Below are 57519 nucleotides of genomic sequence, written 5' to 3' on the forward strand. Positions count from 1 at the left end.
GCGATGCTGGCCCCCGTGTGGGGTCTGCGGCCGCTGCTCGACATCGACGAGGAGACCGCGCGCAACGACCTGGCGCGGGCGGCGGTGCGACGGGCGGACGGGCCACCGGGACCGCGGGGAACGGGCGTCGTCAGCCGTTCGCGGTCCACCGGTATCTGACGTCCGGTTCCCGCTCCTCGTTGCGGCTGCCGTCGTCGAACGCGATCGCGGTGAAGCCGTGCCGTTCGTAGAAGGCCCGCGCGTCGGTGTTGCGCCGGAAGACGTACAGCGTGAGTTCTCCGGCCGAGGAGCGGCGCGCCCGGTCCAGCAGCAGCGATCCGACGCCCCGGCGCCGCGCGTCGGGGCGCAGGTACAGATGCTCCAGTTCGGTCCCGTCGACGGAGACGAACCCCAGCGGCTCCCCCGCCCCGTCCCCGGTGCCGGCCTCCGCGATCCACACCGTCGTCCCGGGCAGGACGACATGGGTCATCCAGGCGAGCGTGTCCTCGTCGCTGTGCACCTTCGGCAGATACGGCATGGCCGCGGTGCGGGAGGCGAGGAAGAGCCGGGTGAGCGGACCGGCGTCCTCGGCGGTGGCCCGGCGCAGCCGTACTCCGCCGTCCCGTGCCCGTTCGTCCGCCATCGTCTCGTCCGTCGTCATCTCGCCCCTCCTGGTCCGGCCGGAATCCCGCCACGTCGCACGGTGCGCGGTGAACCGTCCGTCGTCGTGGACGAACATATGCCGGGACGGCCCGACGGCTCCACGGGATTGACCCGTCGCAGCCCCGCCCCGGTCCGCGGCGGGCCGGTCGTCGGGCCGCACCGGCCACCCGCGAAGATGTGGCGGGGGAAGATCACGACCGACCGATACGGAGGAGTGGGCAGATGCCGCACGAACGAGCTGGACAGCCGGCCCGGCCGGAGGACCTCACCGATGTGGCCCGGCTGGTGACGGCGTATTACGCCCTGCGTCCGGATCCGGCCGAACCGGACCAGCGGGTGGCGTTCGGCACCTCCGGCCACCGCGGTTCGTCCGCGGCCACCGCGTTCAACGAGGACCACATCGCCGCCACCAGCCAGGCCATCAGCGAGTACCGGGCGCGCCGGGGCACGGACGGTCCGCTGTTCCTGGGGGCCGACACCCACGCGCTGTCGGAGCCGGCCCGGGTCACCGCCCTGGAGGTTTTCGCCGCCAACGACGTGACCGTGCTCGTCGACCCGGCGGACGGGTACACCCCGACGCCCGCGGTGTCGCACGCGGTGCTCGCCCACAACCGGGGCAGGACCTCGCGGCCCGCCGACGGCGTGGTGGTCACCCCGTCCCACAACCCGCCCGGCGACGGCGGGTTCAAGTACAACCCGCCGAACGGCGGACCGGCCGGGTCGGACGCCACCGGCTGGATCCAGGACCGGGCCAACGAGATCATCGCCGGCGGCATGAAGGACGTGCGCCGGCTGCCGTACGCCCGGGCGCGGGCGGCGTCGACCACCGGGACGTACGACTTCCTCGGTTCGTACGTGGCCGACCTGCCGTCGGTGCTCGACCTGGACGCGATCCGCTCGGCCGGGGTGCGGATCGGCGCCGATCCGCTGGGCGGCGCCTCCGTCGCGTACTGGGGCCGCATCGCCGAGGAGCACCGGCTCGACCTGACCGTGGTCAACCCGCTGACGGACCCCACCTGGCGCTTCATGACGCTGGACTGGGACGGGAAGATCCGGATGGACTGTTCGTCGCCGTACGCGATGGCCTCGCTGATCGAGCAGCGGGACCGGTTCCAGATCGCGACGGGGAACGACGCCGACGCCGACCGGCACGGCATCGTGACCCCGGACGCCGGGCTGATGAACCCGAACCACTACCTCGCCGTCGCCATCGGCTACCTGTACGCGCACCGCGACCGGTGGCCGGCCTCCGCGGGGGTCGGCAAGACGCTGGTCTCCTCGGGGATGATCGACCGGGTCGCCGCCGACCTCGGCCGCGAACTGGTGGAGGTGCCGGTCGGCTTCAAGTGGTTCGTGGACGGGCTGCTGGACGGCTCGCTCGGCTTCGGCGGCGAGGAGTCCGCCGGTGCGTCGTTCCTGCGCCGGGACGGCTCGGTGTGGACGACCGACAAGGACGGCATCATCCTGGCGCTGCTCGCCTCCGAGATCCTCGCGGTGACCGGCGAGTCCCCCTCCCAGCGCTACGCGGCGCTCACCGAGCGGTTCGGCGAACCGGCGTACGCCCGGATCGACGCCCCCGCCGACCGCGCGCAGAAGGCGGTGCTCGCCCGGCTGTCCCCCGAGCAGGTCACGGCCGACACCCTGGCCGGCGAGCGGGTCACGGCCGTGCTCACGGAGGCGCCGGGCAACGGCGCGCCGATCGGCGGCATCAAGGTGACCACGGAGAACGCCTGGTTCGCCGCCCGCCCCTCGGGCACCGAGGACGTCTACAAGATCTACGCGGAGTCCTTCCTGGGCGGTGACCACCTCGCCCGGGTCCAGGAGGAGGCGAAGGCCGTGGTCTCCGCGGCGCTGGACGCCTGAGCGCCGGTCGGGGCGGCCCCGTTCCCCGGGCCGCCCCGACCGTACGGCGGGTTCAGCGCACGACGTCCACGAAGACCGGGTTGGTGTAGAACCAGGTGTCGAGCCACGGGTTGCCCTTGCCGGGCTCGTGCGGCTGCGGGCCGTGCGGGTCGATCGCCGCGCCGAGGAAGCCCGCCCCGTTGCGCCTGCCGTCGCTGCCGCGCAGCCGCAGGTAGAACGATTCGTCCGCGCGCCCGACCGGGATGCGCAGGGTGTACGTGCCGCGGCGGCCCGACACATCGGCGGTGTGGGCGACCCGGGTGTCCGGGGCGTGCCAGTCGTCGCGGTCGGCGGCCGGGCCGCGGACCGCGCCGCGGATGACGTCGACGTGCTCCAGGCGCGGCAGCACTCCGTACGGGTTGCGGCGGGAGGCCGCGGTCACCGTGACGGTGAGGGTGAGCCGCTCGCCGCGCCGGGCGCGCAGCCGGCCGCCGAGCGTGGCGCTGTTGCCGCGCTCGCCGCGCACCTTGACGTCGATGCCGTCGACGAGGTGGCCGTGGTCGACCCAGACCCGGCCGGCCCGCAGCCCCTCCATCACGTGCCGGTAGCCGTACCGGGTGACGCCGACGTGCGTGCGGCTGAACTGGCCGGGCCAGAAGTCGCCGCCGGGCTGCGGCTCGGTGGTGTCGTACGGGTCGGGGAGGCGGCCGGTGCCGTCGAAGTCCTGTCCGGGCGGCCAGGCGCCGTTGACCCAGGTGTCCTGTGCGACGCGGTGGACGTCGGAGTTGGAGGTGATCGTGAAGAGCTTGCCCTCCGCCAGCATCGCGTCCCACAGGCCGCCGACGGTCGCGGTCGCCCAGTCGAAGCCGCCGTGGGTGACGTACGCCTCGCGCGGGTAGCCGGGCCAGGAGTCGGCGGAGGGCGAATTGGTGTACTCGCCGCGGACGTTGGTGTCCGGGTGCCAGCCCGGGATCGCACCGGCCTGGGCGCCGGGGGCGCCCTCCATGCCGATCATGATCTCGGGGGCGGCGTCGCGCCAGCCGCGCATCTCGTGCGGGGAGTCGATGCCGAGCCGCATGGGGTGGTTGGCGAGGACGAGGACGTCGTCGACGTACCGGGTGCGGCGCTGCTCGGCCAGCCACTTCAGGGCCTTGATCGCGTGCGCCTCGTTGCGCGGGGTGTCGGGGTGCGTCGGGGCGCCGGCCGTGTAGCCGAGCAGCTTGCCGTCGAAGGCCTCCTCGAAGCGGGTGAGCAGGTCGACCTCGTGCCGTCCGGGCGGCGAGAAGACGGTGCAGTGCTCGGCGCCGGGGATGTACCACTCCAGTCCCTGGAAGATCAGCATGCGCCTGTTCTCGGCGCGGGCCCGCAGGATCTCCCGGTGTTCGAGCGCGGCGCCGCGCTCGGCGTGGCCGATGTTGCTGTGCTCGGTGAAGACCATCCAGTCGAGGCCGAACTTCTGTCCCGCCGTGGCGAGTTGGGAGAAGGTGTACTTGGCGTCGTGGCTGTAGACGGAGTGGTTGTGGTGGTCCCCGACCAGGTAGACCAGATCGGGGGCGTGCCCGTTGCCTCCCCCGTGCCCGTGCCCGGGGGACCGGTCCCCCCGCCCGTCGGCCAGTGCCGGCAACGGCAGCGAGGCGGCGGCGAAGGCCGCTCCGAACAGGCCGGCGCGGCGCATCAGCCCTCGGCGGCTGAGCCCCTGGGGGTCGAGCGACTCCGCGGGCACCTGGGGGTCGGCCCATTCGGGCACGGGTCGGTACATGGGGTGTGGTTCTCCTTCGTGCGGGACGGCATCGTTCCGCGGTCCGGACCCCGGTGCCGCCGCCATGAGGATTTCCCGGTTCCGGAACGGCCGGGTGAACCGGGGCCGAAGTGCGGGGGGCGCCCCCGTGGCACACCGGTGCCGCCGGGCCCGCCGCGGGGCTCGGGTCGGGCCGGGACGGCGTCCGCTCCCCCTCACCCGTCGCAGAACCATTGCGCCGAGGGGGGCGACAGTGGTTGAGTGGAGAGCTGAAGATGTGAATCGAGGTTCAGACCATCGTGGCCTACCGACCCACCGCCCGTACGGAGGCGACCCGGCTCGCGCACCGCGAGCGGCTGCTCGACGCGGCACGGCAACTGCTGGCCGAGGGCGGCTACGCCGCAGCCAGTGTGTCCGCGCTCGCCCGGCGGGCCGACGTCTCCACCGGCAGCGTGTACAACCACTTCGCCTCCAAGCAGGAGCTGCTGGCCGCGGTCTTCCGGCACGTCGCGGGCCACGAGCTCGACGCGGTGCGCAAGGCCGTACGGGACCGGGAGGGGGTCGCCGAGCAGCTGCGCGCCCTCGTCGAGGTCTTCTCGTACCGTGCCCTGCGCGCCCCCCGTACGGCCTGGGCGCTGCTGGCCGAGCCGGTCGACCCGCTCGTCGAGGAGGAGCGGCTGGCCTACCGGCGCGGCTATCACGACCTCGCCGAGACGATCATCGTCGCCGGTGTCGATTCGGGTGATCTGCCCCCGCAGGACGCCCGGTTGTCGGCGGCCGCCGTGATCGGCGCGGTCGGCGAGGCGCTGATCGGCCCGTTGTCGCCGGTCGGCGTGCGGACCGACCCGGCGCCGGTCGTGGAGAGCATCACGATGCTGTGCCTCAGAGCGGTCGGCGCCAGGAGCGCCTGAGCGCCGGCCGGGCGGCCCCGACGGCCGCCCGGCCGGCTCCGGACACGGACCGACCGCCGCCCACCCCGTCGACCCAGGACAGGACCGACATGACCGTCACCGCGCACCGGACCGGCCCCGGGGCCACGGCCCCCGCGCCGCACCCCACCCACGAGGTCACCAACCAGGCTCCGCCCAGGACCGGTCTCGACGAGTACGGCACCAACCTGCCGCTCGTCGAGGCCGTCCGCGTCTTCGGTGCCGCCGGGCACGAGCCGGAGCTGCACGAGATCGGCACGCTGGTCGGCTCCGAGCGGTTCCAGACCGACGCGGAGCTGGCCCACACCTCCCCGCCGGTCCTGCGCACCCATGACCGCTACGGTCACCGCGTCGACGAGATCGAGTTCCACCCCGCGTACCACGAGATCATCGGCGCGTCCGTCGCGCACGGCACGCACACGGCGGGCTGGGCCGATCCGAAGCCCGGCGCGGCGGTGGGGCGGGCGGCCTCGTTCATGCTGTTCGCCCAGGTCGAGCCCGGTCACGCCTGCCCGATGTCCATGTCGCACGCCGTGGTCCCGGTCCTGCAGCGCGATCCGGAGGTGGGGCGGGACTGGCTGCCGGGGCTGCTGAGCCGTTCGTACGACCCCCGCACGATCGCCCCTGGCGAGAAGTCCGGGCTCACCTTCGGCATGGGGATGACGGAGAAGCAGGGCGGCTCCGACGTCCGCGCCAACACCACCCGGGCCGTCCCGCTGGCCTCCGACCCCGAGGGCCGGGCCCATCTGCTGACCGGCCACAAGTGGTTCTTCTCCGCCCCGCAGTCGGATGCCTTCCTGGTCCTGGCCCAGGCCGAGGCGGGGCTCACCTGCTTCCTCGTGCCGCGGGTGCTGCCCGACGGGACCCGCAACACCATCCGCGTCCAGCGGCTGAAGAACAAGCTCGGCAACAAGTCGAACGCCTCGTCCGAGGTGGAGTTCGACGGCACCTGGGCGGTCCGGGTCGGCGAGCCGGGCCGCGGCGTGCCGACCATCATCGAGATGGTCAACCACACCCGGCTGGACTGCGTGCTCGGCACCACCGCGGGCATGCGCCAGTCGGTGTCCGAGGCGATCTGGCACGCCCGCCACCGCAGTGCCTTCGGCGCCCGGCTGGCCGACCAGCCGGCCATGGCGGCGGTCCTGGCGGACCTGGCGCTGGAGACGGAGGCGGCGACCTGGACCTCGCTGCGCCTGGCGCACGCGTACGAGAGCGACAGCGGCGAGTCCGAGGTGATGTTCCGCCGGCTGGCCACCGCCGTGTCGAAGTACTGGATCTGCAAGCGCGGCCCGCACCACGCCTACGAGGCGCTGGAGTGCCTGGGCGGCAACGGCTACACCGAGGACTGGCCGCTGGCCCGCCGCTACCGCGAGCAGCCGGTGATGGCGGTGTGGGAGGGGTCCGGCAACGTCATCGCCCTCGACGTGCTCCGGGGCATCGCCAGGACCCCGCAGTCGCTGGACGCCTTCTGGGCCGAGCTGGACACCACGGCGGGTGCCAGTGACGTGCTGGACGCGCATGTGCGCCGGGTGCGCCGGGAACTCGCGGACGACCTGGGCGACCCGCTCGCCGCGCAGACCCGGGCCCGTGCCACGGTCGAGGGCATGGCGCTGGCCCTGCAGGCGTCGCTGATGCTCCGGCACGCCCCCTCGGCGTCGGCCGAGGCGTTCGTCGCCGCCCGGCTCGGCGAGGGCCGCGGCCACCAGTACGGCATCCTGCCGCGCGGCACCGACGCGGCGACGATCGTGGAACGGCACTTCGGCGCCGCCGGCTGATCCGCGAGGGCTCCCCGGTGTGGGGGCGGGTGCGGCCCGGGCCGCCCACCGGGGACGGCCGGGCGCCGGGGGCTGCCCGCTCCCGCGGTCACCCGGGCCCGGGGCTCGGCCGGTGGATCGCCCCGGAGGTGTCCGAGAGCGGGAGGCCGGTGCCGCCCCAGCGCAGGGCGACGATCTCCGCCGCGATCGAGACGGCGACCTCCTCCGGCGTGCGGGCGCCCAGGTCCAGGCCGACGGGCGAGCGCAGCCGCGCCAGTTCGGCCTCGCCCAGACCGGCCCCGCGCAGCCGGGCGAGCCGGTCCTCGTGGGTCCGCCGGCTGCCCATCGCCCCGATGTACGCGGCCGGGGCGCGCAGCGCCACCTCCAGCAACGGGACGTCGAACTTGGGGTCGTGGGTGAGTACGCACACCACGGTCCGCCCGTCGGTCTCCGTGCCGCTCAGGTACCGGTGCGGCCAGTCGACGACGACCTCGGCGCCGTCCGGGAAGCGGCGCGGGTCGGCGAACACCGGGCGGGCGTCGCAGACGGTGACCCGGTAGCCGAGGAACGCGCCGATGCGTGCCGTCGCCGCCGCGAAGTCGATCGCGCCGAAGACCAGCATCCGGGGCGGCGGGGCGAAGGACTGGAGGAACACGGCGACGTCGTCCTCGCGCCGTTCGCCGTGCGGTCCGTAGTGCCGCAGGCCCGTGGCGCCCAGGGCGAGTTCCCCGCGCGCGTCGGCGGTCACGGCGGCGTCCAGGCCGCTCGTGCCGAGCGTCCCCGTCACGGTGTCCGGCCGGACCGCGAGGCAGGCGCCGCGCGGGGCCGGCCCGTCCGCCACGGTGGCCACCACCACCGGCCGGTGCCCGGCGACCGCCTCGGCGGCCTCGCCGAAGGCCGGGTTCCTCGCGGCCGTCACGGGGCGCACGAGGAAGGTGATCTCCCCTCCGCAGGTGAGCCCGACGGCGAAGGCGTCCTCGTCCCCGTACCCGAAGGTCTCCAGCCGGGCCCGGCCGGTCTCCACGACCTCCTTCGCCAGTTCGAGGACCGCGCCCTCGACACAGCCGCCGGAGACGCTGCCCACGACCTCGTCGCCCGGCCCCACGGCCATCGCCGCGCCGGGGCCGCGCGGTGCGCTGCGGCCGACCGCGACGACGGTGGCGAGCCCGAACGGTTCCCCGGCGGCGTACCAGCGGGCGAGCGTCGGGAGGATCTCACGCATCGGCCGTCCTTCCCCGTGCCGCCGTCACCGGCCGCCCCGGGACGGTGCGACCGTGCCCCCGCCCGGCGGGCAGGGGGAACCACCCCGCGCCGAGCGCCGTCGCCGGGCGTCCGGGCCCGGGTTCAGCCCGTGGTGTCGGACCATGCGTACGGAGGGGAGACGGGTCCGCTCGCGGGCCCGGCCCCGACGTCCTCCAGGTCCTTGTCGGCGGCCCTCATCAGCTGTGCGGCGACGTCCTTCATGGCGCGGCTCGCCGCGAGTTCGTCGCCGATGGCGGGCACGTCCACGTCCTGCGGGTTGCAGCGGGCGACCCCGTGCCCGGTGAGCTTCGCGGCGCCGGTGTCCAGCACCGCCTCGGCCCTGGTCGTCCCGTCGTCCTCGGTCAGCCCGAGGCGGAGCCGCCACTCCAGTGTGCGGGTCATCGCGCACCTCCCTGCGACCGCGCCCGGTCCGGTGCACCGCCTCGGCGCGGTCCTGTCACCAGGATCCCCCCGTCCCGGCGCGTCCGCCCGTTCCCGCTCGCCCTGCGCGGATCACACCTCCGCCGTAGGATGCAGGGAACCGAAATCCGCCGGAGACGGGCGACGGCCGGCCGACGGCGCCGTTCCGGCGATGTCCCGGAGGGCCCCTGCGGCAGGACCCGTGCCGCGCCTCGCGCCCCGCGGACGAGACGCAGGGGGGAGCGGCCCATGAACCGGCGTCGGCCTCCCCGCTCGGCCAGCGCCCAGGAGCTGCTCACCACACTGCAGCAGCTGACGTCCCGGGCGCGCCGCGAGGTGGAGCTGCACCAGGCCCGGGTGGAACTGGCGGAGGCCCTCCAGCGGGAGATGCTGCCCGCCTCGCTGCCCGCCCGGCCAGGGCTCCAGACCGCCGCCCGGTACACCCCGGCCCGCAGCGGGCTGGACATCGGCGGCGACTGGTACGACGGCTTCGTGCTGCCGGACGGCGCGCTGGCGTTCGCCATCGGGGACGTGCAGGGCCACGACGTCGAGGCGGCCGCGTTCATGGGCCAGATCCGGGTCGCCATGCGGGCCATCGCCGCCACCGCCGCGGATCCCGGCGAGATCGTGGGCCGGACCAACGACCTGCTCGTGTCGGTGGACTCCGGCCTCTTCGCGACCTGCACGTTCGTCCGCCTCGACCCGAAGTCGCGGGAGCTGCACAGCGCCCGTGCCGGGCACGTCGCGGCGGTGTGGGCCACGGCCGACGGGCGCTTCGGCGTCACCAACGACGAGGGCGGTCTGCCGCTGGGCATCCAGCCGGGCGAGCGCTACCCGGTCACCCGGCGGCGGCTGACGGACTGCGGGGCGTTCGTGCTGCTCACGGACGGTGTGGTGGAGGGGCCCTCGTTCCCGATCGACCAGGGGCTGGACGCGGTGGCCCGGCTGGTGCTCTCACGGGTGCGCGCCGACGCCGGGGAGCTGGCCGACGCGGTCCTGGGGGCGGCGGAGCAGACCGGGCACCAGGACGACGCCGCCGTTCTCGTGGTGCGGCACGGGGCCGTTCCCGGCCGGGAGTGAGGCCCGGACCCGCCGGGCCGCGCGTGTCACACGGCCGCCCCCGTCCGGGCGGTGTTCTGATGAGATGTGTGATCCGCAGCGAGAGAACCGGACGTGCGGCCGCGGCCGCACTGCGCAACCTGGCCGTCGCCGCTGCCTACTACGCGGCCGGAGGGCTCGGCCTGATCCAGGAGGTGTCCGTCCACGGCGCGGTCGTCACCCCGCTGTGGCCGCCGACCGGCATCGCGCTGGGCGCCCTGCTCTGCCTGGGTCCGGGGGTCTGGCCCGGCATCGCGCTGGGCTCGCTCCTCGTGGTCGCCACGCTCAGCGGCTCGGTCACGCCCTCCACCTTCGTCGTCGTGGCAGGCAACACCCTGGCCCCCCTCTGTTCGTACCTCATACTGCGCAGGGTCGGTTTCCGCAGGGAGCTGGACCGGCTGCGCGACGGTGTCGTGCTCGTCTTCCTCGGCGCGCTGGGCGGGATGGTCATCAGCGCGACCGTGGGCACGGGCATGCTGGTGCTGGACGGCAAGCTGCCCCTGGACGGGTTCTGGCCGGTCTGGGCGGCGTGGTGGTCGGGGGACGCGATGGGCGTCCTGGTGGTCACTCCCCTGCTGCTCGTACTGCGCGGGGCCCGGATGCCGCGGGCCACCGACCGGTGGATCGAGGCGGGCGCGCTGCTGGTCGTCTCCGCCGTGGTGGCGCTGCTGGCGACCAGGGGGTCGCTGGCGCTGATCTATCTGGTGTTCCCGCTGCTGATCTGGGCGGCCCTGCGCTTCCAGCTGGCGGGCAGCGCGCCCTGCGCCTTCCTGGTGTCGGTCCTGGCCGCCGTGGCGGCCGCGGAGGGGGTGGGCCCGTTCGCGGGCCGGAGCATCCTGCACGTGATGGTCGACCTCACCGTGTTCAACGGTTCCGTGGCCCTGACCGCGCTCCTGCTCGCGGCGGTGGTGACCGAGCAGAACAACGTCCGGTCCAGGATCGAGCGGGCCTGCGAGGAGCTGGCCGAGGTGGTCGACCATCTGGCGCCGGGGCGGGGCACGGCCGCCTGGCCGCCCCGGTCCGGGAACAGGCTCGACAACCGCTGACCGGTCGCACCGCCCCGGCGCGCGCCCGACGACCGCACGCCCCGGGTGCCCCGCGCCCGGGGCGTCGGCACGCACGGGCGTCCTCACGCGCCGAAGACGCCCCGGGAGGGAAGCGGCCCCGGACACGGGCGCACGGCCCCGGGCACGGGCGCCGGCACCGGCGCACGGACCCGATCGCATGTGCCGAAACGATCCGGCCATCGACCGTCGCCGTCCGCTCCTCCCGACGGTCCCGCGCCCCGGGTGTCATCCCCGCCCACGGCCGCGGCAGAGCCACGGCATATGCCGCCACCTCGCCCCGAACGTGAGATTCCGGCCCCGTTCCCCCCGGGGCGTCACCTCGCGCCCGTTCATTCGTTTGTTGGCCGGGGAAGGTCTCCCGGCACCGCTCGGTCGCGGACGAACCTGGTGGACAGGCCACGCAGTCGGTGGCGCACATGTCCGCACACGACCCGATTCAGGTGCCTTCCAAATGCCGACAGTCACCCACAGACCACAGGATCCGGCGCGGAACGGGACGAGACCCGAGTCAGTGCGCATGTCTGAACTTCACGAGAACTCCAGCGAAATGGCACGTCTGTGGATATCGTGCACCGAGCGAGGGCGCATCCGTCAGTCCATGGGATCGGCGGATGCGCCCCGTTTATGGCGATGCAACTGTGACTGGGGGGTTCATGGGGCATGTCGAGCTACCCGATTCGGATCGATCGGGACTCGTGGGGCTGGCGGGGGCACCGCGCCCGCGCTCCGTTCCGAATCGGCCTCGCGGCAACGGACTTGACGAATTGTGGAGGGCACCGGTCGTACCGCACCGTCCCTGCGGACCGACCGCGGCGGAGCGGGGAGGGGTCCGGTTCCTGCCGGCCGTCGTCGGCGCCGAACTGCTGGGGCTCGGGGTTCCGGCGTGGTTCGTCCTGTGGACCGGCGGGCAGCCGCGCAGTGTGTTCGCCGCCGTCGCGGCCACACTGGTGTGGGTCGTCGTGCGGGCCGTGCGCGGACGTTACGCGCACCGGCCGCCGAAGATATCCGGCGCGGCCGGCGACTGGCTGCTGCTCATAGGCGCGCTCGCCGTGCTGCGTACCGTGACCGGTGGTTCGACCGACCCCCGGACGGCCGTCGTGGCCCTGCTGCCCGGTCTGCTGGTGGGTGTCGCGGCGCAGGCGGCGCGGCGGCTGCCGTGGCCGGGGCGCCGCGAGCGGACGGCCCGGCGGGTGCTGGTCGTCGGCGAGGCCGCCGGGGTGGACCGGGTCGTCCGCTCGCTCGCGTCCCGCGCGGGTCATCCGTACTCGGTGGTGGCCGCGATACCGGTGGGCGACGCGCCGTTGGAGTGCGGGGTGCCGGTGCCGGGCCGGCTCGCACCGGCACCGGCCGACGACGACGTGTCCACGGTGCTGGGCGGGGCCTTCGCCCAGGACGCCGACCTGGCGCTGGTGGTGCCGGGGCCGCAGCTCTCCGACGAACGGCTGCGCCGGCTCTTCTGGGGCCTGCACGACGGCGGGCTCTCGCTGTCCGTGCTGTCGGGGCTCTCCGGCGTCGCGGCCGGCCGGGTACGGCCCGTCGCCGCGGCCGGACTCACCCTGCTGCACGTCGCACCGCCCCTGCGCCGGGGGCCGCAACCACTCCTCAAGGCCGTCGTGGACCGCGTCGGCGCCGCCCTCGGTCTGCTGGTCCTGGCCCCCCTGCTGCTGCTGATCGGGGCGGCGGTGCGGCTCGCCTCCGACGGGCCGGTGTTCCACCGCCAGACCCGGCACGGCCGGCACAACCGGCCGTTCACGATGTGGAAGTTCCGGACCATGGTGGTGGACGCCGAACGCCACAAGACACAACTGGTCGCGGCGAACGAGATCGACGGCCCGATGTTCAAGATGCGCCGCGATCCCCGGGTGACCCGGATCGGGCGTCTGCTGCGCCGGACCTCCCTCGACGAATTACCGCAACTGCTCAACGTGTTGCGCGGCGACATGTCGCTGGTCGGCCCGCGGCCCCCGCTCCCGGAGGAGGTCTCCCGCTACGACGAGCGGGAGTTGCGGCGACTCGCGGTGAAGCCCGGACTGACCGGCCTGTGGCAGGTCAGCGGCCGTTCGGACCTGTCCTGGCAGGAGACGGTCTCGCTCGACCTGTGGTACGTCGACAACTGGTCGGTGGCCACGGACATGGGGCTCATGGCCCGTACGCTGCGCGCGGTCACCGACGGCCGCGGGGCGTACTGAGGGCGGCGGCCGTCGATGCCGGACACCAGGGAACGGAACCACCGGACACGGCCCGGCTCAGCCCCGCGCCTCCTGCTGCTCCAGCCACCACGCGTAGGTGCCGGAGATGCCGTCGCGCAGCCCGGTCCGCGGAACGAAGCCGAGCGCGGTGAGCCGGGAGACGTCCAGGAGCTTGCGCGGGGTGCCGTCGGGCTTCGTCGTGTCCCACCCGATCTTCCCCGGATATTCCGTCACTTCCCGCACCAGACCGGCGAGTTCACGGATCGTCAGGTCCTCGCCGCAGCCGATGTTGACCGGTTCGTCGCCGTCGTAGCGCTCCAGCAGCAGGAGGCACGCGGCGGCCAGGTCGTCCACGTGCAGGAATTCACGGCGGGGGCTTCCCGAGCCCCAGAGCGTGACCTCGGGCGAACCGTCCCGGCGCGCCTCGTGGAAGCGGCGGATCAGTGCGGGCAGGACGTGCGAGGTCTCCGGGTCGAAGTTGTCGCCCGGACCGTAGAGGTTGGTGGGCATGGCGCTGATGTACGAGGCGCCGTACTGCCGCCGGTAGGACCGGGTCTGCACGACTCCGGCGATCTTGGCCAGCGCGTACGCCTCGTTCGTCGGCTCCAACGGGCCGGTGAGCAGGGCGCTTTCGGGGATCGGCTGCGGGGCGAGCCGGGGATAGATGCAGGACGAGCCGAGGAAGAGCAGCCGCTCGACACCGGCCGCGTGCGCCCCGGACACGACGCTCAGCTGGATGTGCAGGTTGTCCTCCAGGAACTGCACCGGGTACGTGCTGTTGGCCATGATCCCGCCGACCCTGGCGGCGGCCAGCACCACGGCGTCCGGACGGGTCTCCCGCAGGAAGGCCCCGGTCCGCGCGGCGTCGCGCAGATCGAGGCGGTCGCGGTCGCGGGTGATCACCTCGTACCCCTCGGCGGCGAGGCGGCGCACCACCGCCGAGCCGACCAGGCCCCGGTGCCCCGCGACGAACACACGGGCGCCGGACCGCAGGAGGAGGGGGTGGACGGATTCCTGGGGAGAGCCGGGGAAATCAGTCGTCATGGCCCGGATTCTGCCAGCAGCCGCGGCCTGCGGTGACGTTGTGCCGCAGATCGCCCGAATCCGATGTTTCGGTGAGAAATTCCCGGCGGGGAACAACAGCCTCCCGGCCGACCACAGATAGGGGGAGACGTGGCGAAGACCGCGCTCATCACCGGCGTGACCGGACAGGACGGTTCGTACCTGTCCGAGTTGCTGCTCGACAAGGGGTACACGGTCCATGGACTGATACGCCGTTCGTCGAGCTTCAACACCGAGCGCATAGACCACATCTACCAGGGCCCGGAGGAGGAGAACCGCACGTTCGTCCTGCACCACGCCGACCTCGCCGACGGGGTCGCGCTGGTGAACCTGCTGCGCGACATCCGGCCGGACGAGGTCTACAACCTGGGCGCGCAGTCGCACGTACGCGTCTCGTTCGACGCACCGCTGTACACGGGTGACATCACCGGGCTCGGCACCATCCGGCTGCTGGAGGCGGTCCGGGCGAGCGGCATCGACACCCGGATCTACCAGGCGTCGTCGTCGGAGATGTTCGGCGCGACCCCGCCCCCGCAGAACGAGAAGACCCCGTTCCATCCGCGCAGCCCGTACAGTGTCGCGAAGGTCTACTCGTACTGGGCGACGGTCAACTACCGTGAGGCGTACGGGATGTTCGCGGTCAACGGGATCCTCTTCAACCACGAGTCGCCGCGGCGCGGCGAGACCTTCGTGACCCGGAAGATCACCCGCGGGGTGGCCCGGATCAAGGCGGGTCTGCAGACCCATCTCCATCTGGGCAACCTCGACGCCGTGCGCGACTGGGGCTACGCCCCCGAGTACGTCGACGCGATGTGGCGGATGCTCCAGTGCGACGAACCGGACGACTACGTCGTGGCCACGGGCGAGGGCGTGAGCGTCCGGCAGTTCCTGGAGTACGCCTTCGAACACGCGGGCCTGGACTGGCGCGAACACGTCCGCTACGACGCCAAGTACGAGCGCCCCAGCGAGGTCGACGCGCTGATCGGGGACGCCACGAAGGCCGAGGAACTGCTCGGCTGGAAACCGGCCGTGCGTTCGCGGGAGCTCGCCAGGATCATGGTCGAGGCGGACATCCGCCAGCTGTCCGACCAGCTCGCCGGGGCCTCCGTGCGGGTGGACCGATGAGGGGCCTTCGCGTGTCCGGCGCCCGTCCCCGTCCCGGGACCGGACCGGTGCACCACCGCGTCGCCCGGCCGTCGTCCTGCCGGGCGGCGGCGCCGGGAGCCGTCACGGGCGCGCCCGCCGCCCGCACCGGAACCCCGGTGCGGTCCGGTGGCGCGCCCGCAGGGGCCGGGGCGGTCCGCTCCGGCCACGCCCATGTGCCCGCCCCCGCCGGAAGCGGGACGGCCCGTCCCCGCCGTCGGCGGGGAGGGGCGACAAGCGCGGCCCCCGGGCCGCGGACCGTTCTCACCTTCGGAGCCGAATGATGAAACCGACCACGGGGCGCAGACCCCTCAGGGGGGGCCGGGCGCGTGCGGCGGCCGCGGCCCTCTGCCTGCTCGCCGGAGCACTGACCGCCGCCGCGTCCGGGGGCGGCCCGGCCGCGGCCCTCACCCCGCCGGTCGCTCTGACCGCGGACGACCTCACCACCTGGCAGACCAACGGCATCGTCTGGTCGATGGCCGCATCGGACGCCGGTGTCGTCTACGCCGGCGGCACCTTCTCCACGGTCCGGCCGCCGGACGCCGCGCCCGGCGCCTCGGAGCAGCCCGCGGTGAACTTCGCCGCGTTCGACGCGGCGACGGGCGCACCGACCGGGTGCAGCCTGTCGTTCACGGTCTCGTCGGGCACCGCGACCGTACGGTCCCTGGCGCTCTCGCCGGACCAGGGGACCCTCTACGCCGGCGGGCGGTTCGGGTCGGTGAACGGGGTCGGGGTGAGCAACATCGCCGCGATCGACGTCGCGAGCTGCACCCCGCGCCAGGACTTCAAGTTCGCCGTGTCCGCGACGGTCCGGGCCCTGGCCGTCACCGCCGACACCGTCTATCTGGGCGGCGACTTCACCAGTGTCGCGGGGCAGGCCCGGAAGATGTTCGCCGCGGTCACCACGGCGGGCGCGCTGAAGCCGTGGAAGGCCGACGCGGACGAGGTGGGCCGGGCCGTGGAGCTGACGCCCGACCGCAAGCACGTCCTGCTCGGCGGTGACTTCTTCACCGTCAACGGCACCACCTCGCACGCACTGGCGGTGGTGGACGCCACGAGCGGGGCCGTGAAGAAGAGCTATCCGGCGGGTTTCATCCCCAACACCTCGACGGTGCAGGACCTCACCACGGACTCCACCGGCTTCTACACCGCCAACGAGGGCACCGGGGGTGGTGTGTTCGACGGCCGGATCGCGCTGGACCTCGGTGACTTCGAGCAGCGCTGGCGGGACACCTGCCTGGGCGCCACCCAGGCCGTCCTGGTGCACAAGGGCGTGCTGTACAGCGGGAGTCACGCGCACGACTGCGCCAGCATGGGCGAGTTCCCCAACCAGCCGCGCAAGCATCTGCTGGCCCAGTCCGTCGACGACCCGAAGCTGCTCCCCTGGTTCCCGGACACCAACGACGGGATCGGGGAGCCGGTCGGGCCCCGGGTGATGGCACAGGCCGACAAGGGCGGCCACCACTACCTGTGGGTCGGCGGCGAGTTCACCACCGTCAACGGCTCCGCCCAGCAGGGTCTGACCCGGTTCGCCGACGGCCCCGACACCGGTGCCCCGTGGGTGCCCAACGTCAGTCTGTCCACGGTCTCCCCGGGCAAGGTGGAGGTCAACTGGCAGACCGGTTTCGACACCGACGACGGGGAACTCACCTACCGCATCTACAGGGACGGCGCGAGCACCCCGGTGCACACCACGACGGGGTACTCGCTGTTCTGGGACCGGCCGCAGCTGCGGTGGACCGACACGGACGTGGCCCCGGGCGAGACCCACTCGTACCGGATCAGTGCGAGCGACGGCACCAACACCAGCGCCAAATCGGCCGCCGTGTCCGCCACCGTGACGTCCGCGGCCGAGAAGTACCCCGCCAAGGTGCTGGCCGACGGCGCCTCGCTCTACTGGCGGTACGACGAGGGCTCCTCGACCTTCGCCGGTGACACCGGCCCGGGGCTGGACAACGGGTTCCTGCGCAACTCCCCCGCCTACCGCCAGACCCCGGCCGCCGTCGCGGGCCCGTCGACCGCTATCGGCTTCAACGGCTCGGACGAGTACGCGTACAGCAACCGGCGCCACCCGCAGCCGACCAGGTTCTCGGTGGAGACCTGGATCAGAACCACGACCACCAAGGGGGGCAGGATCATCGGCTTCTCCAATCTGACCATGCAGAACAGCACCCAGTACGACAAGCACGTGTACATGCGTGACGACGGCCGGCTGGTCTTCGGACTGAAGAGCGGCAGCGTCCGGACCATCACCACGCCCTCCGCCTACAACAACGGCGCCTGGCACCACGTGGTCGCCACGCAGGGCCCCGGCGGCATGGCGCTGTACGTGGACGGGCAGCTCCGCGCCTCGTCCGCCCTGTACACCGACAACGAGAAGTACGACGGCTACTGGCGGGTCGGCGGGGACAATCTGAACGGCTGGCCGAGCAGGCCGACGAGCAACTTCTTCGCCGGGCAGATCGACGAGACCGCCGTCTACCCGACCGCGCTGAGCGGTGCCCAGGTCAGTTCCCACTACGCGCTGAGGACGGGTGGATGAGGTATCCGTTCCGGGCCGGTGCCGTCGCCGTACTCGCGGCGGTGCTGGCCGCCTGCGGCTCGTCCTCCCCGGACCGGGAGGCGGACCGGGTGGCCGGGCCCGCGGCGAGCCGGGCGCCGCTCACGGCCCCGTCGTCCGGTCCCGACACCACCGCGTCCGACGCCCCCTCGGCGCCGCGGACGAGCGAACCGCCGAAGCTGCCCGCCGCCGAACTCACCCCGGCCACCGGCTCCTTCACGAAGGAGCAGAAGAAGTACCTGACCGACCGGGTGCCCCGGGGCATGGATCCGGCGGCCGTGCTCCAGACCGGGCAGGAGACCTGCGACAGGCTGGGCTACCTGGTGAAGGCCGACCGTGACGTGGCGGTCGGCGCGATCGTGACGGGCGAGATCCCCGACGCGGAACCCGCCGTGGAGAACCTCTGCACCCGGCACCGGGACCTGCTGCGGGAGGCCGCCCGGGGGTACGCGGACGGCACGTACGAGGGCGACGGGGTCCGGCCCGGCCGCTACCGCAGCGTCTCCCCCACCGGGGACTGCAGTTGGCGGATCACCGGCGCGGACGGCCGGAACCTGGCCTCGGGCTCGGCCGCCGCCGGGAAGCGGAGCGGGATCACCGTGCCCGCTTCGGCCCGCGCCTTCATCTCGACCGGCTGCTACGCCTGGCTGCCCGAAGGAGACTCCCGATGAACAGGCTGCCGATAGCCGTGGTGATCCCCACGAAGAACGAGGGGCTCAACATCGCCGAGGCGGTGGGGTCGGTGCTCGGCCACTTCGAGGCGGTCGTCGTCGTCGACTCGCACAGCACGGACGACACGGCGAAAATCGCCGAGGAGTGCGGGGCCGAGGTGGTCACGTACACCTGGGACGGCGGGCATCCCCGCAAGAAGCAGTGGTGCCTGGACCACGTCCGCACGGACCTGGACTGGATCCTGCTGCTCGACGGGGACGAGCGGATCGGTCCCGGTCTGCTGGCCGAGCTGCGGCAGGTCTTCTCCGCCCCCGGCGGGCCCGGGGCGGCCGCGTACGACATCCCGCTCGGTTACTGGTTCTCCGGGAAGCGGCTGCGGCACGGCTACACCATCCGCAAACGGTCGCTGACCGACCGGACCCGCTGCCGGTACCCGGAGGTGGGGGACCTCGACGCGCCGGGCATCGGCGAGGTCGAGGGGCACTACCAGCCCGTCGCCGAGTCGGTCGGCACCCTGCGCAATCCGATCGAGCACCAGGACCTCGACCCGGTCACCGCCTGGTTCGAGCGGCACAACCGCTACTCCGACTGGGAGGCGTGGCTGGAGCACCACCCCGAGGTGAAGGAGCAGGTGCGGAGGGTGAAGTCGCGCCAGGGGCAGCTGTTCCACAAGGCGCCGTTCAAGCCGCTGGTGTCGTTCGCGTACATGTACGTGTACCGGCGGGGGTTCCTCGACGGGCGGGCCGGGCTCGACTTCGCCCTGGCGATGAGCTTCTACCGTTGGCAGATCGGCCTCAAGTCCCGTGAGGGAAGGGTGGTCTGACGCCTCATGCCCTCCGGCGGACCACGTCCTCGTAGGTCCGCCGGAGGGTGCCGGTCACGGCCTCGATGGTGAAGTCCTCGTTGACGAGGTCCCAGGCCGCCCGGCCGGCCCGGTCGTTGGCACCGGGTTCGAGGAGTTCCAGTACGGCGTCGGCGACCCCGCGCGCGTTCCTCGCGTCCTGGCCGACCCGGCTGTCGATCACCCGGCCCGCTCCCGCCCGCGCCACGTCGGGGGCGAGGCCGCAGGTGCGGGTGATGACCACGGGGGTGCCGACCGACATCGCCTCCAGGACGGACACGCCCAGGGGTTCCTCGATCGACGGCAGCACGTACACGTCGGCCTGCCGCCCCGCCGCCAGGACCGCCTCGTGGTCGAGCGGCCCCACGTGGTCGAGCGAGTCCGTCACCCCCAGCCCGCGGGCGAGTTCGAGGGTGCCGCGCAGGGCGCCGGTGTCGGGTCCGGCCAGTACGAAGCGGGCGTCGGGGTGGCGGGCCAGGACCGCGGGCATCGCGGCGACGAAGTCCTCCGGGCGCTTGCGTTCCTGGATGCGGGCCAGGAAGAGCACCGTGGGCGGCCGGCCCGGCTCCCGGGCGGGCTTGCGTTGCTGCGGGCGCACTCCGTTGACCAGCCGGACGGTGCGGGTCAGCGGCACCGGTGCGGCGACGGCGTTCACATCGATGCGTTCCGTCTCGGTCAGGTGCAGTACGGCGTCGGCGCGGCGCAGCACCGTGCGCACCCCGAGCAGGTCGGTCAATTTGGCGACCCGGTTCTCGGTGGGGTCCACCATGCCGTGGGTCTGGACGACCAGCGGGGTGCGGGTGGCCAGGGCGAGCAGTGCCGCGGGCAGGGTCACCAGGTCGCGCATCAGGTGCACGTGGACCAGGTCGGCCCCGCGCATCATGCGGCGGGCGGTGAGCAGGAGCGCCCCGGAGGTGATGCCGCTGACCTCGAACGCGGGAAGCAGATGGCGGGCCCGGAAGAGGTGGGCCGGCACCCCCTCGACCTCGCGCGGCAGCGGTCCGTCGAAGCCGTCGCCCAGGGCCATGATCCGGGCGTCGTCGCCCGCGGCCCGCTGCACCTTCGACAGGTTGAGCGCCACCCGCGTCGGACCGCCGAAGGCGTGGTCCGGGGTGTGGAGCGTGACGACGTGCAGGATCTTCACCAGGGTTCCCCTCGCCCTCGGCCGACCTCGCCAGACTAGTCAGCCGAACCGCCCCAAGTGGGTTGATTCGTTAGAGTGTTCACAGGTCCACGGAACGGGGAGCGCATGACGTCCGTGCACGAGGCGGAACCGTCCGCACCCGTACCGGGGGACGGTCCGCGCGAACCGGTCCGACCGTCGGCCGGGCCCATGTCGTGGGCGATGCTGTCGCGTGCGCTGGCCGTGCCGCTGATCCTCGGCCTGGTGTGCTTCCTGCCCGCGGTGATCGCCGCCCAGCCCGGTTCGGGCGCCCGGGACAACGCGTACTGGCTCCAGTTGGTCCTGACCTGCTACGCGGGGGCCCGGCTCGCGACGATGATCCTGTCCACCCGGCGGCGGCTGCTGCAGGGCATCTTCTGGATGTTCGTGTACATCGCGATGGGGGTGGCGCCGTTCGCGCAGGCGGTGATCGGGCAGACGCCCACTCCTGTGGTGGGGCCGCGGGGGGATCTGGTGACGGCCGTGGCGCTGGTCCTGGTGGGCTGTGCCGCGTTCGACCTCGGGGCGCTGCTGGCGAACCGGCGGCCGCTGCGCCGACGGGCCGCGCGCCCGGGGACCGGTCCGGCCACCGTGCACCGGGTGCGGCTCAGGGTGCTGGTGCTGCTGGCCTTCGCGGCGAGCGGCTACTACGTCATGAAGGTGGGCGGCCCCGCCGTCTTCTTCACCAGCCGCCAGGAGATCAGTGCCTCGGTCGCGGCCAGCGGGGTGGTGTCGGAGGGGTCCAATGTGGGGTCGGCCTTCCTCAAGGGCTTCGGCACGGTGCCCGCGCTGCTCGGGCTGCTCTTCTGCACGCGCCGGCTGGTGACGTCGCGCCGGGCCCGGCGCTCGCCGTCGACGGTGCTGGCCTGGGGTGCGCTGCTGTTCCTCAACGTCATCGTCAACAACCCCGTCTCCAATGCCCGTTACTGGTTCCTGACGGTCCTGGTCTCGTTCCTGTTCACCGCGTTCCCGAGCAGTTCGGCGATGTACCGCTCGGTGCTGGCGCTGGGGGTGGTGGGGGCGCTGGTGGTGTTCCCGTACGCGGACCGGTTCCGCTACGACGGCGAGGGGTACCGGCCGGTGGAGTCGTCGTCGGTGTTCGAGCCGCTGGCCACCAAGGACTACGACCAGACGGTGATGTTCGCCAACACCATCACCTGGGTCGACACCCGCGGCCACACCTACGGGCGCCAACTGGCGGGCTCCGCACTGTTCTTCGTGCCCCGGTCGGTGTGGGACGGCAAGCCCGAGGACACCGGGGTGCGCGTCGGCCAGTGGATGGGGATGCGGATGACCAATCTGTCGGCGCCGTTGTGGGCCGAGCTCTGGGTCGACTTCGGCGCACCGGGCATGGCGGGGGCCTTCGCCCTGGCCGGGTACGCCGCGGCCCGCACCGACCGGCGCTACGCGCGCGCCGTCTCCCGGGACGGGCCGGGGCCGGGCAGTGTGGTGGCCGTCGCCGTGCCGCTGCTCGCCGGGTACGCCTTCATCCTGTTGCGCGGGCCGTTGTTGCAGTCCGTCGGGAAGCTCGCCGTCGCGGCGCTCTGTCTGCTGCTGGTCACGAGTTTCCGGGAGCGGGGCGAGCGGCGTCCGCGCTGACGGGCGGCCGGTCCGTCGCGGTGCGGCGCCCCAGCCGGGCCACCCGGGTCCAGGTGGCCACCGCCTTGCAGACGGAACCCAGGCACAGGCCCCAGGCGGCGCCCGGCACCCCGCCGAGCACGTATCCGCCGATGAGGAGGGCGACGGAGGCGAGCGAGAAGACCACCTGGACGGGGAGCGTGGTGCGGGGGTCGAGCATCCGCAGGGCCAGCAGCCCGCAGGTGCCGACGGCCATCGCCGCGTACTGGCTGCCGGTCGCCGGGAGGAGGGCGGCGGCCGTGGGCCAGGTCTCGCCGAGCAGCCGGCGGCCGACGCCGTCGGGCAGCAGGGCCAGTGCGGTGGCCCAGGCGGCGGCCGTGACGGCCAGGACGGCGGCGAGCACCGCGGCGACCCGGGTCCGGCGGCGTTCGCAGGGGATGCGGCCCAGCAGCGGCGGGCCGAATCCGGTGGCCGAGGTGAACAGCACGTTCAGCGGCCCGAAGAGGGTGGTCGCACCGCGCAGCGCGCCGACCACCAGGGGGTTGCCGACCGCTCCGAGTGCGAGGACGGAGAGCTGGCCGGTGGCGTTGCCCACCCCGAACTCCACGACGAAGCGCCGCCCCAGGTGGTCGCGGCGCAGCAGGTTTCCCGGGCGCGGTGGCGCACCGGCCGTCCTGCGGTGCAGCAGTGCGGCCGACAGCAGCAGGGCCGGGAGCGCGGACAGGCCCCACACGGCGACGAGCCGGGCGGCGGGGGCGCCGTGCGGCTGGGCGAGGAGCGCGCCCAGTGCGCAGCCGAGCCTGAGCAGGTCGCCGGTCAGCGCCAGGTGCGGCAGGTGCAGGGTGGAGAAGGCGTAGCGCATGGTGTCCTGGCCCAGGACGACCGGCAGGACCAGTCCCAGTGCCGTCAGGGCCTGTGCGGTGGCGCCGGGCAGCGACAGGCAGAGGGCGGCCGTCGGGGCGCCGAGCGCCGTCGCCGCGAGCAGGGTGAAGGCGACCGCCGAACGGCAGGCTCCGCGCACCTCGTCGGCGTCGCCGCGGCGCAGCACCAGCGGCTGGCCGGCGTAGGCGCCGAAGGCCCCCAGCAGCACGGTGAAGACGAGGTAGACCGCGGAGAAGCGGGCGAAGTCGGCCACGGTGGACAGTCGGGCGGCCGTGACCAGCACCAGGATGTTGGTGAGCGCCGCCACGCCCTGGTCCGCGACCGAGCAGACGATCGCGGTGCGTGCCCTCATCCGCGTCCCGCGGTGGGATCGAAGGTGCGCAGGCCCAGGGTCTCGGCCGGGTCGCCGGTGTGCTCCGGGCCGCCCCGGTCGTCGCCGCCGGGGCCCCGGGCCGAGCCGTACCGGGCGGCCTTCCTGCGGCGCTTCTCGGCCTTTCTGAGGGCCCGGCGCTCGTAGCGGCCGCGGGCGGGGTGCAGCAGGGCCCCGAGCACGGAGCCGTCGGCCGCCTCGATGATCTCCCGGATCCGTTCCAGGTCGCTGCGGCGCACGTCGCGCGGGTCGCAGACCACGACGACGCCCTCCACCCGGTCCAGGAGCGCGACGGCGTCGGCGTACGCCAGCACGGGCGGGGCGAGCACGATCACGACGGCGTCGGGCCGGTCGCCCTCGGCGATGATCCGCCCGACGGGGGCCGAGGTCAGTGCGCGGGGCACGTTGCCGGTGCGGCGGCCCGCTATCAGGGTGAAGGCGCCCGACCCCGGTACGTCCACGTTCATCCGGCTGTCCGAGGGCCAGGCCCGTTCGCCCTCCGCCGCCCACCGGGGCCGGACGCCCTGCACGGCGGGGCCCAGGTCCCCGGCCAGGGAGGGGGTGCGCAGGTCGGCCTCGACCAGGATGACGTCGCGTCCCATCTCGGCGAAGGCCGCGGCCAGGTTGACCGCGGCGGCGGCCGCCTCGGCGCCGGCCCCGCGCGGGGCCGTGACCAGGAGCCGGCGGCGCCGGGAGAACGACGGGTCGTAGGCGAGCCGGAAGGCCACCGCCCGGTACTCCTCGGCGAGCCGGCTCCCGCCGCGTCCGACGGCGAGCAGGGTCCCGGCGGTGGCGCGTTCCCTGGGCAGGGTGCCGAGCAGGGGGGCGCCGAGCGAGCGGACCAGTTCGCGGGTGGAGCGCACGGCCGGGTCGAAGACCAGGCGCACCCAGGAAAGGAGCAGCCCGAGCGCGAGGCCGACGACGCCGCCGAGTCCCAGCAGCAGGGGCAGTCCGGCGCCGGTGGGTTCGGTGGGGGCCGCGGGTTTCTTCGTCAGGTATCCGGGGGTGGTGTCCAGGGCGCGCAACTCGGAGATCTTCCGGGTGAGTTCGGAGATCGCGACCACGAGGTTGGCCCGTGCGCTGGTCACGTCGTTGCCGCCGGAGGTCTGTTCCGCCAGTTGGTCGCGCTGTTCGGTGAGGGGGGTCAGCTGGGCGCGGTAGCCCTGGACCATGTGGGCGATGCTGTTCTCGGTGCGCTGTCTGCGTATCTCCAGATAGGCGTCGGCCAGTGCCTGGGCCCGTCCCCTGGCCAGTGCGGGGGTGCGGCCGGTGTAGGCGAAGCGGAGCACGAGGGTGTTGGGCGGGTTGGTGACCTGGAGGCCGGAGAGCAGCGGTCCGACCTCCACCGGGTCGCCCTTCCGGGCCAGGACGACGGCGGCCAGGCTGCCCACGGTGTCGCTGACGGCGGTCTGCCGCTCGGAGCCGATGTTGATGCCCTTGTCCGCGGAGGCTCCGGCGGCGAAGGGGTCCGAGGTGGCGGAGCGCACGACGACCTCGCCCGTCGAGGTGTAGTTCTCCTCGCCGCTCAGGGCGAGCCAGCCGCCGCCGAGCAGGCCGACGACCACACCGGAGGCGAGCAGCGCCCGGTAGCGCAGGAGCTGGCGGAACTGGTCCCTCAGCAGCGCGGGTTCGTCCTGGTCCTCCAGGGCGCGGATCGGCTGGTTCATCGGCGTGGTCTCCCTTGTGTGTCCGCGAGGACCTCGGTGAGCAGCGCGTCGAAACGGGCCAGGCCCGCCTCCCGGCTCAGGTGGCGTGTGACGTACTGGGGTCCGTTGGCACCGAGCAGGTCCGCCTCGGCGGGTGCTTCGACGAGCTTGCGCACGGCCGACAGCAGGGCCGCCGGGTCCTCCGGTGCGACGAGGAGGCCGGCGCCGGACCGCTGGATCTCCTGCGCGGTGCCCCCGCCCCGGGCCACGGAGCCGACGACGGGGCGGCCCGAGACGAAGTACGAGGTGAGTTTGGACGGGACGCTCATGTCGAGCACGGACGCCCGTTGGGTCACCGCGAGCACGTCGGCGGCGGCGAGCACGTCGGTGAAGGTGTCCTCGTCGGCGGGCGGCAGGACGTCGAGGTTGCGCAGGCCCGCCGCGCGCCGCAGCAGTTCCTCGCGCTGGTTGCCGTCGCCCATCAGCACCACACGGATCTCCGGGGCGAGCCGGGCCGCGTCGACGAGGACCTCCAGGCCCTGTTTGAGGCCCATGTTCCCGGAGTGCAGGACCACCGGGGTGCCCTCGCCCCAGCCCATCCGGGCCCGGGTGGCGGCCCGGTCGGCCGAAGGGGTCCGCACATGCGACCAGTTGGGCACGATGCGGACGCGGTCCGGGTCCACCCCGTACGCGGTGACGCGGGGGACGAAGCTCTCGTGGATGACGCCGACGAGGGTCGCGGCGCGCAGCGCGTACCGTTCGGCGGCCGAGGCGACGGCGGCGGCCCTGCCCCCGCCCCGGATGCCGCTCTGTGCGGCGGCGGCACCCATCAGGTCCTGCACGACGGGTATGTACGGGACCCGGTGGCGACGGGCCAGCCGGGCGCCGACGACACCGCCGGCGAGGCTGGGCAGCTGGGCTATCACGGCGTCCGGCGGGCGCGTCGCGGGCGGGGAGAGCAGGGCGTGGCCGAGCACCGTCGCCTCGAACAGCCCTCTGCGCAGGGCGCTCTGACGGGGCGGCACGTAATGTCTTCGCCGGTGCACCGTGACTCCGGCCCGTTTCTCGGTGACCCGCCACACTCCCCGGTACTCCGCGTCGGTCCGCCAGGACGGGTAGTGCGGCATGCCGGTCAGTACGTGCGTCTCGGCACCGGATCCGGCCCAGTGCTCGGCGAGTTGCGCGGCGTACGGGCCGATGCCGGTCAGTTCCGGCGCGTAGTTCGTCGAGACGACCAGCAGGGTGCGGCCCCCGAACGGCTCGTGATGGTCTGCATCGGACATGGACGCCCGTCCTTCCCCCCGGAACAATCCGTGCTCCCCGAGGAACAGCGTCGGGAAACGCCCTCGGGGAACAGCCCCAAAAGCGAGCTTATCCGTTCACGAGATGCGCAAGTGGTCTTCACAGTAAGGTCGTTGCACCATCAACACCGATACCGATATCCCATGGCACCGGACGCCATGTCCGGACAACGGCCGCGGAAGACGGATGTCGCGTTCACCGTGGGGGGAGAGAGCGGATGGCGCACAGGGTCGGCTACGCGCCGGGGGTCTACGACCTGTTCCATGTGGGGCACCTCAACATCCTGCGGCATGCCCGCAGTCAGTGCGACTACCTCGTCGCCGGGGTCGTCTCGGACGAGATGGCGGCGCTCGCCAAGGGTCACAGACCGGTGATCCCGCTGCCGGAGCGTCTGGAGATCGTACGCAGTGTGCGCTACGTGGACGCGGCGTTCGTCGAAACGGTGCCCGACAAGGTCGAGACCTGGCAGCAGGTGCGGTTCGACGTGATCTTCAAGGGGGACGACTGGCGGGACACGGAGAAGGGCAGGCGGCTGGAGCGCGACTTCGCCGAGGTCGGTGTGGAGGTCGTCTACTTCCCGTACACGGTGCACACGTCCAGCACCCAACTGCGCCGGGCGTTGGACTCGCTGGTCAGCCCGCAGTCCGGAGCGATCTCAGCTCCCTGAACCACTTGGCGAGGAACATCACCAGGAACAGCGCGTGCACGGCGGCGAGCACCGCATAGCCGAGGCGGAACGCGGTGCGGTCGCCGAGCAGCAGGAAGACCAGGCAGAACACCCCGTAGTCGGCGGGCAGCAGTGCCACGGCCCGCAGCCGGGAGACCGGGGCCGCCGTCCCGCCCGCGACGGGCGGGACGGCGGCCCTGCCCGGTTGTGCCCCGCCCGGTTGTGCCTTGCCCGGTTGCGTCCCGCCCGGTTGTGCCTTGCCCAGTTGTTCGCGCAGCAGTCCGGCGCAGAAGGTGAGCACGGCCGCGAAGAGGAAGCCGAGCGGCAGCAGCAGCCACCCCTCGGACGGCAGGTCGAAGAACCGCCGGAACGAGATCAGCACGGCGGTGTGCACGAGGATCATCTTGGCGCAGTCCACGACGTGGTCGAGCCATTCGCCGTCCGGGCCGCCCCGTCCGGTCAGCCGGGCCAGTTGCCCGTCGGCCGAGTCGAGGGCGAAGCCGACGACGAGACCGCCCCAGACCAGGGCGGCCAGGCCCCAGGACGGCCGGACGAGCGCCACCGATGCGATGGCTGAGAAGGTGAACGCCGCGCTCAGCAGGGTGACTTGATTGGGCGTCATGCCGATGCGGTACGCACCGGCCGCGAGGACCCGCCCGGCCGGACGGTTCACGTACCGCGAGTAGAGCGAGACCCCCTTGGCCGTCTTCTGCGCCCCGCGCAGCTCACGCATGACCGTGCCCGTGGTTCCCATACGCCCCCCAGCGTGCAGCCGTTGCCGGCGGCGTCGGGGAAGCCGCCCGGACACCGCCGCCGAAGCCGCATCATGGCACGCCGCCCCGGTCCCGCGCGGCCACTCGCCCGCTCCGGCCCGGGAACGGCACCCGGCCGTGTCCGGAACCGGTCCACGCGGGGACGGGGAGGGCAGCGGCCCTCCGGCCGCCGGGCCGACCGGTCGAGCCGGTCGCATCGGCCCCGCCCGGAGCCGGCCGCGCGGGGCCGGAGCCGGGCGGCGTCGGGCGGCGTCCGCTCAGGCGGGGGCGGTGCGGCACTCCGGGTGGCCCCAGCCGTTCGGGTTCTTGGCGATCGGGTCCTGGGCCGCGTAGGGCTTTCCGCAGTGGCAGCGGCCGGCGAACCTGGCCTTGATGGTCGCGCCGGAACGCGCGGTGCGCGTCGCGCCGCCCGCCTTCCGCGCCGTCGTGCCGCCGCTCCGCTTCGCCGCCGTGCCACCGCTCCGCCCCTCGGTCGCCCGGCCGGGGGCGGGGGTCGGCAGCTCCGTGGCGCCGTGCGCGGTACCGGCGGGCACCTGCGCCACCGCGGCCTCGCTGGCCGCCTGGTCGGCGAGCGCGTTGAGCGGGTCGCCGTCCACCTGGTGGGCGGGGACGTAGGTGAAGCGCACGGACCGGCCGGTCAGCAGGTCGTCGATCCGGACCACGAGGTCGCGGTTGGCCACCGGCTTGCCGGCCGACGTCTTCCAGCCGTTGCGCTTCCACCCCGGCAGCCATTTGGTCACCGCGTTCATCGCGTACTGCGAGTCCATCCGCACCTCGATCGCGGTGGCCGGGTCCGTTGACTCCAACAGCTCACGCAACGCCGTGAGTTCGGCGACATTGTTGGTGGCGGTGCCCAGCGGCCCGGCCTCCCAGCGCTCCGGCCGCCCCTGCGCGTCGGCCACGACCCACGCCCAGGCCGCGGGTCCGGGATTGCCCTTCGACGCCCCGTCACACGCGGCGATGATGCTTTCGTTCATGCCCCCGATCATGCCAGCGCCGCATCGCCCCACGAATCCGTGACGCTGAGTGACGATTCGAGGTGCGGCGGTCCGGCGGCGCTGGTTCCCTGAGGGGGCCCGCTCTTCCCTACGCACAAGGAGCGATGATGAGCGTTGCACGTGAATCCGGTGACCGTGCGCAGCAGCTGCGCGACAAGGCCCGGCACATGACCGAGGCCGCCGAGCGCACCACCGACCCCGAACAGCGCCGACGCCTTCAGGAGAAGGCCCGGCTGCTGCGGGAGCAGAGCGACCGGCAGGGCACCATGGGTGGCGAGGACATCCGCCCGACCCGGTAGACCCGCCGTCGCACGCCGACGCCCCGTCGCCCTTCCATGAGTGGGCGGCGGGCCGTCGCCGTCGCGCGGCCGTTGCCGCGGCCCGCCTCTCCCGTACCGCCTGTTGACGCCCTCCGGCCGTGGGCCCTACGGTGCGGTAAGCGCTTTCCAGTCGCACCGGGAGACTTCGGGAACATGAGCAGCCCACTGCGCGTCACACATCTGCACGGGGACCGGATCACGGTCACGGAGGAACGCGGCGGCGTCGAGCTGATCGCCTACGTCTACCGCCCCGAGGCGGCCTGGGAGGCCCCCAAGCCGTACGTCCATCCCCTGCGCACCTTGGCCGATAACGTTGTCAGCGACTACCGGCCCAACGATCACCGCTGGCACAAGGGCCTCCAGATGACGGCCTCCCACCTCTCCGGGCAGAACCTGTGGGGAGGCAACACCTATGTGCACGGGCAGGGTTATCAGCCGCTGCCCGAGCTGGTCGGCTCGATGGCGCACCTCGGCTTCGACGAGGTGGCGGCGGAGGCCGGGCGCGCGGTCATCACGGAGCGGCTGAGCTGGCGCCACCACGACGGCACGCACTGGGCGGACGAGCTGCGCCGGATCGAGCTGCACGACGTCGAGCACGGGGACGAGGACGAGCACGACGTCGAGCACGACGTCGAACGCGGGAACGGGCACCGCGCCGGGAACGCGGCCTCGGGGGCCGGCGGGAGCTGGACACTCACCTGGTCGAGTGCCGTCACCAACCGGCGTTCCGAGCCGCTGCGCTTCGGCAGCCCCACCACCCACGGCCGGGAGGCGGCCGGCTACACCGGCCTCTTCTGGCGCGGCCCGCGCGCCTTCCGCGGCGGGCGGATCATCGGCCCGGACGGGGATGGCCCCGGGCTGATGGGGACGCAGGCCCCCTGGCTGGCCTACAGCGGCGAACACGACGGCGCCGACGGACACGCCACGCTGATCTTCCGGCACGCCCCGGAGAACGACCATTCGGGAACGGGCGGCACCCACCCGGCCCACTGGTTCGTGCGCAACGAGCCGTTCGCCGCCGTCGCCCCCTCCTTCGCCTTCCACGAGGAACTGGAGCTCGCCCCGGGCGACACCCTCGCGCGCCGCTACCGGATCACCGTCGCGGACGGGGCATGGGACCGGGACCGGATCACCGAGTACCTCGCGGAGCACCCGTGGTGAACGCGAGCGATCACCGCCCCGGCCTGTACGTGGAACTGCCGCTCGACGAGTCCGGCCGCGTCCGCCTGCGGGAACTCGGTCCCGGGCCCGTGTGGTTCGCCGAGCCGGGGACGCTCTCCGCTGCCGATGACCATGCCCTCGCCGACGCCGACATCGCACTCGGCAACCCCGAGGCCGCCCGGGTGGCCGAGGCCCCCCGGCTCCGGTGGCTGCAGCTCGCCTCGGTCGGGATCGACGGCTATCTCGGCCTGGACTGGCCGGTTCTCGGCCGTCGGCTGGCCGTGACCAACCTGGGCGATGTCTTCGCCGACCCGGTGGCCGAGTCGTGCCTGGCGGGCATACTCGCACTGCACCGCGGCATCGACGAACTCTCCGGGCTGCGCTCCCGCGGTACCTGGGCGAAGTCCGTCGTCCGACCGCGACTGCGGCTGCTGTCCGGGGCCCGGGTCCTGGTGCTGGGCCGGGGGGCGATCGCCCGGAGGTTCGCCGAACTGCTCGGGCCGTTCGGCTGCCCGATCTCGCACTTCGCGCGCGGCTCGGGCGACATCCGCACCTTGGCCGAGCTCGATGTGCAACTGCCGGACTTCGACGTGGTGGTGGGGCTGTTGCCCGGGACGCCCGGTACGAGCGGGCTGCTCAACGCGCGGCGACTGGCCCGGATGCGGCCCGGGGCCGTCCTGGTGAACGCGGGCCGGGGATCACTGGTGGACGAGGAGGCGCTGATGTCCGAGCTGTCCTCCGGGCGGCTCGGCGGTGCGGTGCTGGACGTCACCGGACAGGAGCCGCTGCCCGCCGGCCATCCCTTGTGGACCTGCCCGAACGTCATTCTCACCCAGCACACCGCGGGTGGTTCGACGGACGAGACCGCGCGAGTGATCGACCTGTTCGCCGAGAACCTGCGCCGTTTCGAGACCGACGTCCCGCTGCGCAACCCCGTGCAGTGGACCAGGGGATTCTGAGGACGCGACGACATGGCCGAACACACTTCCTCACGCATGGGTGCGCTCGACGCCGGAGCACGGATCGCGGCGGTCCGGCCGGTCCTGCTCAGCGCCCCGTACGCCGACCCGGAGAATCTGGAGGTGCGCGTGGCGCTGCCCACGGGCCGGCGCACGACGGGACTGGTCGAGGTGACCCTGGACGACGGGACGACCGGTCTGGGCGAGGGGTATCTCGCCGTGTTCGCACCGCACGTCTTCGTGTCGACAGTCGAGCTGCTGGCCCCCCACCTGGTCGGGCGCCCGGCCGGCGACCTGGCGGAACGGTACCGGGACATGGTGCTCGTCACGGGGTACTGGAGTCTTCAGGGAGCGGCCCGTCATGTCGTCTCCGCCGTGGATGCGGCCCTGCTCGATGCCCTGGGGAAGCGGGCCGGTGTGCCCGCGTACGAGCTGCTGGGCGGCCGTCGCACGGACAGGATCCGGCTCTACGCCAGCGGGGGCGACTCGGCGTCCCCCTCGGCGATGAGCACCGAGATCGCCGCTGTCGCCTCGCTCGGGATCGACACCTTCAAGATCAGGGCACGGGGCCACGAGGCGGACAAGGTGGTGTGGACACTGGAACACGCGGCCCCGCACGGGGTCGGTATCGCGGTCGACATGGCACAGAACCTCGACGACCCCGGCCAGTCGGTGGCGGACACGCTCGCGTTCCTCGACGCGGTCGGGGCGGGCACACCGCAGCCGGTGCGCTTTCTGGAGGAGCCCCTGGGGCCGGCCCGTGCGCATGAGTACCCCGCCCTGCGGCGGGCGGCCGGCTGCCCGGTGGCGGGCGGGGAGACCGTCACCACCGCGCGCGAGCTGCTGGAGCGCGTGGCTGCGGGGTACTACGACATGGTCCAGCCGGACGCCACGGTCGTCGGCGGGCCACGACAGACGCTGGCCGTCTTCGCGGGGGCCGCGGAACACGGCGTCGCCCCGGTGGTCCACTGCTGGGGCAGTGCGGTGTGCCAGGCGGCCAACTACCACGCCGCGTTCGCCGGCGGCGGTCGGCTGGCCGAGTGGCCGCTGCCCGCATACGCCCTGCGGTCCGAGCTGCTGGTCGAGCCGTTCCGCATCGAGTCGGGCCGACTGCTCGCCCCGCGGGCACCGGGGCTCGGCGTCCGGCTCACTCCGGAGACCGAACGGCGGTTCGCCTTCCGCAGCGATGCCGTCTACCGCTGCCTGACCAGGATGCCGTCGGCCGAGCCCGGCCGATGGAGGGCGGACTGAGCGGGGCACGGGAGGAGAGCACGCCGAGCGCCGGATCCGCTTGCATGTGCGATGGGAAAACGCTTTCAGGACAGCTATCGTAGCCCCATGCAGAGCCAGGTCAATCGACGTTCCGCCCGCCCCCGCCCGTCGTCGGCCGTGACGCTCCAGCAGGTCGCGCAGGATGCCGGGGTGTCCCTCGCCACGGCCTCGCGCGTCCTCGGCGACAGCGACCGCAACGTCACCCAGGAGCTGCAGGAGCGCGTCCTGGAGGCCGCGGCCCGGCTCCGCTACGTGTCCAACGCGCCGGCCCGCGCGCTCGTGCGGTCCACCACCTCCCTCGTCGGGCTGCTCGTGCACGACGTGAACGACGCGTACTACTCCGCCATCGCCGCCGGCGTCATGGAGGTCGCCCGCGACCACAAGCTCCTCGTGATGCTGGCCGGCACCTTCCACGAGCCCGGACTCCAGGCGGAGTACGTGGCGCGGCTGCGGGCACAGCGGGCCCGGGCCGTCGTCCTCGCCGGCTCGGGCTTCACCGGCAGGAACCCCTCGCTCGTCCAGGAGCTGGAGTCCTTCGCGGCGCAGGGCGGCCGGGTGACCGCGGTCGCGCACGAGGGTCTGGCGGTGGACACGATCGCGCCGGGGAACCACGAGGGCGGCCGGGCCGTGGCCGAGCACCTCGCCCGGCTGGGGCACACCGAGGTCGGCGTCGTCTGCGGGCCGCTCGCCCTGGTCTCCGTGCAGGACCGGCTGCGCGGCTTCCTGGAGCGGGCCGCCGAGCTGGGCGTCGTCGTGCAGGAACGCCACCGGGTCGAGGCCGACTTCACCCGGGACGGCGGACGGGCCGCGACGGTGCGGCTGTTCCGCAGGTCACCGGGGATCACTGCGGTCTTCGCGCTCAACGACGCGATGGCGCTGGGGGCGCTCGCGGCGCTCCGGGACGACCTCGGGCGGGGCGTGCCCTCCGACGTCTCCGTCGTGGGCTTCGACGACCTGCCGGTGGCCGGTGACGTCACGCCCGCGCTGACGACGGTGCGGCTGCCGCTGGAGGAGATCGGCCGCAGGGCGCTGCTGCTGGCCCTCGGCGACGCGACGCCCTCGCCGCGCACGCTGGCCGTGCCGTCGCGCCTGGTGGTGCGGGCCAGCACCGCGCCGCCGCCCCGCGTGACCGGCTGAGCCGGAACGAACCGCGACGGCCCGGACGAGGGTCTCCCCAACCCGGGGGCCTCCGTCCGGGCCTTCCCTTTGGCCCTCCGGGCCGCTCCTTTGACGCGTCGAAGTGACAACCTCCTCGTTTGACACGTCAATTGACTCAATCATTCGCGGAAAGACTCTTGAAATGACGCGTTAACCACCGCCACACTGACGCCAACGCCATTTGACGCGTCAAACCCGGGAAGGCGGTGGCTGGATGGGTACGCCAGGTCCCAAGTACCAGCGAATCAAGGACGAGTTGCGGGCCGAGGTCGCTCGCGACGAGTACGAGGCCGGCGCTCCGTTCATCACCCAGAACCAGCTGCGCGAGCGCTTCGGGGTCAGTTCCACCACCGCCGTGCGGGCGCTCAACGACCTCGTCGCGGAAGGGTTGTTGGTGCGCCGGCGCGGTCTGGGCACCTTCGTCGCCGACCCGGACGGACGGACCGGTGAGCCCGGACCGGCGCAGCGCTCCGGTGTGGTCTCCTGCGTGATCAGCGGCCAGGGCCCGTACCAGTCCGAGGTGCTGCGCGGGATCGAGTCCGGCTGTTCGGAGCGGGGGCTGCGGCTGTTCTTCTCCGACTCCGCGGTCCGGATGACGGCCACCGGGCACGCCGACCACGCGGCGTCGCTGGCCCGTCAGGACCAGGCGCTGCGCCAGGCCGCCGAGGACCGGGTCGACGGGATCATCCTCTATCCGGTCCAGGGCTCGCCCGACCCCGGTGTACTGGAGGAGCTCCGGAGCCTGCGCATCCCCATGGTCCTGGTCGACCGCTACTTCCCCAACTTCGCCGTCGACGCGGTCACCGCCGACAACTACGACGTCGGCTACCGGCTCACCGAGCACCTGCTGGCCGACGGCCACACCCGCATAGCGACGCTCTGGGGCGAGACGCAGTGCACCAGCGTCCACGACCGGATGACCGGGCACAAGCAGGCACTGCGCGCCCACGACCAGCCGCTGCTCCCCCGGTTCACCGCGCTGCGCTCGTACACGGCGCTGCCCGAGGAGGACCGCAAGCGGCTGCTGTCCGAGCTCCTCGCCTCCGCCGAGCCGCCGACCGCGCTGCTGTGCGCGCACGGTTTCGCCGTCGCCACCGCCGCCGCCGACCTGGCCGCGCTCGGCATCGCCGTGCCCGACGAGATCGTGCTGGCCGGCATGGACGACGCGGGCCCCTACGACCTGCTGCCGCTCACCAGCTTCGCCGCCCGGCTGCCCGCCGGGGAGATCGGCGGCCGCGCGGTCGAGCAGCTGGTCAAGCGGATCGCGGAGCGTGCGGCGGGCGAGGACCCGTACCGCGACGCCGAGCAGATCGTGCTCCCCGTCCGGATCAGGACGCGCGAGTCCGTACCGGTCCGGCTCCGTACCGTCGCCGCCCGTCGGCCCTGAGAGGGAGGAGACTCCTGTGTTCGCCGCCCCCACCCCCCGTACCCGCGAACTCGGGACCGATGTCCTGGTGGTCGGTGCCGGCCTCGGCGGTCTGGCCGCCGCGCTGACCGCCGCCCGGTTCGGACACCGTGTCGTGCTCACCGAGGCCACCGACTGGCCCGGTGGCCTGTTCACCGCGCAGGCGGTGCCGCTGGCCGACGGCCACCGCATCGAGCTGGACCCCGTCTCCCCCGGCTACCGGGACCTGCGCGAACGGATCCGCGACTTCTACCGCCGCAACTACCCCCTGTGCCCCGGGCCGTTCGCCGATCCCCTGCTCGACCCCGGGCTGAGCACCACCGGCCATCTCAGCCACGAGCCGCGGGCCGCGCTCGCCGTCGTCCAGGAGCTGCTCGCCCCGCACCTCGCCGCCGGCCGGCTCACCCTGCTGCTCCGCCACCGGCCGGTCGCGGCCCGGACGGACGGGGACCGGGTCTCCGCGGTCACCCTGGAGGCCGCGGACGGCGGGCGGTTGACGGTCGCCGCCCCGTACGTGGTCGACGCGACGGACCTGGGCGAGCTGCTCGACCTCGCGGGCGTCGAGCACGTCACCGGCGCCGAGTCCCGGGAGGAGACCGGTGAGCCGCACGCGGCGGCGGTCGCCGACCCGCTGGACCAGCAGCCCCTCTCCTGGGTCTTCGCCCTGGACCACCGTCCCGGCGAGGACCACACCGTGGACCGGCCGGCCGGCTACGACCGGTGGTCCGGCGCCTTCTCCTGGGAGGCCGCGGAGCCGGGCAGCGGCCCGGCCCGCACCGTGCCGCTCTTCCTGCACGAGCCGGACGAGGTCCCGCCCTGGGGCGCCCCGCCCAACGACCGCTGGCACCGGTTGCGGGCGCTCGCCCGGAGCCGGTACCTGCCCGGCACCTTCGACAGCGACCTCACCCTGGTCGACTGGGAGCAGACCGCCTACACCGGGCTGCCGCTCGCCGGGGCGGGTCAGGAGGTGCGGGCCCGTGCCGAGCGGGAGGCGCGGGAACAGGCGCTGTCGTTCCTGTACTGGATGCAGACCCGGGCGCCCCGGCACGACGGCGGCCACGGCTACCCCGAGCTGCGGCTGAGGCCCGACGCCACGGGCACGTCCGACGGGTTCGCCAAGGCGCCGCACGTACGTGAATCCCGGCGCATCCGGGCCGAGTTCACCCTGCTGGAGCACCATCTGACCGTCGCGGCACGGGCCGGGGCGCCGGGGGCCGAGACCTTCACCGACAGCGTGGGCACCCTGCGCTCCCGGATCACGCTGCACCCGGGCACCGGCGGCGGCGCGGGCCTGGACCTGGAGTGCCTGCCGTTCCAGCTGCCGCTGGGCGCGCTGCTGCCCGTACGCGTGGAGAATCTGCTCCCGGCCGGACGGAACATCGGCGCCACGCACCTCAGCGCGCCGGCGGTCGGCGGCCACGCGGGCCAGTGGAGCATCGGCGAGGCGGTCGGCGCGCTGGTCTCGTACTGTCTGGAGCACCGGCTGCCGCCGCGCGCGGTGCGCGACGACGAACGCCGGCTCGCCTCCTTCCAGGACCGGCTGAGCGACTCGCTCGGTCTCGCCCTGGAATGGCCGCACCGGCTGCGTACCGGTCCGGTGACCAGCGCCGACGCGCTCTACGCCACTCTCTGACCCCCACTCCCGCCCTTCCTTCGGGAAGGGCTTCTTCCCAACCTTCTGGAAAACGCTTACCAACTTCGGCGACCACGCCCCGGCCCGGACGGCTCCCTGTGACTGTGACTCCCCTTCGTGTACTGCTCGTCGGCGCGGGCAACATCGCCCGTGCCGTCCACATGCCGGCGTTCCTCCGGCTGCCCGCGGACTTCGCGGTGCTCGGCGCGGTCGACGCCGACCCGGTGGCGGCCCGTTCGTTCGCCGCCGACTTCTCGCTGCCCCACCACTCCACCGACCTCGCCGCCTCACTGCGCGAGGTCCGCCCCGACCTCGTGGTCATCGCCTCGCCGCCCGTCGCCCACCGCGAGCAGGTCGTCTCCGCCCTGGCCGCCGGGGCGTGGGTGTGGTGCGAGAAACCGCCCGCGCTCAGCCTCGCGGAGTACGACGCCATGACCGCCGCCGAGGGCGAGGGCGGCCCGTACGCGCCGATCGTCTTCCAGCACCGCTTCGGCTCGGGCGCCGAGCACGCCAGGGCCCTGATCGCCTCCGGCGAGCTGGGGGCGCCGCTGGTCGCCCACTGCCAGACCACCTGGTACCGGGACGACGCCTACTACGCGGTCCCCTGGCGCGGGAAGTGGGCCACCGAGGGCGCCGGTCCCGCCATGGGGCTGGGCATCCACCAGATCGACCTGCTGCTCGAACTGCTCGGCGACTGGGCGGAGATCCGGGCCATGGCCGCCCGGCTGGCCCGTGACGTGGAGACCGACGACGTCACCACCGCCACCGTGCGCTTCGCCTCCGGCGCCCTGGCCACCGTGGTCAACAGCGCCCTCTCGCCGCGCCAGTCGAGCCATCTGCGGATCGACCTGCGCGACGCCACGATCGAGCTGAACCACCTCTACGGGTACGGGAACGACGACTGGACCTACACCCCGGCCCCCGGCGTCGATCCGGACCGGGTGGCCCGCTGGACCTCCCCGGCGAAGGACGTGCCCAGCTCGCACGACGCCCAGCTCCGCTCGCTCCTGGCCGACATGCGGGCGGGCCGGCGGCCCCGGGCGAGCGCCGGGGACGGCCGCCGGTCCCTGGAGCTGATCACCGCGATGTACAAGGCGGCGCTCACCGGCCGCACGGTCCGGGCCGGCGAGATCGTCCCCGGCGACCCCTTCCACACGGCGCTGCACGGCTCCGTCCCCGGCTGGGCACCGCAGGGGTCCGGGCGGTGACCGGACGCGTGGAGCGGGCCCTGCTGCTCACCTTCGACGACCGGCACGTGCGCGAGTGGGCCGCCGTCGCGCCGCTGTTCGCCTCGTACGGGGCGCGGGTCACCTTCTTCGTCTGCGAGCCCGACCGGCTCGACCGGGACGAGGTGCGGCTGCTGCGCGGGCTCGCGGACGACGGCCACAGCATCGGCTGCCACGGCCTGCGGCACGAGCGCGCGCCCGATTTCGTCTCGGCGCACGGACCGGCCGCCTATCTCGACCGGGAGGTGGTGCCCGCCCTGGAGCGGCTGCGCCGTCTCGGCTTTCCGGCCCGGAGCTTCGCCTATCCGTGCAGTGCCCGCGACGAGGAAACCGACCGGCTGCTCCTCACCCTCTTCGAGCGGCTGCGCGGCGGGGTGCCCGTCGGCCGTCGCGCCGATCCGGCCCTCGCGGACGAACTGCGCGTACCGGCCCGCGACCTCACCGCCCGGCGGGTCCTGCCGGGCTGCTCGGTGGACAGCGGGCGCGGCGCCGTCGCGTACGGGGACGACCTGGGCGGTGTCGAGGCGGCGCTGCGCCGGACCGCCGAGGAGGGCGGCGTGGTCACCCTGTACGCCCACTGCGTCGCCGACGCCCATCCCGACAACCACGTGACCCCGGCCCGGCTGGACGGCCTGCTGTCCCTGGCCGCCGGGCTGTCGCTGCCCTGCGCGGGCTTCGACGAGCTCCCGTGAACCACTCCCCCGTCGCAGCACGCCGCCGGCCACCACATCGTTGATCACCACGATCACCACGCCTTCGATCACCACACCTTCGATCCAGAGGGGCCCTCTCACCCATGCATGACGACCGCACACTGACCGAGGAACGGCTCGACCGCGTCCTGCGCGAGCGCATCCGCCCCGCCGTCCACCCCCGTACGGCCCCGCTGGCGTTCGAGGTCTGGCACGCCCCCGGCGAACCGGTGCCCTTCGCCGAGGCGGTGGCGGCTCCCTACGGGCCCGGTGCCGTCGGCGATCCCTGGGGACCGGCCTGGGGCACCAGCTGGTTCCGGGTGACCGGCCGGGTGCCGGAGGACTGGGCCGGTGAGACCGTCGAGGCGGTGATCGACCTGGGGTTCGCCAGGGACCGGCCCGGCTTCTCCGCCGAGGCGCTGGCCCACCGGCCGGACGGCAGTGTGGTCAAGGCGCTCAACCCGCGCAACACCTGGCTGCGCGTCGGTGAACGGGTGGCGGGCGGCGAGGAGTTCACGTACCTGCTCGAGGCCGCCGCCAATCCGGAGATCCTGGACGGGGTCAGTGCGCTGGGCGACCGGGAGACCGCGGGCGGCGAGCCGCTGTACCGCGTCGAGCGGATGGACGTCGCGGTCTTCGACCGGCAGGTGTGGGAGCTGGTCCAGGACCTGGAGGTGCTCGACCAGCTGATGCGGCAGCTGCCGCTGGGTTCGGCGCGCCGCTGGGAGATCCTGCGCGCGGTGGAGGACTGTCTGGACGCGCTGGACCTGGACGACGTGGGGGCGAGCGCGCCCGCCGGCCGGGAGCGGCTGCGGGCCGTGCTGGCCTCCCCCGCGCACGCCTCGGCGCACCGGTTGTCGGCGGTGGGTCACGCGCACATCGACTCGGCGTGGCTGTGGCCGCTGCGGGAGACGGTGCGCAAGGTGGCCCGTACCACCTCCAACGTGGTGGCGCTGATGGACGACCATCCGGAGTTCGTCTTCGCGATGTCGCAGGCGCAGCAGCTGGACTGGCTGCGGGAGCACCGGCCGGAGCTGTACGCCCGGGTGAGGGAGAAGGTGGCCGCCGGCCAGTTCGTGCCGGTGGGCGGGATGTGGGTGGAGTCGGACACCAACATGCCCGGATCGGAGGCGCTGGCCCGGCAGTTCGTGCACGGCAAGCGGTTCTTCCTGGAGGAGTTCGGGGTGGAGACCGAGGAGGTGTGGCTGCCCGACTCGTTCGGGTACTCGGCGGCGCTGCCGCAGCTGGTGGCGCTCTCCGGTTCGCGCTGGTTCCTGACCCAGAAGATCTCGTGGAACACGACCAATCCGTTCCCGCACCACTCCTTCCTGTGGGAGGGGCTGGACGGCACCCGGGTGTTCACGCACTTCCCGCCGGTCGACACCTATGTGGCCGAGCTGTCCGGCCGGGAGCTCGCGCACGCCGAGGCGAACTTCCGGGACAAGGGCCGTGCGACGCGCTCGCTCGTCCCGTTCGGCTGGGGCGACGGGGGCGGCGGCCCCACCCGAGAGATGCTGGCGCGCGCCGGGCGGCTGGCCGATCTGGAGGGCTCGCCCCGGGTGACGATCGAGAAGCCGGCGGACTTCTTCACCGCCGCCGAGGCGGAGTATCAGCGGCCGCCGGTGTGGCTGGGCGAGCTGTACCTGGAGCTGCACCGCGGCACGTACACCTCGCAGGCGCGGACCAAGCAGGGCAACCGGCGCAGCGAGCACCTGTTGCGGGAGGCGGAGCTGTGGGCGGCGACCGCGGCGGTGCGGACCGGTTTCCCTTACCCGTACGAGGAGCTGGACCGGATCTGGAAGAGCGTGCTGCTGCACCAGTTCCACGACATCCTGCCGGGTTCGTCCATCGCCTGGGTGCACCGCGAGGCGGAGGCGACGTACGCCCGGATCGCCGAGGAGCTCGAAGCGGTGATCGGCGCCGCGCAGCGGGCGCTGGCCGGGGCTCCGGAGGGCGACGGAACGGTCGTCTTCAACTCCGCGCCGCACGAGCGGGGCGGGGTGGCCGCCGGGGGCGCGGTGGCCGCGCCGGACCGGCGGGGGGCGGCGGTGGAGGTGACGGCGCACGGCTCCGGTTTCCGGCTGGACAACGGGCTGCTGCGGGTGACCGTGGACGCGCGGGGCCTCGTGGTCTCGGTCGTCGACCTGGTGGCCGGGCGGGAGACGGTCGCGCCGGGCGGTGCGGCCAACCTGCTGCAGATCCACCCGGACCTGCCCAACCACTGGGACGCCTGGGACGTCGACGCCTTCTACCGCAACACGGTGACCGATCTGACCGGGGCCGACTCGGTGCGGCTCAACGGTGACGGCGTCGAGGTGGTGCGCAGCTTCGGCGCGTCCCGGGTCACCCAGTTGCTGACGCTGCGGCCGGGGGCCCGGCGGCTGGACATCGACACCGAGGTCGACTGGCACGAGCGGGAGAAGTTCCTCAAGGCGGCGTTCCCGATCGACGTGCGCGCCGACCACTCCACGGCGGAGACCCAGTTCGGGCACGTCCGGCGGCCGACGCACACCAACACCAGCTGGGAGGCGGCCAAGTTCGAGATCTGCGCGCACCGCTTCCTGCACGTCGGCGAGCCGGGCTGGGGCGCGGCGCTGGTCAACGACTCGACGTACGGGCACGACGTGACCCGTACGGTCCGCGAGGACGGCTCCACCACGACCACGGTGCGGCTGTCGTTGCTGCGGGCGCCCCGCTACCCGGACCCGGAGACCGATCAGGGGGTGCACCGGCTGCGGTACGCGCTGCTGCCGGGGGCGACGGTCGGCGACGCGGTCCGCGAGGGCTGGCGGTTCGCCCTGCCCGAGCGCCGGGTGCCGGGGAGCACCGCGGTGGCGCCGCTGGTCTCGGTGGACGACGACGCGGTGGTCGTGACGGCGGTGAAGCTCGCGGACGACGGCAGCGGGGACGTGGTGGTCCGGCTCCACGAGGCGCACGGCGGGCGGGCCTCGGCGCGGCTGACGGCGGGCTTCGCGCTGGCCGGGGCGGGCGTCACGGACCTGCTGGAGCGTCCGCTCGCCGACGGGACGGCCGCCGAGGTGGCGGGCGACGCGGTGCGGCTGACGCTGCGGCCGTTCCAGATCGTGACGCTGCGGCTGACGCCGGGCGCCGGGTCCTGAGCCGCGTACGGGGTGGGTGCGTTTCGCCGCGGACCTGCCCCGTACCCTCTTTTCCATGAACGCTGGGGGGCCTGTGCGCCGTGTGATCGACGACCGTTTCGAGCTGGTGAACCGGCTCGGCAGTGGCGGCATGGGCATGGTGTGGCGGGCCCGTGACCTGGCCCTGCACCGCGATGTGGCGCTCAAGGAGGTGCGGCCCCCGGACCCGGCGCTCGCCGAGAACGACCCGGAGTCGGCGGGGCTGCTGCGCGAGCGGGTGCTGCGCGAGGCCCGCGCGCTGGCCCGGCTCGACCACCCGGGCGTCGTCACCGTCCACCACATCGTGGACGGCGGCGTCGGGACGTACCCGTGGATCGTGATGGAGCTGGTGCCCGGCGCCTCCCTCGCGGAGCGGCTCGCCGAGGGCACGCTCACCCCGGTGGAGGCCGCCGAACTGGGGCGCGGGGTGCTGTCCGCGCTGCGCGCCGCCCATGCCGCCGGAATCCTCCACCGGGACGTCAAGCCGGCCAATGTGCTGCTGCGGACGGACGGCAGCCCGGTGCTCACGGACTTCGGCATCGCGGCGATCCGGGAGTCCACGAGCCTGACGGCGACCGGTTCGATCATCGGCTCCCCCGACTACATGGCGCCCGAGCGCATCCGGGGCGACGAGGACGACCCGTCCTCCGACCTGTGGTCGCTCGGCATGATGCTGTACGTCGCCGTGGAGGGCCGGCACCCGCTGCGCAAGGCCACCACACTGGCGACGCTCGCGGCCGTGCTCGACGAGGAGGTCCCGCCGCCCCGGCAGGCCGGTCCGCTGGCCCCGGTGCTGGAGGCGCTGCTGACCCGGAGCCCGGCGGCCCGGCCGGGGGCCGACGAACTGGACCGGATGCTGGCGGCGGTGGGCACCGCCTCCGCGGCGGCGCCGCCCCGGCAGGACCCCCGGGTCCCGCAGGACGCCGTGCCGCCGCGCCCGCAGCCGTCGTTCACCCTGCAGGACTCGGTGCCCTCGGACGGCCCCACCGCGGTGCTGTCCGGCGCTCCGGTCCCGCCCCCGGCGCCCGTCCCCGCGCCCGTCCCGCCCGGGCCGCTGGGGACGCGGGAGGCGCGCCGCCAGGTCCGGCGGGGCCGCGCCGTGGCGGTCACCACCGCTCTCGCCGGGACGGCACTGACCGGTGCCCTGGTGTGGTCGCTGCTGCCCGACCCGGACGACCGGGCCTCCGACAACCCTCCGTCCGTCTCGGCCGGGGCCACCCGCGGTCCCTCCGCCGCCGACGGGAAGGCGGGGCGGTCGACGGGAACGGGAAAGGCCGCGGAGCCCGAGGAGACGGCTCCGGAGCAGCCGGAGAACCTGCTGACGCCCGCCGGTGTGCGTTCCGTCATCGCCGCGCTGAAGCCGGTGATGGGCGGCACCCGGATCACCTCGTTCACGCTGTACGAGGAGCACGCCAGCGTCGAGGCCCCGCTCAGGAGCAACAAGAAGCTGTACGACGTCTACGCCTACCGGGACGGCAGGGCCACCCGGGAACGGGCCGGCGGCACCCTCATGTCGGACGCCAGGTCCGTGGACCTGGAGAAGTTCGACTGGGACGCCCTGCCGGGGCTGATACGCCGGGCGGACAAGGAACTCGGCGTCACCGAACCCACCACCCACTACGTGGACGTCGACCCGGCATCCCCGTTCGACAACTACCAACCGACGGTCAGCGTCTACGTCTCGGACGAGTACGGCGGCGCCTACCTGCGGGCCGACATCAACGGCAAGGTCCTCAAGAAGTCCCCGCGCGACAGCTGAGCCCCGGGCGGCCCAGCCCCCGGCCCGCTCAGCCGAGCACCCGGATCAGCACCAGCAGCACGGCCGCGAGCGCCACGCCCGCCAGCAGGGTCCGGGAGCCGGTCGGGAAGGTGCCGGCCGGAGTTTTCACCTCGCCCGTGGGCGGGGTGAGGACCTGTGCGCGGGCCAGCCACTCGCGCGGCGGGGCGTCGGGGAGGACGACCCGCCAGGGCTGCTCCGGGTCGTACTCGACGACCGCCCTGGACTTGTGCAGCAGTCCCTGGAGGTCGAGGGGGTGGCGGACCTCGATCCGGTACGGGGGCAGGTCGTCGGCCACCACGGTCAGGTCGAAGACGAACACCGAGTTCCCCGCCCGCCCGTCGGCGGCCGGGCGGCCGTCGGCCCTGTTGACGGCCTTCACGCCGTTGACCACGGCGGGTGCGAAGGCGCGCGGGCCGGCGGCGCGCAGCCCGGGGGAGGCCAGGCCCGAGATCGCGCTCTCGGCGACCTTGCCGAACGCCGTCAGGGCCAGGGCCGCCGCGGGAAGCGCGAGGAGCAGCAGCCAGCGGGGGCCGTCCACGGCGCCCCGGACCACCGCGGTGAGGAGGAGTCCGGTGCCGAGCACGGACACCACGGCGAACAGACTGAAGAACCGGCGCAGGGAGGAGGTGGAGGAGTTCGGCGTGATCATGTGAGACGCAGCAGCTTCCGGCGGGGAATGACGACCCGGGTGCGGTCCGGGTCGTCGGGGCGGTCGGTGTCGTACAGGGCGCGGACGTCCCGCTTGAGGGCGACGCGTTCCACGACGGCCGGGACCTCGTGGCGCACCCCGTCCTCGTCGGCGAACACCACGGTGACCTCACCGTACTTGCGGCCCACCGATCGCCAGCCCTCCAGCACCGCGTCGGCCGTGCGGAAGCGGCGGGAGAGCCTGCGCAGCCCCGCCGTGCGCCGCAGGCTGACGGCCGCGCCCCACCAGGCGGCGAGACAGCCCGCGCCCGCGACGGACCACAGGAAGGTGAGCCAGGTGGAGACGGAGAAGTCGCCGAGCGGAAGGAGGATGTGGAAGCTGGTGACGGTGTCCCGCTCGACCAGGCCCTCCGCCAGCGCGTCGTACCAGCCGACCGCGGCCGCGACGGCGCAGAGCATGACCATCGCGCCCGGTGCCGCCCGGTGCAGGTACCGGGCACCGAGCAGGCCGAGCGCGACGGCGAAGGCGATCCCTAGCATCGGGGACATCGACGCGAGCTGGTCACTGGCGCATCCCCCGGCCAGGTCGCAGGACCACTTCACCCCCACCGCCTCGTGGCTGGCGATGTACCACATCGTCCAGACCTGCCATGTCATCAGCGCGCACGCGATGACGCGCATCGCGTGCGCGTAGACCCTGTGTCGCACCGTCCGCCCTCGTCCTTGCAGTTCACGGGGTTGTGGATCACCCCGATGGACCTTATACGTGCTGTCCACACCTTGTCCGTGACGCACACCACCCGGCCGGACGGCGACGGGTCAGACCGCACCGGCCAGGGCCTCGGGCACCCAGCGGAGCTGGGCGGCCTCCTGGAACATGGCACCGCCCTCGTGCCCGTTGAACGGGTAGACCTCGATCGCCTTCCGCCCCGGGTATGCGTTGTGGGCGGCGAAGACCGTGGAGGGCGGGCAGGTCCGGTCCATCAGTCCGACGGAGAAGAGCGCGGGGGCACGGCCCCGGGCGGCGAAGGACACCCCGTCGAAGTACGACAGGGTGCGCAGGGCGGTCCTCTCCTTGCCCCGGTGCATCCTGAGGTAGCGGACGATCTCGGCGTACGGGTCGGCGTCGGTCAGGGTGACGGCCCGTTCGAAGTGGCAGAGGAAAGGCACGTCGACCGCGATCGCGGCCAGGTCGGGGACGAGTGCGCCGACGGCGAGGGTGATGCCGCCGCCCTGGCTGCCACCGAGGACGACGGTGCGGGCGGGGTCGGCGAGGGGGTGGGAGCGGGCCGCTTCGACGGCGCGCACGGCGTCGGCGTGGACCCGGCGGTAGTAGTAGGTCTCCGGGTCCTCGATGCCCCGGGTCATGAAGCCCGCGTGGGAGGGGCCGGAGCCGACCGGGTCCGGGGTGTCGCCGACGTTGCCGCCGCCGCCCTGGCCGCGCACGTCCATGACGAAGTGGGCGAAGCCGGCCAGCGGCCACATGCCCCAGCAGTGCGGGAGGCTGCGGCCGCCGTTGTAGCCGTGGAACTGGACGACGAGCGGCAGCGGCCCCTCGGCGTGCGCGGGGGCGCTGAACCAGCCCTTGACCGGGTGGCCGCCGAAGCCGGCGAACGTGACGTCCCAGGTGCGCATGCCGGTCAGTCCGGTCCCGACGGGTTCGAGGACGACCGCGGGGTCGTGGGCGCGGGTCTCGGCCAGGGTCTTCGCCCAGAAGGCGTCGAAGTCCTCCGGTTCGTCGATCCGCGGCCGGTAGTCGCGCAGTTCGTGGAGCGGCAGGTCGAACAGGGCCATGGGGTCGTTCTCCTCGCGGTGGGGCCGGGAACGGTGCGGGGTGCCGGGGCCGCACCGGGTGGCGGGGCCGGGCGCCGTCAGGTGCGCCCGGCCCCGCCCGTTCGGGGGTGGGTCAGTCGGTCAGCTGGACGGCCCGCAGCCCGGCGGCGCTCTTGGAGTTGTTGGCGATGGAGCCGCCCCACTCCGTCCAGCCGCGCACCCGGCCGTCGTTGTCGCTGTCGTTGACGACGAGGCCGAGTCCGATGGATCCGGTGGGTTTGCCGGCGAGGCCGAGCGAGGTCCACGGCACCGTCACCGTGTAGCGGGTGGTGGTGCCGTCCCGGGTGATCCGCGCGGTGGCGCCGGGGGTCGGACCGGTGGACTGGCCGGCCGGTGCCCGCCAGGTGTACACCTGCGGCTCGCCGCCCACGAGCGAGGCGCCGAACTCGACGTACTGCTTGCTGCGGCCCGGCAGTTCGGGGGTGACGGCGAACTGGATGCTGTCGCCCAGCCACATGTTCTCGGCGGTGGTGGCGGGCTGGGCCAGTGCGTTGTCCGTGATGGCGCCCCTGAGCACGAGTCCGGTGGCGGTGTACTGGGGCCGGACGGTGCCGGACAGGTCGGCCGCGCCGTTGTAGCCGCCCTTGTGGTTCACCGTGCCGTCGCCGACGATGTCGATCGGTGTGGTGGTGTCGGTGCCGGACGGCTGGACGGCGCCCCAGCCGTTCCAGGCGCCCGTGGCGGTCCTGGTGCCGTCGGAGGTGGTGATGTGGGCACCGGTCCAGTAGCGCTTCCACTGCTTGATGTTGCGCGTGTCCACGGTGTACGAGGTGCTGGAGTCGGCGCCGACCCTGATCGGTCCGCCGACGGTGCCCCGGTCCAGGTAGGTGTTGCCCTCGTTCACCTGCCACTCCAGCCCGGTGAGTTCGAGCGGGCCGCGGACGCGGTTGTTGGTGACGGTGATCTTCATCGCCGCGGCGAACGGGGCCGCCTTCTTCACCACCGGGTCGAAGGCGACCTGGGTCGGGGGCAGCACCTCGGTGTCGGAGGTGAGCCGGGCGAGGTTCAGCGGCCCGAAGCCGACCGTGCCGCTGACCGTGCGCGGGCCGGTGAGGGCCGAGGTGGGCAGTTCGACGCTCTTGCGGACGACCTCGCCGGGCTTCGCGGTCACCCGGTACTCCTCACTGGCGATCCGGAAGGTGTAGGGCAGCGGCAGCGGGGTGCGGCCCCTGGTGCCGTCGACCTGGAGCACCACGTCGACGGTCTCCTCGGTGTTGGAGTGCTGCGGCAGCCGGAGGGAGAACACCGGGCTGCTCGCGGCCTCGACCGCGCTCACCGCGCCCTTGACGTACAGCACCTTGTCGTCGATGCCGAGCTGCACCTTGCCGCCGACCGGCAGGTACGTCTTCTCGTGGCCCGTCTGGTCGGTGACGGTGAGCGGGCCGGAGGCCCTCAGCTCCACCGTCTTCGGAGTGCCCGCGGTGGTGTACAGGGTCCGGACCGTCTCGTTGCCGGTGCCGAAGCGGTACGAGCGGATGTCGTCGGAACCGGCGTCGTCGCGACCCGCGTAGGCGCGGCCGGCGAGCTGGCGGATCAGGACGCCCTCGGTGACCGCGGACGGCTTGGGCTGCCAGGCCCTGACCTCGGCCGTGGGCCGTTTGAAGGCGCCGAAGTTGTGTTCCTTGTTGGTGGCGTCGGTGCCGTCGTTGGTGAGGTCGTACCAGTAGTAGCGGTCGACGCCGGAGGCGAAGGAGAAGATCTGGGCGCGCGGCACGTACGCGGCCTGCTGGGCGGGGGTGACGCCGTCGCTGTGGGTCGGGTAGCCGTTCTCGGTGATCCAGAGCGGGAAGTCCTTGCCGCCCGCCGCGTCCAGGTCGGCGCGCACCTGCGGCAGCTTCGCCAGGGCGGTCTCCGGCGGGTTCGGGTAGCCGTAGTGGTGGACGCTGAGCGCGTCCATGTACTTCAGGCCGCCGATCGTGTACAGCCGCTTCAGCCAGTCGGTCTGGAGACCGGCCAGGCCGCCGCCGACGACGGTGGCGTCGGGGACCTTGGCGTGCACCTTGCCGTAACTGGCCTTGAGCAGCTTGATGTAGCAGTCGGCGGTGATGCCGCAGGTGCCGTTGTTGAAGCCGGTCGAGTTGTACTCGTTGTAGATCTCGATTTCCTTCGAGGACTGCTGGTACTTCTCCACCGCCGCGGCGGTGAACTTTCCGTAGGCCTCCAGGGCCGCGTCGGACGCCGGGGTGCGGTTGCCGTCGTAGTTGGCGTTGCGGTAGCCGGAGATGGGCAGGGCGGTCAGCCCCTGCGACTTGGCGTACGGGATGTGCTGGTCGGTGGAGTAGGCGCTCCAGGAGTACTCACCGGGGGTCTTCTCGATGGCGCCCCAGTTGATGTCGGAGCGGATGCCGTGCATGCCCATGAGCTTGACCGAGCGCAGCAGCTTCTGGTCGTCGCCGCCGTTCCAGCCGTAGTGGATGCCCGTGCCGAAGCGCTGGTCCCGCTGTTCCTTGCCGGTCAGCGCGGTCAGCACGCCGAAGTTGGCGTTGCGGGTGGTGGTGCCGGCGGTCGCGGTGAGCGTGTAGTAGCCGCTGCCGAGGCCGGTGACGTCGACGGTGGCGGTGCCGCCCGAGACCGGTGCGGTGCCCGACGCGACGGTCAGGCCCTGGTCGTCGATGGCCTTCCAGGCCACGGACGCCTGGTCGGAGGCGAGGGTGATCCTCGACTGGCCCTTGACGAAGAGCAGGTCGGGCGAGGTGACGGTGAGGGTGCCGGCCGCGTGGGCGGCCGGTGCCGTACCGGGCAGGGGGGCCGCCGCCAGCAGGCAGGCCAGCAGGGCCGCCGCGCCGCCCCGGGCCGCGGGCCGCCGGGAGCGGCCCATTAGTCTGGCCGGTGCCGCGGGGCCCGGCCGGATCGTGCCGTTCTGTTCCATCGAGGCTTCCTCTCGATTCGATCGGATCGGCGCGGTGCGTCCTTGGGTCTCCCGGGCGGTGGTGTGCTCCGTCGGCTGTACCCCGGCGGAGCACACCGGTCCGTGTGCCGTCGGCGCGCACCGCTGCCGCCGTCGGCCGCGCGGACCGGGTCCGCGCGTGTGCCCGGGTGGAACTCATCCCTTGAGGCCGGTGAAGCCTCCCCCGCCGCGCACGATCTGCCGCTGGAAGATCAGGAACAGCACGACCGGGGGCAGGATGGCGAGCAGCATCCCGGCGATGAGCAGCGACTGTTCCGCCGTTTCCGCGAGGCGCGGCAGCGCGGCGGAGATGGGCTGCTTCTCGGTGTCCGGGATGACGATCAGGGGCCAGAGGAAGTCCTTCCAGGAGTTCATGACCGTCAGCAGGGTCACCACCGCGAGGATCGGCCGGGACATGGGCAGCACGATCCGGCGGAAGACGACGAACGGCCCGGCGCCGTCGACCTTGGCCGCCTCGAAGAGTTCGCGGGGAATGCCGTCGAAGAACTTCATCACGATCAGGACGGTGAAGGCGCTGGCCGCGTGCGGCAGCCAGACGCCCCAGGGGCTGTTGGCGAGCGAGATGCCGAGGCCCGGCAGGTCGAGCACGGTGAGGTAGAGCGCCACCAGGGAGATGGAGCCGGGCAGGAAGAGGGTGGCGAGCACCATCCACCGCACGGGCGCCGCCCACTTGGGGCGCAGCACGGACAGCACGTAGCCGCCGGTGGTGGCGACGACGAGGTGGGCGATCACCGAGCCGGTGACCAGGACCACGGTGTTCCAGAGGTACTGGCCGACCTGGAGTTCGTTCCAGGCGCGGGAGAGGTTGTCCCACTGCGCGTGGTCCGGCCACAGTCCCAGCGGGTGGCGCAGCAGTTCCTGGGTCGGCGAGACCGCGCCCTTGAAGGTCCAGTAGAGCGGTGCGGCGCCGAAGGCGAGCAGCAGCAGGAGCGAGAGGGTCTGGACGGAGCGGAGCGAGAGGCGTACGGAGGTCCGCCGCCGGTCTGCGTCGGAGATGAGTCCGCGTCCGCTCTCCTCCGGGCGGGTGCGGCGGCGGGTGCGCAGGGGGGTCTGTACGGCCATCAGTTGCTCCAGCTCCTCGTCGCCCGCAGGTAGATCGCCGAGAGCGCGCCGAGCACGACGGCCAGCATCACGCTGAGCGCGGTCGCGGCACCGAAGTCGCCGTTCCGGAAGGCGTAGTTGTAGATCAGCATCAGGACGGTGATGGTGGAGTCCTCCGGGCCGCCGTCCGTCATCACGAAGGGTTCGGTGAAGACCTGGAGGGTGCCGATGATCTGGAGCAGCAGCATGATCAGGACGACGCCGCGCAGCGACGGCAGGGTGATGTGCCAGACGCGGCGCCAGATGCCCGCGGCGTCGATCTCGGCGGCCTCGTACAGCTCGGTGGGTACGGAGCCGAGCGCCGCCAGGTAGATGATCACCGTGGACCCGAAGCCCGCCCAGGTGGCTTCCAGGACGATCGACAGCATCGCGGTGTCGGTGGACTGGAGCCAGGGGTACGGGCCGAGGCCCACCTGGGCCAGCAGTTGGTTGAACAGGCCGGCCTCCGGGTCGTAGAACACCTTCCACAACAGCACGGAGACGACCGGGGGGATCGCCACCGGAAGGTAGGCGAGGATCCGGAACAGCGTGCCGCCGCGCCGCAGTTCGGCGATGAGCACCGCGAGGAAGAGCGGTACGGGGAAGCCGATCGCCAGGGCGAGCACGGCGAACAGCGCGGTGTTCCCGACGGCCTTCCACAGCAGCGGGTCGTCCAGCACGTGCCGGAAGTTGTCCAGGCCCACCCAGGTGGCGGGGTCGACCAGATTGGTCTGCTGGAAGCTGAGCTGCACGCTCCGGACGATCGGCCACCAGGAGAAGTAGGCGAAGCACAACACCATCGGCAGGCCGAACAGAATGGTGGTGATCCCGCCCCGCCTGGTCCAGCGGACGAGGCGTTCCGCCGGGCCGCCGCGGTGCGGGGAGGCGGTCCGTGACGGCCCGTCGGCGGTCCGCGGCCGGTCCGCGGAGGGGTCGGCGGGGCGTTGTTTTCCCGTCCGGTCGTCCCGGGTGCCGTTGCCGGTGGCCGTCACAGGCGCTTGCGACCTGCTCATCGACGTCTCCTCGCCTCTCCTCGTGCTGTGCTGGCTGCCTGGTGTGCCGGACCCGCCGTCAGTTCTGCGCCCGCTCCACCTGGGACTCGACCTGTGCGGCGGCCTTCTTCAACTGCTCGGCCGGGTCGGCGTCCTCGCGGGTGAGCACGGCCTGGACGGCGGTGTCGAGGGCCTTGTAGACGTTCTGCGCCTCGACGGGCGGCTCGATGACCAGTTCGTAGTCGCCGAGCGTGCCGCTGTAGGGGGCGAAGTTCCCGATCGGCACGTTGGCCTCCTCGTTGACCGCGGCGTCGACCGGGTCGGAGACGGCCGGCTCGTAGAACGGGACGCCCGGCACGCCGATGACCGCGCCGTCCTTCTTCTTGGCCTGTGCGTCCTTCGCGGCGAGCGTCGCGTCGTACTTGGTGGAGAGGTAGTAGAAGTCGATGAACCTGGTGGCGGCCTCGCGCTGTCGCGCGGTGGCCCGGGGGCTGATCACGGCGATGGTGCCGCCGGCCAGGGTGCGCTTGGCGGCGCCTTCGACGGGCATGGCGCCGAGGCCGATGGTCTTCGGGTCGCCCTTGTACTGCTGGACGTAGTGGCCGATCATGCTCGGGCCGGCGAGCGTCATGCCGATCTTCCCGGCGGAGAAGTCCTTCTCCATGTCGGTGATGTTGCGCAGTTGGTTCCTGCCCATCGAGTCGTCCGTCCAGCGCATGTCCTTCAGCGTCCTCAGCGCCTTCTCCGCGCCGCTGCCGGGACGGTCGAAGGTGTTGGCCCACTTGCCGCCGGACTCCGTCTGCATGCTGTCGCCGAAGGAGTACGCCATCGCGGTCAGCATCCAGCCGCCGGTGTTCTCCTTGGTCATCTGCGCGTATCCGGTGGCACCGGTCTTCTCGGAGATCGCCTCGGCCGCCGTGCGGACCTCGGACCAGGTGGCCGGCGGCTCGTCCGGGTCGAGTCCGGCCTTCTCGAACAGGTCGCGGTTGTAGACCAGGCCGAGGGCGTACTCCTCGGTGGGTATGCCGTAGAGCTTGCCGTCCACGCCCTTCGCGGCCCCGAGCGCGACATCGTTGAAGTCCTCGCTGTGCTTCAGCCCCTTGAAGTCCGAGGTGAGGTCGGCGATCTGCCTGCGCTTGATCAGCCCCGACATCTCGGTCAGCGGCACCCGGACGACGGTCTCCAGGCTGCCGCCGCCCACCTTGGTCTGAAAGCTCTGCTGGTCGTACTGGTACTCGTTCGTCCTGACCTCGATCCCGGGGTTGGCCTTCTCGAACTCCGCCACCCTGGCCTCGAACGTCTTGAGCGCGGCCGCGTTCGTGGCGGGCGGGCGCCCGGAGACGGTGATGGTCACCGTGCCGTCGGCGGCGGTGTCGCCGGAACCGGAACACGAGGCAAGCACGCAGACGAGCGCACCCGCGGTGACGCCCGTCAGGGCGGTGCGCAGGGAGGGTCTCATCGGGGACTCCATTCAGGGGCGGACCGGAACCGGCTGGAAAGCGTTTTCCAGCCGGGGTCACCTTGCACCGGCCGATATGGCCGCGTCAATGGGTGAACATCGGCCCGTTCCCGATCTCCGGACCGGTGTCCGGGGCTTTTCCGACCAGGAACCCAACAGGTGCCCCTTGCCGGACCGTTGACGTCGGCCTAGCCTCTGGAAAACGTTTCCCAAGCATTTCCGTAGACCGTCGGCCCGACGGTCGCGAGCTGGAGGACTTCCCGTGCACCCTGCCTGGTCGACCGACGCGTACGACCGCGTCCTGTTGCGAACGGCTCTCGCCGAGGGCGACCGCTGCTGGGACGCCGGGGCGGACCTGTTGCAGGTCGAGGCCCCGTACAACCCCATCCACACCCGCATCAAGGGCGGTCCCGCACACCCCACCCGCAACTCCCTGCAGTACGCCCTGCTCCTGCTGGAACGGGGCGGCGAGGGCGACGCCGAGCGCGCCCACGCCGCGATCCTGCGCGTCGCGGCCCTCCAGGACCGGTCCGTGGAGAGCCCCACCTACGGCATCTGGGGCTACTACGCCGAGGAACCGGCGGCGGAGATGGACCCGCCCGACTGGAACTGGGCGGACTTCCTCGGCATCCAGCTGCTGCTCGTCCACGCCCGGCACGGCGACCGGCTGCCGCCCGTGGTGCTGGGCGAACTCCGGGAGTCGGTGCGGCACGCGGCGGCGTCGATCGTCCGCCGGAACGTCCCCATGGGGTACACCAACGTCGCCGCGATGGGCACCTTCGTCACGCTCGCGGCCGGTCAGGTCCTCGACGACGGGGCGCTGTTCGCCTACGGCAAGGACCGCATGGCACGGCTGTGCGCGGCGATCGACGGCACCGGCAGCTTCGCCGAGTTCAACAGCCCGTCCTACTGGGGCGTGGTGCTCCAGACGCTGACCCTGATCAGGGAACACGTCCGGGACGAGGAAACGCAGGAGCTCAACGAGCGGCTGCACGACCGGCTCTGGCTGCACTTCCTCGCCCGCTGGCACCCACCGACCCGTCAGCTCTCCGGCCCCATGGCCCGCTGCTACAGCAACGATCTCGGGGTGCCGCCCGCCCTGGCGAAGGCGGTCGGGGGGCTGCTCGGTGCGCCGGAACCCCGCCCGGTCCGGGGCGAGATGACCACCGGGGTGGACTCCTGCGTGGACTACCGGATGCCGGACTGGGTCCTGCCCCGGCTGACGGAACTGGGAAGCGAGCACGAGCACCGGGAGCTGTTCGCCGACGGCCCGGCCCCGGAGACCGGCACGACCTGGCTCGACCCGGTCACCACTCTGGGCAGCGTCAACCACCAGGACACCTGGCTGCAGCGCCGGCCGCTGTTCGGCCACTGGGTGCGCCCGGACGGGACCGCCGGTCATCTGCACGTCCATCTGGTGAAGGACGACGGGGCGGAGGACTTCGACTTCGCATCGGGCGTGCTCTCCACCGTGCAGAGCGGCCCGCACGTGGCCTGGCTGGCGGGGTTCGCCTGCCCGGCGGGCGACCGGCACCACCACCTCGACATGATCGGGCCGGGCGACCGGTTCCGGGTGCGGTCGCTGCGCCTGGTGGTGGACGCGATCGGCGCGCCGCCCGTCGCGGAGGCGACGCCGGTCGACGGCGGCGTCGAACTCGACCTGGGAACGGCCCGGTTGGACTTCCGGACGGCCGGGGGTTCTTTCGCGGGGCGCACCCCGACGACCCGGCTGGTCCCGCGCGCCGACGGGGTGCGGATCGAGGTGGTGCTCCTGGAGAGCGACACGCCGGTCGAGCTGGACTGGGCGGAGGTGGGTGACGCCTTCGCGGCGGGGACCCTGTCCCTGGTGCCGTCCGACGCCGCGCGGAGCACCGGTCCGGGCCCCGAGGCGGTCGTGGCCGGCGACCACGCCGAGGTGCGCTGGACGACCCCGCGGGGTCACCGGCTCACAGTGCGCGGCGGCCGGTCCGTGGCCTCCCGTGAGGAACACGCCGCACTGCACTCCGCGACGCTGGACGGCGCCCCGCCGCCCTCGCCCCGCCTCTCGGACTCCCGTCTGGCGCCCTGATGCGCCGTGCGGAGGGGAGCCGGGCGTTTCCTCCCCCTCCCCTCCGCGCACTCCCGCGCGGGGCGCGTTTCCCCGCACCGCCCCGTACCGCCGCGCGGCTGGGCCCGCGGGTCGCCCTGGTCCACAACCGCCCCGTGCCCGGCGGGAATTCGAGCAGCGAGGTACGGGTGTGGGTGTACGGCGCCACCGCGCACGGCGCCCAGCGGTGGGCCCTGGAGACGGGCATCATCGGCGAACTGATCCTGGAGAACCAGTACCGCAACCCGGAGGGCAACCCCCACCACTGGGACCAGGTGGTCCTGGACGCGCTGTTCGCCGAGCCGAACCTGACCCTTTTCCTCAACACGGACGTCCGGGAGGTGACCGCCGAGGGCCCGGCCGAGGAGCGCACGATCACCTCGGTCACCGGCTGGACGATGGGCTCGGAGCGGCTGATCACCTTCACCGGTCCGGTGTTCCTGGACTGCACCGGTGACGGGCTGGTCGGCCACCTCGCGGGCATCGGGGCGGCGCTGTGCGTGCGGGACGGGGGTCGCCCCGCGCGAACCGGCCGCGGACCGGCGCCTGCAACAGGTCCTGCTGCGGCAGGACGCCTCGCTGGTCGGGGTGCGCAACACCGATCCGGACGACCTGGCGCGCACGGCCCGGGTCAGCGTGTCGAGCACCCTGTCCGTGCCGGCCGTCGAGCCGGGCCCCGGCACCGAGCCGTTCCCGCTCGACCGCGACCTGGGCGTCGTCCTGCCGGTGGAACCGTCCCCGGAGGGCTTCGAGCTGCTCGTCGACGCCGCGGCGGCGACCACGCTGCGGGTGGAGCTGTCGGACACCGTCCGGGCGGAGAACGCCGTGCCCGTGAGCCTGCTGAGCACTCACGACGTCGAGGAGAGCGGCAACCGTGTGCGCCACCGCGTCCACCGGTTCGCTCCGCGTGCCGTCTCGGCGCTGCGGGTGTGCGTGGACGCGACGAACGGCGCGCCCCGGCCGGGAGTCGTGGCGGTGCGCGCCTGCTCCTGACGCGCCGGGCCGGACCGGGCGTCCCCGCCCGGCGCGGGGTGCCCGGTCCGGTTCACGCCGGGGTCTCCAGGCGGCGGGCCCGTTCGGTGAGGTGGCGGCGCTCGGGGGCACTGGCGGTGCGGCCGGCCGCCTCCCGGTAGGCGTGCGCGGCCTCCTGGTGCCGGCCGAGTTCCTCCAGCAGGTGGGCGCGGGTGGCGAGCAGCCGGTGGTGGCGTTCCAGGCCCTTGTCGCTCTCCAGTTCCGCCAGCAGGTCGAGACCGGCCGCCGGTCCTCGGACCATGGCGACCGCGACGGCGCGGTTGAGACGGACCATCGGATTCGGCCCGCACTGCTCCAGGAGGTCGTACAGGGCGAGGATCTGGGGCCAGTCGGTGGCGTCGGTGTGCCCGGCCTCGTCGTGCACGGCGGCGATGGCCGCCTGCAGCTGGTAGGGGCCGACCTGCCCGCGGGGCAGGGTGCGGCTGATCAGGTCCACGCCCTCCGCGACGAGCCGGCGGTCCCACCGGCCGCGGTCCTGTTCCGCCAGGGGCACCAGCTCGCCGTGGGGTCCGGTGCGCGCGGGGCGGCGCGCGTCGGTCAGCAGCATCAGTGCGAGCAGCCCCGCGGTCTCGGCGTCCTCGGGCACGAGGCGGTGCAGCAGCCGGGTGAGCCGGATCGCCTCGGTGGACAGTTCCGGCGCGGTCAGGTCGGTGCCGCCCGTGGTGGTGTAGCCCTCGTTGAAGATGAGGTAGAGCACGTGCCGGACCTCGGCCAGCCGCTCGGCGCCGTCGGGACCCTCCGGCGGGGACAGGGTGGCGCCGGCCGCCCTGATGGTCTGTTTGGCCCGGCTGATGCGCTGGGCCATCGTCGTCTCGGGGACCAGGAAGGCGGCGGCGATCTGCGCGGTGGTCAGGCCGCCGACCGCGCGCAGGGTCAGCGCGATCCGGCTCGGCGCGGACAGCGCGGGGTGGCAGCACAGGAAGAGCAGGGACAGGGAGTCGTCGTGGTCCGAGGCGGGTGCGGCGTCGGCCGCGTGGGCCAGCAGCGCGGATTGCGGGGTGGCCAGGGCGAGGGCGTCCTCGCGCCGGCGGCGCGCCGCCTCGCTGCGCACCTGGTCGACCAGCCTGCGGGCGGCGACGGTGACCAGCCAGCCGCGGGGGTTGTCGGGCACCCCTTCCCCGGGCCATTGGAGGGCGGCGGCCAGCAGTGCCTCCTGGACGGCGTCCTCGCAGGTGTCGAAGGCGCCGTACCGCCGGACGAGCGCGCCGAGGACCTGCGGCGCCAGTTCGCGCAGCAGGTCCTCGGCCCCGTGGTGCGCGGTGCTCACACGTCCGCCGCGGATTCGTGCAGCACCGGCCACAGTTCCACCGGATCCGTATCGGCGAACGGCATGTCCGCGGCGATCTGCTGCGCCCGTTCGAGGCTCTCGCAGTCCAGCATGTAGAAGCTGGCGATGTACTCCTTGGTCTCCAGGTACGGCCCGTCGGTGACGGCCGGGGCGCCGTCCTCGCGACGCACCAGCTGGGCGGCGGCGGCATCCGCGAGGCCGTAGGCCCCCAGCAGTTCGCCGCTCTCCCGGTACTTCTTGTTGAACGCCTCCTGCCTGGCGATCGCCTCCGGCCACGCCTCGGCCGGGAAGGAGTCCCACTTGGCCTGGTTGCCGTAGATCATCGCGACGTACTTCATCTCGGGTGTCCTCCCCGTCCCGTGCGCCCCGTCGGCGCACTGTCACCCTTCGGTCGGAGCGGGAAACGGTCCCTCGACATCCGACGACGACTTTCTTCGATTTTTTTCGATCCGCCTCCGACCTGCACGAATGCCGGGCATCGCGGTCGTCGGCGGCGCGGATGATCAACCTATGCGGTCGTCGTCCGCCGGACCACCCACCCGGGGCCGGGCGCCGGGAGACCGGGCGCCGCGGGAACGTCCGGACGCGGCGGCGCCCACCGTACGGGCGTACGGTGGGCGCCGTCGTGCCGTGTGGTCCGGGGTCAGGTCCCGAGGGTGGCGAGCACTTCCGCCACCGTGGCGGTGGCCCGCATCTCGTCGGCCAGGGAACGGGCCCGTTCGCGGTACGGGGGCTGTTCGAGGATCCGTTCGGCTGCCTCGCGGATGTTCCGTACGTCGTCGGCGCCCAGCACCGACGCCTCGTCCTCCGGGCCCCCGGTCGGGGTGACGGACTCCCCCGCCCCGGCAGCGGTCACCAGCCGGGCGTTGTCCG

At 73.2% G+C, this 57519-nt stretch carries 46 protein-coding genes and 1 pseudogene (1 of these 47 only partly in view); 26 read left to right on the forward strand and 21 right to left on the reverse strand.

The genetic code is table 11. From position 1 onward, the window contains the following. Positions 1-130 precede the first annotated feature (130 nt). Positions 131-640 carry a GNAT family N-acetyltransferase gene (locus tag ABZZ04_RS31195; protein ID WP_356935583.1) on the reverse strand — a complete coding sequence of 170 codons (510 nt, stop codon included), beginning with the start codon at positions 638-640 and terminating at the stop codon, positions 131-133. A 224-nt stretch (positions 641-864) separates the two neighbouring features. Between ABZZ04_RS31195 and pgm the strand changes: the two genes are divergently transcribed. Then, positions 865-2505, forward strand: a complete 1641-nt coding sequence (gene pgm / locus ABZZ04_RS31200; protein ID WP_356935584.1) for a phosphoglucomutase (alpha-D-glucose-1,6-bisphosphate-dependent) — start codon at positions 865-867, stop codon at positions 2503-2505. Between the two features lie 52 nt (positions 2506-2557). Here the strand turns inward: pgm and ABZZ04_RS31205 are convergent, their stop codons facing one another. Beyond that, the gene (locus ABZZ04_RS31205; protein WP_356935585.1) at positions 2558-4243 is read right to left on the reverse strand and encodes a histidinol-phosphatase; all 1686 of its coding nucleotides are present in this window, start codon (positions 4241-4243) and stop codon (positions 2558-2560) included. A 278-nt stretch (positions 4244-4521) separates the two neighbouring features. Between ABZZ04_RS31205 and ABZZ04_RS31210 the strand changes: the two genes are divergently transcribed. Then, a complete protein-coding gene (locus ABZZ04_RS31210; RefSeq protein WP_356935586.1) occupies positions 4522-5133 on the forward strand; it encodes a TetR/AcrR family transcriptional regulator in 612 nt (203 codons plus the stop codon). Positions 5134-5222: 89 nt separating this feature from the next. Next, the gene (locus ABZZ04_RS31215; protein WP_356935587.1) at positions 5223-6926 is read left to right on the forward strand and encodes an acyl-CoA dehydrogenase family protein; all 1704 of its coding nucleotides are present in this window, start codon (positions 5223-5225) and stop codon (positions 6924-6926) included. Between the two features lie 88 nt (positions 6927-7014). Here the strand turns inward: ABZZ04_RS31215 and ABZZ04_RS31220 are convergent, their stop codons facing one another. Together ABZZ04_RS31220 and ABZZ04_RS31225 are read right to left on the reverse strand one after the other, a co-directional pair. Further along, positions 7015-8127: an XdhC/CoxI family protein gene (locus ABZZ04_RS31220; protein ID WP_356935588.1), complete on the reverse strand. Its 1113-nt coding sequence runs from the start codon at positions 8125-8127 to the stop codon at positions 7015-7017. A gap of 122 nt (positions 8128-8249) precedes the next feature. Beyond that, positions 8250-8549, reverse strand: a complete 300-nt coding sequence (locus tag ABZZ04_RS31225) for a DUF1876 domain-containing protein (RefSeq protein ID WP_356935589.1) — start codon at positions 8547-8549, stop codon at positions 8250-8252. A gap of 267 nt (positions 8550-8816) precedes the next feature. Here ABZZ04_RS31225 and ABZZ04_RS31230 point away from each other — a divergent pair, with 267 nt between their 5' ends. The 3 genes from ABZZ04_RS31230 to ABZZ04_RS31240 all read left to right on the forward strand — a co-directional run bounded on the left by ABZZ04_RS31230 (position 8817) and on the right by ABZZ04_RS31240 (position 12921). Next, positions 8817-9647: a PP2C family protein-serine/threonine phosphatase gene (locus ABZZ04_RS31230; protein WP_356935590.1), complete on the forward strand. Its 831-nt coding sequence runs from the start codon at positions 8817-8819 to the stop codon at positions 9645-9647. 68 nt (positions 9648-9715) lie between these two features. Next, complete coding sequence (locus tag ABZZ04_RS31235) at positions 9716-10711, forward strand: MASE1 domain-containing protein (RefSeq protein ID WP_356935591.1); 996 nt, start codon at positions 9716-9718, stop codon at positions 10709-10711. A 716-nt stretch (positions 10712-11427) separates the two neighbouring features. Further along, positions 11428-12921, forward strand: coding sequence for a sugar transferase (locus tag ABZZ04_RS31240; protein ID WP_356935592.1), 1494 nt, complete (start codon positions 11428-11430; stop codon positions 12919-12921). 57 nt (positions 12922-12978) lie between these two features. Here the strand turns inward: ABZZ04_RS31240 and ABZZ04_RS31245 are convergent, their stop codons facing one another. Then, positions 12979-13965 carry a GDP-L-fucose synthase gene (locus ABZZ04_RS31245; protein ID WP_356935593.1) on the reverse strand — a complete coding sequence of 329 codons (987 nt, stop codon included), beginning with the start codon at positions 13963-13965 and terminating at the stop codon, positions 12979-12981. A gap of 129 nt (positions 13966-14094) precedes the next feature. Here ABZZ04_RS31245 and gmd point away from each other — a divergent pair, with 129 nt between their 5' ends. The 4 genes from gmd (at position 14095) to ABZZ04_RS31265 (ending at position 19181) form a co-directional block, all read left to right on the forward strand. After that, positions 14095-15108 (forward strand): GDP-mannose 4,6-dehydratase, encoded by a 1014-nt coding sequence (gmd, locus tag ABZZ04_RS31250; RefSeq protein ID WP_356935594.1) that lies wholly within the window; start codon positions 14095-14097, stop codon positions 15106-15108. Between the two features lie 298 nt (positions 15109-15406). Continuing rightward, complete coding sequence (locus tag ABZZ04_RS31255) at positions 15407-17668, forward strand: LamG domain-containing protein (RefSeq protein ID WP_356935595.1); 2262 nt, start codon at positions 15407-15409, stop codon at positions 17666-17668. After that, entirely contained in the window at positions 17665-18357 is a 693-nt protein-coding gene (locus tag ABZZ04_RS31260; protein ID WP_356935596.1) for a hypothetical protein, read from the forward strand. Before ABZZ04_RS31255 ends, ABZZ04_RS31260 begins: the two co-directional genes overlap by 4 nt. Continuing rightward, complete coding sequence (locus ABZZ04_RS31265; RefSeq protein ID WP_356935597.1) at positions 18354-19181, forward strand: glycosyltransferase family 2 protein; 828 nt, start codon at positions 18354-18356, stop codon at positions 19179-19181. Before ABZZ04_RS31260 ends, ABZZ04_RS31265 begins: the two co-directional genes overlap by 4 nt. A gap of 4 nt (positions 19182-19185) precedes the next feature. Here the strand turns inward: ABZZ04_RS31265 and ABZZ04_RS31270 are convergent, their stop codons facing one another. After that, positions 19186-20343: a glycosyltransferase gene (locus ABZZ04_RS31270; RefSeq protein WP_356935598.1), complete on the reverse strand. Its 1158-nt coding sequence runs from the start codon at positions 20341-20343 to the stop codon at positions 19186-19188. A gap of 105 nt (positions 20344-20448) precedes the next feature. Between ABZZ04_RS31270 and ABZZ04_RS31275 the strand changes: the two genes are divergently transcribed. After that, positions 20449-21960: a hypothetical protein gene (locus ABZZ04_RS31275; protein ID WP_356935599.1), complete on the forward strand. Its 1512-nt coding sequence runs from the start codon at positions 20449-20451 to the stop codon at positions 21958-21960. On the opposite strand, the gene ABZZ04_RS31280 is transcribed toward ABZZ04_RS31275, so the two are convergent. The 3 genes from ABZZ04_RS31280 to ABZZ04_RS31290 are packed head-to-tail and all read right to left on the reverse strand — an operon-like array spanning position 21920 to position 26120. After that, complete coding sequence (locus ABZZ04_RS31280) at positions 21920-23173, reverse strand: hypothetical protein (RefSeq protein ID WP_356935600.1); 1254 nt, start codon at positions 23171-23173, stop codon at positions 21920-21922. The genes ABZZ04_RS31275 and ABZZ04_RS31280 overlap by 41 nt on opposite strands. Beyond that, positions 23170-24858: a lipopolysaccharide biosynthesis protein gene (locus ABZZ04_RS31285; RefSeq protein ID WP_356935601.1), complete on the reverse strand. Its 1689-nt coding sequence runs from the start codon at positions 24856-24858 to the stop codon at positions 23170-23172. The genes ABZZ04_RS31280 and ABZZ04_RS31285 overlap by 4 nt, the downstream gene beginning before the upstream one ends. After that, the gene (locus ABZZ04_RS31290; protein ID WP_356935602.1) at positions 24855-26120 is read right to left on the reverse strand and encodes a glycosyltransferase; all 1266 of its coding nucleotides are present in this window, start codon (positions 26118-26120) and stop codon (positions 24855-24857) included. Before ABZZ04_RS31290 ends, ABZZ04_RS31285 begins: the two co-directional genes overlap by 4 nt. Positions 26121-26356: 236 nt before the next feature. On the opposite strand from ABZZ04_RS31290, the gene ABZZ04_RS31295 reads away from it, so the two are divergent. After that, entirely contained in the window at positions 26357-26806 is a 450-nt protein-coding gene (locus ABZZ04_RS31295) for an adenylyltransferase/cytidyltransferase family protein (RefSeq protein WP_356935603.1), read from the forward strand. On the opposite strand, the gene ABZZ04_RS31300 is transcribed toward ABZZ04_RS31295, so the two are convergent. Continuing rightward, positions 26772-27560: a CDP-alcohol phosphatidyltransferase family protein gene (locus ABZZ04_RS31300; RefSeq protein ID WP_356935604.1), complete on the reverse strand. Its 789-nt coding sequence runs from the start codon at positions 27558-27560 to the stop codon at positions 26772-26774. The two genes, ABZZ04_RS31295 and ABZZ04_RS31300, sit on opposite strands and share 35 nt — an antisense overlap. A gap of 276 nt (positions 27561-27836) precedes the next feature. Further along, complete coding sequence (locus ABZZ04_RS31305; RefSeq protein WP_356935605.1) at positions 27837-28556, reverse strand: ribonuclease H; 720 nt, start codon at positions 28554-28556, stop codon at positions 27837-27839. 128 nt (positions 28557-28684) lie between these two features. On the opposite strand from ABZZ04_RS31305, the gene ABZZ04_RS31310 reads away from it, so the two are divergent. From ABZZ04_RS31310 to ABZZ04_RS31360, 11 genes are all read left to right on the forward strand, one after another. Continuing rightward, positions 28685-28876, forward strand: a complete 192-nt coding sequence (locus ABZZ04_RS31310) for a DUF6381 family protein (protein WP_283850229.1) — start codon at positions 28685-28687, stop codon at positions 28874-28876. Between the two features lie 174 nt (positions 28877-29050). After that, positions 29051-30058: a PmoA family protein gene (locus tag ABZZ04_RS31315; RefSeq protein WP_356935606.1), complete on the forward strand. Its 1008-nt coding sequence runs from the start codon at positions 29051-29053 to the stop codon at positions 30056-30058. Further along, positions 30055-31017, forward strand: a complete 963-nt coding sequence (locus ABZZ04_RS31320; protein ID WP_356935607.1) for a D-2-hydroxyacid dehydrogenase — start codon at positions 30055-30057, stop codon at positions 31015-31017. The genes ABZZ04_RS31315 and ABZZ04_RS31320 overlap by 4 nt, the downstream gene beginning before the upstream one ends. 12 nt (positions 31018-31029) lie before the next feature. Continuing rightward, a complete protein-coding gene (locus ABZZ04_RS31325) occupies positions 31030-32268 on the forward strand; it encodes a mandelate racemase/muconate lactonizing enzyme family protein (RefSeq protein WP_356935608.1) in 1239 nt (412 codons plus the stop codon). Positions 32269-32355: 87 nt separating this feature from the next. After that, on the forward strand, positions 32356-33426 hold the full coding sequence (locus tag ABZZ04_RS31330) for a LacI family DNA-binding transcriptional regulator (RefSeq protein ID WP_356935609.1): 1071 nt from the start codon (positions 32356-32358) through the stop codon (positions 33424-33426). A gap of 235 nt (positions 33427-33661) precedes the next feature. Beyond that, the gene (locus ABZZ04_RS31335; RefSeq protein WP_356935610.1) at positions 33662-34834 is read left to right on the forward strand and encodes a GntR family transcriptional regulator; all 1173 of its coding nucleotides are present in this window, start codon (positions 33662-33664) and stop codon (positions 34832-34834) included. 16 nt (positions 34835-34850) lie between these two features. Continuing rightward, positions 34851-36485 carry an FAD-dependent oxidoreductase gene (locus tag ABZZ04_RS31340; RefSeq protein ID WP_356935611.1) on the forward strand — a complete coding sequence of 545 codons (1635 nt, stop codon included), beginning with the start codon at positions 34851-34853 and terminating at the stop codon, positions 36483-36485. A gap of 104 nt (positions 36486-36589) precedes the next feature. Beyond that, positions 36590-37693 (forward strand): Gfo/Idh/MocA family oxidoreductase, encoded by a 1104-nt coding sequence (locus ABZZ04_RS31345; RefSeq protein WP_356935612.1) that lies wholly within the window; start codon positions 36590-36592, stop codon positions 37691-37693. Further along, positions 37690-38403 carry a polysaccharide deacetylase family protein gene (locus ABZZ04_RS31350; RefSeq protein WP_356935613.1) on the forward strand — a complete coding sequence of 238 codons (714 nt, stop codon included), beginning with the start codon at positions 37690-37692 and terminating at the stop codon, positions 38401-38403. The genes ABZZ04_RS31345 and ABZZ04_RS31350 overlap by 4 nt, the downstream gene beginning before the upstream one ends. 104 nt (positions 38404-38507) lie before the next feature. Continuing rightward, on the forward strand, positions 38508-41522 hold the full coding sequence (locus ABZZ04_RS31355) for a glycoside hydrolase family 38 C-terminal domain-containing protein (RefSeq protein WP_356935614.1): 3015 nt from the start codon (positions 38508-38510) through the stop codon (positions 41520-41522). A 55-nt stretch (positions 41523-41577) separates the two neighbouring features. Continuing rightward, positions 41578-43299: a serine/threonine-protein kinase gene (locus ABZZ04_RS31360; RefSeq protein WP_356935615.1), complete on the forward strand. Its 1722-nt coding sequence runs from the start codon at positions 41578-41580 to the stop codon at positions 43297-43299. Between the two features lie 28 nt (positions 43300-43327). On the opposite strand, the gene ABZZ04_RS31365 is transcribed toward ABZZ04_RS31360, so the two are convergent. From ABZZ04_RS31365 to ABZZ04_RS31395, 7 genes are all read right to left on the reverse strand, one after another. Next, positions 43328-43969: a hypothetical protein gene (locus tag ABZZ04_RS31365; protein ID WP_356935616.1), complete on the reverse strand. Its 642-nt coding sequence runs from the start codon at positions 43967-43969 to the stop codon at positions 43328-43330. Further along, positions 43966-44676 carry a hypothetical protein gene (locus tag ABZZ04_RS31370; protein ID WP_356935617.1) on the reverse strand — a complete coding sequence of 237 codons (711 nt, stop codon included), beginning with the start codon at positions 44674-44676 and terminating at the stop codon, positions 43966-43968. Before ABZZ04_RS31370 ends, ABZZ04_RS31365 begins: the two co-directional genes overlap by 4 nt. 111 nt (positions 44677-44787) lie before the next feature. Further along, on the reverse strand, positions 44788-45762 hold the full coding sequence (locus ABZZ04_RS31375; RefSeq protein WP_356935618.1) for an acetylxylan esterase: 975 nt from the start codon (positions 45760-45762) through the stop codon (positions 44788-44790). Positions 45763-45874: 112 nt separating this feature from the next. After that, entirely contained in the window at positions 45875-48670 is a 2796-nt protein-coding gene (locus ABZZ04_RS31380) for a hypothetical protein (RefSeq protein WP_356935619.1), read from the reverse strand. Between the two features lie 174 nt (positions 48671-48844). Then, positions 48845-49771: a carbohydrate ABC transporter permease gene (locus tag ABZZ04_RS31385; RefSeq protein WP_356935620.1), complete on the reverse strand. Its 927-nt coding sequence runs from the start codon at positions 49769-49771 to the stop codon at positions 48845-48847. Further along, positions 49771-50802, reverse strand: coding sequence for a sugar ABC transporter permease (locus tag ABZZ04_RS31390; RefSeq protein ID WP_356935621.1), 1032 nt, complete (start codon positions 50800-50802; stop codon positions 49771-49773). Before ABZZ04_RS31390 ends, ABZZ04_RS31385 begins: the two co-directional genes overlap by 1 nt. Positions 50803-50860: 58 nt before the next feature. Continuing rightward, positions 50861-52240, reverse strand: coding sequence for an extracellular solute-binding protein (locus ABZZ04_RS31395; RefSeq protein ID WP_356935622.1), 1380 nt, complete (start codon positions 52238-52240; stop codon positions 50861-50863). Between the two features lie 262 nt (positions 52241-52502). Here ABZZ04_RS31395 and ABZZ04_RS31400 point away from each other — a divergent pair, with 262 nt between their 5' ends. From ABZZ04_RS31400 to ABZZ04_RS31410, 3 genes and pseudogenes are all read left to right on the forward strand, one after another. After that, positions 52503-54308 carry a hypothetical protein gene (locus ABZZ04_RS31400; RefSeq protein ID WP_356935623.1) on the forward strand — a complete coding sequence of 602 codons (1806 nt, stop codon included), beginning with the start codon at positions 52503-52505 and terminating at the stop codon, positions 54306-54308. Next, positions 54308-54757 (forward strand): annotated as a pseudogene (locus tag ABZZ04_RS31405) (FAD-dependent oxidoreductase); the annotation flags it as partial. The gene ABZZ04_RS31400 and the pseudogene ABZZ04_RS31405, both read left to right, overlap by 1 nt. A gap of 22 nt (positions 54758-54779) precedes the next feature. Further along, a complete protein-coding gene (locus ABZZ04_RS31410) occupies positions 54780-55319 on the forward strand; it encodes a hypothetical protein (RefSeq protein ID WP_356935629.1) in 540 nt (179 codons plus the stop codon). 52 nt (positions 55320-55371) lie between these two features. On the opposite strand, the gene ABZZ04_RS31415 is transcribed toward ABZZ04_RS31410, so the two are convergent. From ABZZ04_RS31415 to ABZZ04_RS31425, 3 genes are all read right to left on the reverse strand, one after another. Then, positions 55372-56625, reverse strand: a complete 1254-nt coding sequence (locus ABZZ04_RS31415) for a DUF6596 domain-containing protein (RefSeq protein ID WP_356935624.1) — start codon at positions 56623-56625, stop codon at positions 55372-55374. Then, positions 56622-56984, reverse strand: a complete 363-nt coding sequence (locus tag ABZZ04_RS31420) for a YciI family protein (RefSeq protein ID WP_356935625.1) — start codon at positions 56982-56984, stop codon at positions 56622-56624. Before ABZZ04_RS31420 ends, ABZZ04_RS31415 begins: the two co-directional genes overlap by 4 nt. Before the next feature lie 305 nt (positions 56985-57289). Continuing rightward, positions 57290-57519, reverse strand: partial view of a glycosyltransferase gene (locus ABZZ04_RS31425; RefSeq protein WP_356935626.1) — the final stretch only. 916 nt of this gene lie beyond the right edge of the window; only the last 230 of its 1146 coding nucleotides appear in the window; the start codon falls outside the window, past its right edge; its stop codon occupies positions 57290-57292.

The sequence above is a fragment of the Streptomyces sp. NPDC006435 genome, from assembly GCF_040612315.1.
Taxonomy (GTDB): domain Bacteria; phylum Actinomycetota; class Actinomycetes; order Streptomycetales; family Streptomycetaceae; genus Streptomyces.

Bases quoted from the DNA above. Each gene is read 5' to 3' on its own strand.
- ABZZ04_RS31195 (WP_356935583.1), bottom strand. From the start codon at position 640: ATGACGACGGACGAGACGATGGCGGACGAACGGGCACGGGACGGCGGA.
- pgm (WP_356935584.1), top strand. From the start codon at position 865: ATGCCGCACGAACGAGCTGGACAGCCGGCCCGGCCGGAGGACCTCACC.
- ABZZ04_RS31205 (WP_356935585.1), bottom strand. From the start codon at position 4,243: ATGTACCGACCCGTGCCCGAATGGGCCGACCCCCAGGTGCCCGCGGAG.
- ABZZ04_RS31215 (WP_356935587.1), top strand. From the start codon at position 5,223: ATGACCGTCACCGCGCACCGGACCGGCCCCGGGGCCACGGCCCCCGCG.
- ABZZ04_RS31220 (WP_356935588.1), bottom strand. From the start codon at position 8,127: ATGCGTGAGATCCTCCCGACGCTCGCCCGCTGGTACGCCGCCGGGGAA.
- ABZZ04_RS31225 (WP_356935589.1), bottom strand. From the start codon at position 8,549: ATGACCCGCACACTGGAGTGGCGGCTCCGCCTCGGGCTGACCGAGGAC.
- ABZZ04_RS31230 (WP_356935590.1), top strand. From the start codon at position 8,817: ATGAACCGGCGTCGGCCTCCCCGCTCGGCCAGCGCCCAGGAGCTGCTC.
- ABZZ04_RS31245 (WP_356935593.1), bottom strand. From the start codon at position 13,965: ATGACGACTGATTTCCCCGGCTCTCCCCAGGAATCCGTCCACCCCCTC.
- ABZZ04_RS31255 (WP_356935595.1), top strand. From the start codon at position 15,407: ATGATGAAACCGACCACGGGGCGCAGACCCCTCAGGGGGGGCCGGGCG.
- ABZZ04_RS31260 (WP_356935596.1), top strand. From the start codon at position 17,665: ATGAGGTATCCGTTCCGGGCCGGTGCCGTCGCCGTACTCGCGGCGGTG.
- ABZZ04_RS31265 (WP_356935597.1), top strand. From the start codon at position 18,354: ATGAACAGGCTGCCGATAGCCGTGGTGATCCCCACGAAGAACGAGGGG.
- ABZZ04_RS31275 (WP_356935599.1), top strand. From the start codon at position 20,449: ATGACGTCCGTGCACGAGGCGGAACCGTCCGCACCCGTACCGGGGGAC.
- ABZZ04_RS31280 (WP_356935600.1), bottom strand. From the start codon at position 23,173: ATGAGGGCACGCACCGCGATCGTCTGCTCGGTCGCGGACCAGGGCGTG.
- ABZZ04_RS31285 (WP_356935601.1), bottom strand. From the start codon at position 24,858: ATGAACCAGCCGATCCGCGCCCTGGAGGACCAGGACGAACCCGCGCTG.
- ABZZ04_RS31290 (WP_356935602.1), bottom strand. From the start codon at position 26,120: ATGTCCGATGCAGACCATCACGAGCCGTTCGGGGGCCGCACCCTGCTG.
- ABZZ04_RS31295 (WP_356935603.1), top strand. From the start codon at position 26,357: ATGGCGCACAGGGTCGGCTACGCGCCGGGGGTCTACGACCTGTTCCAT.
- ABZZ04_RS31300 (WP_356935604.1), bottom strand. From the start codon at position 27,560: ATGGGAACCACGGGCACGGTCATGCGTGAGCTGCGCGGGGCGCAGAAG.
- ABZZ04_RS31305 (WP_356935605.1), bottom strand. From the start codon at position 28,556: ATGAACGAAAGCATCATCGCCGCGTGTGACGGGGCGTCGAAGGGCAAT.
- ABZZ04_RS31310 (WP_283850229.1), top strand. From the start codon at position 28,685: ATGAGCGTTGCACGTGAATCCGGTGACCGTGCGCAGCAGCTGCGCGAC.
- ABZZ04_RS31315 (WP_356935606.1), top strand. From the start codon at position 29,051: ATGAGCAGCCCACTGCGCGTCACACATCTGCACGGGGACCGGATCACG.
- ABZZ04_RS31325 (WP_356935608.1), top strand. From the start codon at position 31,030: ATGGCCGAACACACTTCCTCACGCATGGGTGCGCTCGACGCCGGAGCA.
- ABZZ04_RS31330 (WP_356935609.1), top strand. From the start codon at position 32,356: ATGCAGAGCCAGGTCAATCGACGTTCCGCCCGCCCCCGCCCGTCGTCG.
- ABZZ04_RS31335 (WP_356935610.1), top strand. From the start codon at position 33,662: ATGGGTACGCCAGGTCCCAAGTACCAGCGAATCAAGGACGAGTTGCGG.
- ABZZ04_RS31355 (WP_356935614.1), top strand. From the start codon at position 38,508: ATGCATGACGACCGCACACTGACCGAGGAACGGCTCGACCGCGTCCTG.
- ABZZ04_RS31360 (WP_356935615.1), top strand. From the start codon at position 41,578: ATGAACGCTGGGGGGCCTGTGCGCCGTGTGATCGACGACCGTTTCGAG.
- ABZZ04_RS31365 (WP_356935616.1), bottom strand. From the start codon at position 43,969: ATGATCACGCCGAACTCCTCCACCTCCTCCCTGCGCCGGTTCTTCAGT.
- ABZZ04_RS31375 (WP_356935618.1), bottom strand. From the start codon at position 45,762: ATGGCCCTGTTCGACCTGCCGCTCCACGAACTGCGCGACTACCGGCCG.
- ABZZ04_RS31380 (WP_356935619.1), bottom strand. From the start codon at position 48,670: ATGGAACAGAACGGCACGATCCGGCCGGGCCCCGCGGCACCGGCCAGA.
- ABZZ04_RS31385 (WP_356935620.1), bottom strand. From the start codon at position 49,771: ATGGCCGTACAGACCCCCCTGCGCACCCGCCGCCGCACCCGCCCGGAG.
- ABZZ04_RS31390 (WP_356935621.1), bottom strand. From the start codon at position 50,802: ATGAGCAGGTCGCAAGCGCCTGTGACGGCCACCGGCAACGGCACCCGG.
- ABZZ04_RS31395 (WP_356935622.1), bottom strand. From the start codon at position 52,240: ATGAGACCCTCCCTGCGCACCGCCCTGACGGGCGTCACCGCGGGTGCG.
- ABZZ04_RS31420 (WP_356935625.1), bottom strand. From the start codon at position 56,984: ATGAAGTACGTCGCGATGATCTACGGCAACCAGGCCAAGTGGGACTCC.